The sequence below is a fragment of the Burkholderia pseudomultivorans genome (genome assembly GCF_902499075.1).
Taxonomy (GTDB): Bacteria; Pseudomonadota; Gammaproteobacteria; order Burkholderiales; family Burkholderiaceae; genus Burkholderia; species Burkholderia pseudomultivorans.
This window is the reverse complement of the sequence record NZ_CABVPP010000005.1, coordinates 1-56,951: the sequence shown is the minus strand read 5'-3', so window position 1 is coordinate 56,951 and position 56,951 is coordinate 1. Positions and strand designations below refer to the sequence as shown.

The window sequence follows — 56,951 nt, the reverse complement described above, 5'->3', positions numbered from 1 at the left end:
ACAGCGCGTAGCGCGCGGCGATCATCAGCATGCGCGCCTTCGGCTTGCGCAGCGGCGCGCGCGGCGCGGCGAAACCGCGCGCGACTGCCGCTTCGAGAATGCAGCGATAGGCGCCCGACATGATCCGCGGCGCCTTCACCTGCGCACGCGCGCAGGTGTCCATCACCGCGTCGGCCTGGCGGAAGTGGTCGAGCGCGCGCTCGACGAGCGTCGCGCACACGCGCGGCAGCGCCGGATCGCGCGCGATCGTTGCGGGATCGGTGATCGCGATGCCTTCGCGCGCGAGCAGTTCGCGCGGCAGGTAGCAGCGGTTGATCACCGCGTCGTCGTCGATGTCGCGCAGGATGTTCGTCAGTTGCAGCGCGCGGCCGAGGTGGTGCGACAGCTTGATCCCCTCGGCTTCCGGCATCCCGAAAATCCTCACCGACAGGCGGCCGGCCGCGCTCGCCACGCGGTCGCAATAGAGGTCGAGCGTCGGCTCGTCGGGCGCGCAGATGTCTTCGGCGGCGTCCATCGCCATCCCGTCGATCATCGCGTGGAAATCGTCGCGCTGCAGGTCGAACGCGCGGATCTCGCGCTCGAGCGCGGCCAGCGCGCGCGGCGGCCGGCCCGCGAAGCATGCGTCGATGTCCGCGCGCCAGCGCTCGAGACCGGCGGCGCGCTCGGTGCGCGGCAGGTCGCTGTCGGCGATGTCGTCGACCGCACGGCAGAACGCATAGACCTGGAACATCGCGTCGCGCTGCACGGCCGGCAGGATGCGCATCGCGAGATAGAAAGAACTGCCCGATGTGACGGCAGCGGCGTCGGTTTCTTGTTCGTCCACGACGAGATTGGAAACGGCCAAGACGAGCTCCACGGAGACACCCACGCGGGGCGATTGAAGAAGCCATGCCCGGCTGGGATGGTCAGGGCGTCAAATGCGTGCGAGATAGTCGAACGATCGACGCAGACAGGCACAAATTACCGGCCGGTTGCCGGAATTGGGCGGAAGTATACCAATCTTTGAAGTTCGATGGCGGCGCCTTGCAGCGCCGAAACCCGTGCGGCGGCTGGCGCGGGCGCCTCGGCCGCCCGGCTCGCGGACAGCGCCGGCGCCCGCACCGGTGCGGACGTCAGCCGTAGACGATATCGCGCTGCAGATCGAGCGCGATCAGGCCCATTTCGCGGGTCAGCTGCAGCATCGCGCGGCGTTCGAGGCGCGAGCCCATGAAGCTCGTCACGCGCCCGTCCGGCTCGGCGGTGAACTGGAACACCGGGCCGCCGGTGCCGAACCACGCACCCGGCACGTCGGACGACTCGCGCCAGTCGATCTGCTCGAACACGCGCGCGATTCCCGCGCGCACCGCGTCGCCCGGGCCGATCGGCGGCGCGACGTCGCCCAGGTCGTCGAGGGAATAGGGGCCGGGCTTATCCGGTTTCCGGTAGAAGAAGTAATCGACGTTCATGGGCGGAAGCGAAGCGAAAGCGTCAACTTAACGTGCTTTTCCGCAAATTTGAATTGCTTTCGCGCAAATTGTGGCCTCCGCGAGACATTCGGGGCCGCATCGTGGCGACGCCCGCATCGGGCTGCGCCTGCCGGCGCGGTAGCCCGCTTGGCTGCGCGCCGCTTCGTCTAAGATGACGCTTTGTCCTAAAAAAACCCAGCTTCATGGAGACGAACGTGACCGCCCCCTCGCATCCCGACCAACCGGTTTTCGTGCTCGTGCACGGCGCATGGCATGGCGCGTGGTGCTTCGCCCACGTCGCGACCGCGCTGGCCGCGCGCGGCCACCTCGCGATCGCGCGCGACTTGCCCGCGCACGGCATTCACGCCCGCTTTCCCGCGTCCTACCTCGAACGACCGATCGACAAGGACGCGTTCGGCACCGAGCCGTCGCCGGTCGCGAACACGTCGCTCGACGATTACGCGGCGCAGGTGATGCAGTCCGTCGACGACGCGTATGCGCTCGGTCGCGGCAAGGTGATCCTCGTCGGGCACAGCATGGGCGGCCTCGCGATCACCGCGGCGGCCGAACGCGCGCCGGAAAAGATCGCGAAGCTCGTCTATCTCGCGGCGTTCATGCCCGCGTCCGGCGTGCCGTGCCTCGACTACGTGCGCGCGCCCGAGAACCGCGGCGACCTGCTGGCGCCGCTGATGCTCGCGAGCCCGCGCGTCACGGGCGCGCTGCGGCTCGATCCGCGCAGCGGCGACCCGGCGTATCGCGAGATGACCCGGCGCGCGCTGTGCGACGACGTGCCGCAAGCCGACTTCGAAGCCGTCGCGAACCTGCTGAGCTGCGACGTGCCGGCCGCGCCGTTCGCGACCGCGATCCCGACCACCGCCGCGCGCTGGGGCGCGCTCGACCGCCACTACATCAAATGCCTGCAGGATCGCGTGATCCTGCCCGCGTTGCAGCAGCGGATGATCGACGAGGCCGACGCGTTCACGCCCGGCAATCCGACCCACGTGCATCAGCTCGACAGCAGCCATTCGCCGTTCATGTCGCAGCCGGCCGTGCTGGCCGGCGTGCTGGCCGATATCGCGAAGCACTGAGTACCGGGCAGCGGCTTGCCGAAGCCGCTTCTTCGCGTACGACGATGCGCCGCGCCGCCCGCTACGCGTAGCCGACCGAGCGATCGCGGCCGAGCCGCTTGGCGCGATAGAGCGCGGCGTCGGCGTCGTTGACGAGCGAGTCGCAACTCGACGCGCCCGCCTTCGCGCATGCGCCGCCGACGCTCGCCGTCACCGGCACGCTGAAGCCTTCGGCGTCGACCGGCAGGCCGCCGATCGCCGCGCGCACCTTGTCGGCCACGCGCATCGCCTCGTCGAGATTCGTGCACGGCAGCAGCAATGCGAATTCCTCGCCGCCGAAACGGCCGAACGTGTCCTGCGTGCGCACGATCGACGCGACGCGGCGCGCCGTCTCGCGCAGCACCGCGTCGCCGGCCGCGTGCCCGAAGCGGTCGTTGATCGCCTTGAAGTGATCGAGATCGAACAGCAGCAGCGACAGGTCGCCGCCGTAGCGCTGCCAGCGCGCGAATTCGGCGCTCAGGCGCGCTTCGAAGCAGCGCCGGTTCGCGATGCCGGTGAGCCCGTCGCGATTCGCATGCTCGCGCAGCTTCGCGAACGCCTCCTCGCGTTCGCGCTGCATCACGCTCACGTGCGTGACGTCCGAGATCGTCACGCATACGGCTTCGACCTCGCGCCCGCGCGCGAGCGGCATGAACGTGCAGTCCTGCTGCATGTAGTCGACGCCGCCCGTGATCGGCCTGTCGTGCTCGAAACGAAACAGGTACGGGCGCTGCTCCCACGAACTGAACGCGAAGCTGCCGAGCTGGAACACGCTGTCGAGCTTGCGCGCGAGCCATGCGCGCGGCAGGTCCGGAAAGCAGTCGAACAGGTTGCGGCCGATCACGTCGGCGGCCGGCACGCCGCTGTGGTCCTGCATGAAGCGATTCCACATCAGCACGGTCATCGCGCGATCGAGCACGAACAGCCCGAAGCCGACCCGCTCGATCACGAGATCGCTGAGCGATGCGGGCGCGGTCGTCACAGCGCGGACAGCAACGCGTCGAGCGCGTCGCCCATCAGCCGGATCGAATCCTCGGCCATCAGCATCACGAAATGAGCGCGGAACGCATGATCCTCGAGTCCGAAGTTCACTTCGAGCAGCAGCGCGATGCTCCATGCGAGCGCGCTCGGCTCGAACACTTCGTCGAACGACATGTTCGCGCCGAGCAGCCCCGGCGGAAAGAACACCGGCTTGCGGCCGAGCTCGTCGAGGATCGACGCGACGCAGGCGCCCATCAGCACGTTCGCGACGTCGAACACGAGTTCGTCCCGGGTCGTCATGCCGCCGGGCATGTCGTCGCCGAAGGTGCGCTCGACCAGCGACATCAGCCGTGCAATGCCGGCGCTGCGGCACAGCACGATCGCCTCGCCCTTGATGTCGGAGCGGAAGCCCTGACGCACGGCGGTCACGTTGTCGAGAATCCCCGTCATCTCGCTCAGCACGCGGCCCGCGTCGGCCGCCTTCACGACGCGCACGCGCGGCACCGACAGCTCGATGAAGCGCCCGAGCAGCAACGCGAGCCGCGCCGCGGCGCGGCCCATCGCGAGGTTGGCGATCTCCTGCAACGCGTCGCGTTGCTCCGCCGTGAACACCGAGTCAGGCATACAACCCATACTCCCTGAGAATGGGCAGCAATGCGTCCGGCGTCACGGGCTTGGCGACGAATGCGATCGCGCCCAGCTCGCGGACGCGCGTTTGCGCCTGCGGCTGGATATCGGCGGATACCACGATCACGAACGTGTTCAGATCCTCGTGGCGCAGTGTTTCCAGCACCTGATAGCCGCTCATGTCGGGCATCGTCAGGTCCAGAAACATCACGGAAGCCTTGCCGTCACGATAAAGCGCCAGCGCCTCGCGGCCATTCGCTGCGTACGCGACATCGACGTCCCAGTCGACCGGCAGGGCTTTCGCCAACAGTTTGCGCGCGAGCAGCGAATCGTCGGCAATTACAATCGGCAGGGACATGGCAGGCGATGCGAAGTACGGAATGGTCTCTCTCGCGTTAACGGCCGCGCGGCGCAGATCTTGAGGCGGACGACCGGCAACGCGGCGAGCGCCGTGGCGCGGCGCGGACGTCGCCGGGCATGCGCGCGATGCGTCGTGCGACGCACGCCGGCGGGCGCATCACGATCCGTGTTAGGAAAAGCAACGCGCGATTCTCTGGCTAAACCGGTGGCGGTGCAACTCGCCGATTTACCCGTTTCGAACAAAATCGATTCGGTCGCCGCACATTCCGAAAACAGCCGGGGCTATTTTCGGCATCTGGACGCAAAATTTTTCCCTGTGTACGTTTGCGCTTCCGGATTCGTCGCGTTTTCAATCCGACAGCCGGCTTGCACCGCCGCAGCCCGGTTGCGCGGCGCGGGAAGCGCCGCGGCACGCTCGTGCAACTCGTTTATGATGGGGCACCTTCGCTTCACCGCTTTCCTCGAATGACGTCCGACCGGCCCGCCGATTCCCGCACATCCGCCCCCACTCCCGCCGACGACTGGCAGGACGACGGCAACTATGCGTCCGGCGCGCCCGAGCACGATTTCGCGGTCCGCCGCGTGACGCTGATCGTGCTGCTCGTCGCGGCGATCGTGCTGCCGTGCATCTACGTGGTCGTGATGGCCTACAACGACCTGAAGGCGCGCGAAGCGGCCGCGAGCGACGTGACGATGCGCACCGTGCGCGTGGCCGAGGAGCATGCGCTCAAGGTGTTCGACCTGAGCGAAACGCTCGATGCGCGGATCGTCGACCTCGTTCAGGACATGGACGACGCGACCGTGCGCAGCAAGGAGTCCGATATCCACGAAGCGCTGAACACGATCGGCGGCGGCTATCCGCAGGTGGCCGCCGTGTCGATCTTCGGCGCGAGCGGGATGCTGCTCGCGAACAGCCTCTACTATCCGGCGCCGTATGCGTCGATCGCGAACCGCGACGACTTCGCCGGCATTCGCGACGGCAAGGTCATCGAGCACATCTCGCGGCTGATGATGGGGCCGCTCAAGCTCGAGAACATTCCCGTGTTCAACACCGGCGTCGCGCGCCGGCACAGCGACGGCTCGTTCGCGGGCATGGTGTCGATCGCGCTGAAGTCGTCGTATTTCAACGCGTTCTACCGCGACCTGCTCGGCGGCTCGAAAACGCCGATGACGATGGCGCTCGCGCGCTCCGACGGCGCGGTGATCGCATCGTATCCGCCGCCGCCGTCGATCGCGCATACCGATCGCGAAGCGACGTTCGGCAACGCGCGCAACGATCCGCGCGCGGGCGTCGTGCGCGTGCGCCACGGCAACGACGACAGCGAGATCGTCGCGTACCGGCAGGTCGGCAGCTATCCCGTCTACGTGACCTGCGCGTACCGCACCTCGGAAATCTGGCGCGAGTGGTACGAACACCTGAGCGTGCTGTTCCTGTCGATGTTCGCGCCGTCGATCGCGCTGTGGTGCGTGATCTGGCTGTCGCTGAAGCGGCTGAAGGCGGAAGAGCAGGCGTGGGATCGCTGGCAGGCGGAAGCGTCGATGCGGCGTTCGATCGAATCCGCGTACCGGCAGTCGCGCAAGATGCAGGCGCTCGGCAATCTCGTCGGCAGCGTCGCACACGACTTCAACAACCTGCTGATGATCATCTCCAGCAACGTGCAGATCGCGCGGCGGCGCGGCACCCAGCATCTCGACAAGGAGCTCGGCGCGATCGAGCGTGCGCTGAAGAACGGGCAGTCGCTGACGCGCCAGCTGCTCGGCGTCGCGCGCAAGCAGCCGCTGCACAACGAGACCATCGACGTCGGGCAGTGGCTCGGCACGTGCCGCGAACTGCTGAAGACCTCGCTCGGCTCGAAATCGTCGCTGGTCGTCGCGATCGATCCGGGCGTGTGGCCGATCCGCGTCGACGTCGCCGAACTCGAACTCGCGGTGATCAACCTCGCGGTCAACGCGCGCGATGCGATGTCGAGCGGCGGCCGCTTCACGGTCGGCGCACGCAACGTGACGCTGCGCCGCGAGGACGGTTTTCCGCTGACCGGCGATTTCGTGCAGATCTCGCTCGACGACACGGGCTCGGGCATGGCGCCCGACGTGCTCGCGCGCGCGTTCGAACCGCTGTTTACGACCAAGGCGCAGGGGATGGGGACCGGGCTCGGGTTGCCGCAGGTGTTCGCGTTCTGCGAACGCTCGGGCGGCCTCGCGACGATCGACAGCGCGGTCGGCGCCGGTACGTCGGTGCGCCTGTACCTGCCGCGCGCGCGCGCCGAGGACGTGGTGGCGCGGCCGACGGCCGCCGCGCACGAGCCGGGCGCGCACGCGGGCCTGCACGTGCTGCTCGTCGAGGACAACAGCGAAGTCGCGGCCGGCACGGAGGCGCTGCTGTCGCTGCTCGGCCACCGCGTGACCTACGCGGCGACCGCCGACGACGCGCTGCAGCTGATCGAGGGCGCGGCCGCGAACGACGCGTTCGACCTGGTGATCTCGGACATCCACATGCCGGGCCGGCTGAACGGCATCGACCTCGCCGAGGCGATCGACAAGCGGCCGGGGAAACTGCCGGTGATCCTCGTCACCGGCTATGCGGAGGAGCTCGACCGCACGCGCACCGTGAACGTGCGCGTGCTGTCGAAGCCGTTCGACATCGCGCTGCTCGACGAGATCCTGATGGGCATCCGCGACGCGCGCGACGCACGGCATACCGGCATGTGACCGGCCGCGGCATGCGCGGGCCGGTGCCGGTGCCGGTGATTCAGGCTGGTTGCGGGAGGGCGGTCAGGCCGCCTTCAGCACGCGCACCCAGGCGGCGTAGCGATCGACGAAGCCCTGCAGGAACTTGCGGGTGTCCTCGTTGACGATTTTGCCGTCATCGTCGATGCGCGACGGATCGTGCTTGATGAACATCTCCGGCTGCCCGAGCGTCTTCACGTCGAGATAGGCCAGCACGTTGCGCAGGTGCTGCTGCGCGAGCGCGGTGCCGGTCGCGCCCGGCGACGTGCCGAGCACCGCGCCCGGCTTGCCCGACCACGAATTGGAACCCCACGGACGCGAACCCCAGTCGAGCGCGTTCTTCAACACGCCCGGGATCGAGCGGTTGTACTCGGGCGTGACGAACAACAGCGCGTCGGCCGCTTCGATCGACTGCTTGAAGCGCTTCGCGACCTCCGGAAAGTCGGCGTCGTAGTCCTGGTTGTACAGCGGCAGCTCGCCGATCTCGACGAATTCGAACGAAAGATCGGCGGGGGCAAGCGAGATCACGGCGTGCGCGAGCGCGCGGTTCCACGAACCGCGGCGCAGGCTGCCGACGACGACCGCAACACGATAGGCCATGGCATTCTCCTTCCGGTGAGTGAGGAATCGAAACGATTGCTTCTGGATAGGCGACAAAGGTCTGTTTATAGGCAGGCCAGCCCGCATGCCGTCCCACGGGGCCATCCGGCCGACTTTCCACAAGGTTTTCCACAGAAATTGTGGATAACTTTGTCGTCCGGCTTCGACGCGACAGCATGCACGCCGCACTGTGCGGCGACGCGCGACGCAAGGCTTCGGCAAGCATAGCGCAGCGCGCCGACCGGTATTGTGAATTCGCGACGGAACATCCGTTGCCGGCCGGCAGCGCGGCCAGTAAGCTGCTCGCACGGCGACGCGCCCCCCTGTGCGGTGCGCCGGACCGATTCGACGACCCTTTTCCCGCCCCAGCCCATGCCGTCCGCGTACGACGATCCCGCTTATCTCGAAAAATTGCGGTACGACCTGTTGCGTTTCGCGCGCCTGCAGTTGCGCGACACCGACACCGCCGAAGATGCCGTACAGGAAGCGTTGACCGCCGCGTGGTCGCATGCGGGCGACTTCGCGGGCCAGTCGGCGCACAAGACCTGGGTGTTCGGGATCCTGCGCAACAAGCTGATCGACGTGTTGCGTGCGCGCCAGCGACTGGTGAGCCTGTCGGCGCTCGACGCGGAGCTCGACGGCGAATCGGCGCTGGACCGCGAACTGTTCAAGGAAAACGGGCACTGGGCCGCGCACACGAAGCCGCGACCGTGGCCGCGGCCGGACACGCTGTTGCAGCAGCAGCAGTTCTGGGCGCTGTTCGAGATGTGCCTCGACCACCTTCCCGAACAGATCGGACGCGTGTTCATGATGCGCGAATTCCTCGACGTCGAGATCGCGGATATCTGCAGCGAGTTGACGCTGACGACGAATCACTGCAGCGTGCTGCTGTACCGCGCACGCACGCGCTTGCGCACCTGCCTCAGCGAGAAAGGACTGACGACCGAAGATGCTACCGGGGAAATGTAAGGACGTGACGCGGCTGCTGTCGGATGCGCTCGACCGCCATCTGACGATGCACGAACGCGTGCAGGTGCGCGTGCATCTGCCGGTGTGCAGCGGATGCCGCGCCTATCGTGGACAGATCGCGCTGCTGAGGAAGGCCGCAAAAGTGGCAGCGGGGCAGGAGCCGGAAAGTGGGGAGGAAACGTGATGCGAGAGTGCCTGGGTGGCGGTGGGTGGCGGTGGGTGACGCGGGTGGCGATGCAGTGAAGACGCTGCCGGTGTTGTGCGGGGTGCTTTTGTCGCGGCGGTGACTGTGACGTGACCGGGAGCGATAGGGCGATCGTTGGGGCCCGCGCGCTGTCTGGACGTCGGCGCGCCGGTCGTTTGGCGCCGGTCGGCCCGACGCGGCCGGGCCGCGCAGGGCTGACGCAACAAGAAAAATACGCCGACGAAAAATTATTCGAACAGCGCTCGCACCGATTCCGGCGGGCGCCCGATCGCGGCCTTGCCGCGATACACGACGATCGGACGCTGCAGCAGGATCGGATGGGCGACGATCGCGGCGTAGGCCTCGGCGTCGGTCAAATCTGCGCGCCCCAGGTCAAGGGTCTTGTACGGCTCCTCGCCATCGCGAAGCATGTCGCGCACCGGGCGCCCGAGTTGGCGATGCAACGTTTCGAGCGCTTCGACCGTCGGCGGCGTCTTCAAATACTCGACGACGTTGACCGGCGCGCCGGCGGTATTCAGCGTTTCGATCAGCGCAAGCGTCTCGCGGGACTTCGAGCATCGAGGGTTGTGGTAGATCGTGATCATCGTTCTGGCCTGGATGGTGGGAGGCCGTATTGTAGCCAAGCCATGTCGGGAAGCCGGCTCGAGGCCGGGACTTGAAGCAAAGCGAGTGAGGATTCGATTCCTCATGGCAACACGGCATTCGAAGCCGCTTGTTTGAATAAGCGATCGGAAAGCGAGTGTGATTCAGCCCAGCGCTTGATGGGTTTATGCGCATAAAGCCGGTTGCTCGAAAGGGTGGGGCCTGTGCCCGTCACGAAGAAGCTGTGACGGTATGCGGGCTCTCTCGACGAAGCGGGTAGCGACGGTGGTTTATGCGCATAAAGCGATCTGTTCGCTTCCGCCGTCGGCATCTCCCGCCGCAGCGCGTTGGTACTCCTGCTGCTGCGAACCCGCTCACACATCGATGCTCGGCAACGGACGCCCCAGGCGCATCACGCGTCATGCAACTGTCCTCGCATCACGACCGCAACCCTCCGCCAATCCGTCGCCGAGTTTATGCGCACAAACTCAACGCGCGTCGGGTAGTGCGGCGCAGGACGACGAACGCCCGTCGGTTCGATGGCACTTCGTATATGTTCGGATGACCGCCAGACTGCTTCGGATGCGGCCAAGTCGACCGCATTCGGGATCAGGAGCGCGACGACCATTCGCCTCAGGAAGGCCGCCGCTCCCCGGCTCGACGGAGTTTATGCGCACAAACTTCGTCGCCGCAGTTCATCGATAGCCCCCCGCGCCACATAAGAAATGGGCGTCGTCGCAATATCGCCACGATCCGCTCGCCGATGAGCATCCGTTCCGCGCACGCCCGAGCTAAATCCGGCCGACGCGCAGACTCATCCCGAAACGCGTCCATTTGAACGGCCGCCACCGACTCCATCGCGACTACCCCGTTTATGCGCATAAACCGATAGGCCGAACGGCCAATACGTCGTTGGTGAACGACAATTTCATTGAAATATAAATATCGTCCTGTAGAATTCCAACGACCAAAAACAGGAGTGGAAATTGGCCGCGGAAATCATTGCAGTCACTCAACAAAAAGGCGGCGTCGGCAAAAGCACGATCGCCATGCACCTCGGCGCCGCGTTCCATGAAAAAGGGAAGCGCGTCCTCGTCGTCGACGCAGACGGCCAAAACACACTGGTCCACTGGTCGAGCGCGTCGGGCGACAGCGACAACGGCATTCCCTTCCCCGTCGTCAACCTCGCCGAAGCCGGCAGCCAGATCCACCGCGAGATCAAGAAGTTCATCAACGACTACGACATCATCGTCGTGGACTGCCCGCCGTCGATCACCGAGAAGGTATCGGGCGTCGTCCTGCTGGCCGCGTCGATTGCCGTGATCCCGACTTCGTCGTCGCCGGCCGATTACTGGTCGAGCGTCGGGCTCGTGAAGCTGATCCAGCAGGCGCAGGTCATGAACGAGGACCTTCGCGCGGTATTCCTGCTGAACAAGACCGAAGAGAAGCGCATGCTCACCCGCGAGCTGAAGCGCGCGCTCGAGGAACTCGGCTTCCCGCTGCTGAAGACGCAAATCCCGACCCGCGAAGCGTACAAGCAGGCGATGGCGCTCGGCCAGACCGTCCTGCAGATGAACGACCGCGGCGCGCGGCTCGCCGCAGCGGAAATTCGTGCATGTGCCGACGAAATCGTCGCGATGCTGCCCTGACTTTATGCGCATAAAGGAGTCGCATGAAACCCTCCCAATTTGCTAAAGGATTCCAGGCGCGCCCGGATATCACGACGAGCGAGAAGCGCACGGCACTCGACCGGCTCAACGCCATCGACGGCATCGTCAAGTCGGAAACCCCGGCGTCGACGCCGACCAAATCCTCGAAGAAAGACAACCCGCCGCCCCCCGCTCCGGAAGTCGTGCTCGACGCGTCGACCGACGAATCGGCGCAATATCGCGCGTGGCGCCTCGAGAACCGTTATGCGCCCGGTCAGGTGATCGAGCTGCCGCTGAAGGCCATCAAGCACAGCCCGTTCAACCCGCGGCATTTCTATCTGAAATCGTCGATCGCCGAACTCGCGGTCAACCTCGCGAAGCAAGGGCAACAGCAGGCAATCCACGTGATTCCGGACTACGACAATCCGGGCACGTATTTCGTCAGCGACGGCGGTCGCCGCGTACGCGCGCTGAAGGAAGCGAACAAGGAGTCGGTCAAGGCAATCGTGATCGACGTGCCGATCGGCATCCAGAGCTACAAGCTCGGTTACGACCTCAACGTCCAGCGCGATTCGCAGACGGTGTTCGACAATGCCGTCGTCTGGCGTCGTTTCCTCGACGACCAGCATTTCCAGAGCCAGAAGGAACTGGCCGAGCATCTCGGCCTCGACGAGTCGACGGTCGCCGTCGCGCTGTCGATCGGCAAGCTGCCGGAAGCGATCATGCAGGAGATGGTCGCGCGCCCGGATCGCTTCGGTTCGAACATGGCTTACCAGGTCGGTCGTTATCACAGCGCGCGCGGCACCGAAGCCACGCTGCGGCTGATCAACAAGATCGTGTCGGACGACCTCAGCACGCGTCAGGTGTCGGATATCGTCAAGGGCCGCGTGGCGGCGCAGGAGACGCCGAAGCCCGCGAGCCGCCAGCGCTACGCGCAACGGCTGGAGATCAAGCTCGGCGGCAAGTCGGTCGGCGACCTGAAGTCGTACGGCGAGGACCGCATCGAGCTGCGCCTGCGCGGCCTGCCGAAGGACAAGCGCGACGCGATCCTCGAGCAGCTCGAGCGGATGCTGTTGTCGGACTGATGGAAAGGGCCGGAACGGCCCGGCGACGATGCCGGGCCCGGCCACCCTCGGGCAGCCGGCCGGCGGCCCGTCAGCGGGCCTGAACGGGCCTCAGGCGGCCCGGGATTGATTCAGCGTGAACGACAGCAGATCGCCGTCGGTTGGCTCGCCCCAGGTCTTCTGGGCCAGCCAGTCGAAGAAGGCCGTCTCGGCCAGCTTGGAGTCGAGGCCGCGCTTGCGCCAGTCGTCGCGCAGATGCGAGCCCATCGTCGGCAGCGCCTCCGATTCGAACGACTCGCGCGCCACTTCGCGCTCCTCTTCGCCCTGCTCTTCGTACAGCACCTTCGCTTCCTTGCGGCGGAACGCCGCGAACTCGCTCAGCAAACGTGCCTTCAGATCGTCCGGCTGCGCCGATGCGGCCTTCGCGGACGGCGTGGCGGCCGGCAACGCGTCGACGGTATCGACCGGCGGCGCATAGCCCTTCTTCAACGCATCCTTGAACAGCGCTGCGGCGCTGCGCACCGGCGGCAGCGTCGTGCTGCGCATCCGCTGCTCGGTCATCTGCAGCGCGGCGCGGATGCGATTCTCCTCGCTGTCCGCATACAGCGTCTGCGCTTCCTTCAACGGAATCCCGAGCTTCACCATCCGGTCGACCAGCGTGCTGTCGAACACGTTCGGGTGTTCGTCGAGCGCCAGCATCGGCTGCTTGCGTTCGGTCACGCGGAACTGGATCTCGGCTACGCGTCGTCCTTCGCGATGCTCGATCAGCTCGACGAAGATGTTGGTGACCGCGTTGACCTCCGCGATCGCCGGCCGCAGATAATCGCGCTTGAAGTACTTGTACTCCCGTTTCGCCTCGTCGCCGGCTTCCGTGTCGGGCGTGCCCGACAGGATCGGCCGCCACCATTCCCACGGCTCGCGCATCGTCAGATGGCTCGGGTTCGTCAGGTAGCGCACGCAGATCTCGTAGAGCGCGAGACCGGCGCTGCTGCGCAGCTGGCTCTGGAATTGCAGGCTCAGGCGCGCGTACTGGACCGGGTCGAGCAGTTTCTTCTTGATCTTCGGCGCGAACGAGAATTCGACCCACACGCGACGGGTGGCCGGATCCTCGAGAATTTCCGCGTCGGCGATCAGCGTCGAGATCCCCCACTTGCGGCCGGGCTTCTGGCTCGACGTGCCGGTGCTCCATTCGACCTGCACCGACACCATGCGGCGCAGGTGTTCCTTCACCAGGGCGGTGTCGTTCGAATCGAAGGCGGAGTTGGCGACGATATCCGACAACAGCGCGCGATACGTATCGCCCGAGTCGTCGGCCTGCTGCGCCACGGCCAGCAGGACATTGAACAGCTTGCGAGTGAGGAGCGTGATCTTGCCGCTCTTCGGCTGAATCGCGATTGCCTCGACGGCCTTACGCAATTCGGCTGAACTGGCACTCACCACATCCACATCGGTTTTCTTGGCGCGCTTCGTGGCCATGCGTCGGGTCGGAGGAGAAGTTTCCCGGAAGGATAGCGCCTGTGGTGATGTGCGTCCAGAACGACATGCTCACCATAGCCGGTGAAGTGCGCCTGCAAAACCGCACTCACCCCAACAGCTCCCGAAAACCCTCACCGATCCGGAATTGCAGCGTTTCAGGCTCGTCCAGACATGTCGCGGGATGCGCCGATTCACAGAATTTCCGCTGTGCATGACACGTGCGGAATGTGCTCCCGTATCGGCTCACCTATCGATTTGTCGTAATTTTGCGACTGCCGAATCGTGAGCCGGCCGTCCGGTCATCCGCGCACCTCGCAGCGCGTCGCCGGCCTGTGCAAAACGGCCTGTATGCATGTACAGGCGGGGCTGACCGGGCTGGTCGCACAGTCTTTCGAATCGGAAAAGACGCGCCGGCAAGCCCGCTTATGCACTGGAACCAGGCTGTGCCGGCAGCCCGGGCGCGCATTGTACCGTGCACAAATGGTGTCCGGTCCCGAAAATTCTCACCTTGAGCACGGCCGATTGCTGTGAATGGCTGTCGATAGACGCCCGGCACAGGCGGAATCCGCCGTTCCGGTCTCCTGAAAACACTCACCTTAATGGGAAAAGCGACGCTCCAGCGGACACCCTGACAGCTCCCGAAAAACCTCACCGTAACCTTCCCGGTTTCAAAAATCTCAATCGCATCCGATACTTACGCACAGTGTGGGATGCTGCTGTGCGCCACGATCATCCCCCGAAAACCCTCACCTTTCGGCAGCGATCCGCCGTCGCAAAACCCTGTGACGCATCCCGAAAATGCTCACCTATGGCAAAAAATGGCACAGCAATTCGGATATTTCCGCCAGTCCTGGCGGGCTTTTCAGCGATTTAGGCTGTGCACAGGTCCCGAAAAGCCTCACCTTTGATCAAATTTCGGGCAAAATCGCTTCCCGAAAACGCTCACCTGTGGCGTCGCCTGGCGGCCTGTGATCCATGCCCCGAAAAAGCTCACCTCAAGAAGATCCGGGCAGGAAAACCCGGATTTCCCTCCCGAAAATCCTCACCTTTCCGCTTCCACAGGCCCCGAATGTGCTTTTTGCTGTGCAAAATGGCGTTCGCTTCCCGGAAATCCTCACAGCAAATCGTCGCGGAGTCCCGTGAAATCTCACCTTTCACAAAAATTGCCCAAAAGACAGGCAGAATCGGGGGTCGAAGTAGGTCCCGCAAATTCTCACCTGTGTCTGCACAGGCAGAAAACTGTGCGCTCTGCCATGGCGCGGGTTCCGCGGCTGTGACTCCCCGAAAAACCTCACCTTTGGAAAATCGCGCGTTTCACTGTGATCCCGAATCCGCTCACGACCTTTCCTGCAACGGCTCACGCAGCTCCCCGAACCCCATCACGTCAGCTCCTGCAGAAGATCACCTTGGCTCCCGTAAAACTTCACCTTGTCGGCCGGAAAGCCTTGCTACATAAGGCTGTGCCGTGGCGTTAACGTTTTTAACTAAGGGTTCAAAGGTGTTTACTTCTAATACTCTCAAGACTTCCGCTGAAGAGTTTTCCACAGAGACCCCCAACCCCTGAACACCCACAGCCGCACACAGCGGGCCTCATGTGAAACAAATGCGAAATTTCGGGGTCCGCTAGGAAACCGTTTTGCAACAAAGACTTGCGTTGTTTTCTTCGCTTTGTTTCACGGAATCCCCGGCCGGGATCGAACCGATAGCCTCACAGATCCGCTTTCTGTGACGGACGACGCAAATTCGCAACGCATCGCGAAAACAAGTATCGGAAGATACGTATTTCGTTATGATTGCAACACTTTAACGTCTGTGAGCTCTGTCATGACCCTGGACGAAATGCGCCAAGTCATTCGGGAAGAACTGGAATCGCTGCGCGCCACTGGTGCGCGCCGTCAGGAACTGTCGCTGCACGCATGCAAGCGGCTGTTCTTCGATCTCGGCATTCGGCCGTCTGCGGCAAATGTCCGCGATCTGACCCAGACCGGCAGTGCCAGCGACATCCCGAAAGACATCGACCATTTCTGGGAGCGCATCCGTTCCGCGTCGAAAGTCAGGCTCGATGGCGCGGCGATCCCGAAGGCGGTCGAAGAAAAAGCCGGCGCGCTGCTGGGCGCGCTGTATGAGGAAGCGCTGAAAGCCGCGCGGGACAGCCTCGACGTCGACCGCGAACAGGTTCGCGCCAATGTGGCCGACGCGGAGCAACGGTTGCGCGACGCGAGCGTTCGCCAGGAAACGCTCGAAGCGGCCCTCGTGCGCAGCGAAGCGCGAAACGAGCAGCTGCAGGCGCGCGTGACGGAGCTCGAGGTCCAGCTTGCGTCACAGACGACGCACGGTTCGGCAAACGAAGCGACGCTGCTCACCACAGTCGCGCGGCTGGAAAAGGAACTGGCGGCCGCCGCCGGCCGGATCGACGCCGAGCAGACGCAGAATGCGGCGTTGCGCGACCGCATCGACCTGCTGCAAGCCGAATTGCAGCAACGCACCGAACACTATGCGCAGCAGATCAAGGACGCCGTGGCCGAAGCCGAACGGCGCGTCAAGCCGATGCTCGTCGAGCTCGACTCGCTGCGCAGCATGGCTTCGACCTATCAGAGCGGCCTGCGTGACGTGCAGCGCAAGGAATTCGATTTTCTTCAGCAGCTGAGTGCGGCCAAGGCGCGCGCCGACCGGCTCGAAGAACAGTTGCGCAGCCAGAGCGACGAGTTGGAACGGGCAACGCGCGACGTGAACGCGCTGCGCGCGAGCGGCGGCATGAATCCGCAAATCGCCGCGCTGATCCGGCGACTCGCCGATGCGGGCCTACTCGATGCCGATGCCTTTTCCGCGATCGGCACCGCGCTGGACCACGAGATTCCGGTGCCGGGCCAGTGCCCGCATTGCGACGGTGAACCGGAGCTGTCGCATAACGAAGACGGGTTCGAAGTGTCCTGCCCCGAGTGCGAGCATGCTTCCGGTGCGTGGCCGTCCCGCTTCGAGGCGATCACCCGTTTTGCACGGCGATGAGCGCCGCCGTGCGGCCGGCGTGCACAGGTGAGAGGGTCCGGGAGGCTTGAGGTGAGGGTTTTCGGGAGCTGTGTAAGGGTGAGGCCGCACGACACAAGGCCGCTCACGGATCGTCTCGCGTGAGCGGTCTGCGCGGAATCAGTGAGTTTCGTCGTGGTCGGTTGCGTCACCTTCGATCATGTCGTCTCGCCAGTTCTTCCATGCACGGTGCAGACGGTTCGACGAGATCGGCTGCATGAAGCCGAGCCATTTGCCGACCCGCTCGGGCGGCACGTCGTTCTCGAACAGTTCGGCCGCATAGGTATTGCGCAGCGTCTGCGGGCTCGTGCGGGCTGTGCGCGACGACGAGAGCCCGGCCGACTCGACAATGGCGTCGATCGCGCGGAGCATCGTCGCCTTGTGCATCGGCCGCCCGGTATGCGACGCCGGAAACACCAGATCGCCGGGAATCTCCTGCCGCTTGCGCTCTAACAGCCACGCGTCGAACAAGGCGATCGCGAACGACGCCAGATGCGTTTCGCGCGCGAAGTCGGGGTGCGTCGACGGGATCTGCAGCGAGGTTCCGCTGGTATTGATGCAACTAATCGTAAGCACCTTCGCTTCGCCGGTCTTGATCCCGCCACCGAGAAATGCGGCGACGAGCGCGCGGTCGCGACGCTCTTTCCAGTATGCGGCGCCTGACACGCCGATCGGCGAAAACAGATAGGCGAGCAGTTTGGCGCGCTCGGCCGGCGTCAGGAAACCGGTCGGTTCGTTGTCGCGCGCCTTGCGCCAGTTCGCTTCGCCATCCTGAGCAATGAAACGGGCCGGGTTGGTCGATGCCAGTTCGGTACGGCGGATGTGATCGAGCACCCGCTCGATCAGCCGCAAATAGCGCATGCGCTGCGTTTTCTTGATCGGCAGTTCGCCGACGAAATGGGCGATCGATGCGGTATCGACGGTGGCGAGGTTTTTCTGGTGCGCACGCAGCCACGTGAGAAACGCGCCCCATTGCGCGCGATAGACGTCGGCCGACGAGCGGCGATAGTCCTGCATGGCCAGCCATGCGTCGAACGCGGCTTCGGGCGAGACGATCCAGTCGGATGCGCCTCGATCGAACAGATCCTTTTCTTCCGGGCGTGTGGATGGTGCGGCAGATGAAGGAAGGGACATGTGATTTATTCCGTTAGTTGCGTATATGGTAGCTGTTTCCGCAACATCCCGGTGAGTGTGGGGTCGGGCGGGCCGCCAGCCCGGGCGGATGGTCAGTCGCCCCAGGCCTTGGACGGCCGATGGGTGCGCACGCGCGGTGGCGTGTCGTGCGCGGCGGCTTCGTAGGCGAGCACCGCGAACGAAAACACCGCGGGCAGCGCGTTCGACCGGCCGAAGTCGATCGGATCGTCGGTTTCGGGAAACGTCATGTCCGACGGCCGTTCGAACAATTGACGCATGCCGGCGTCATGGCGGCTCGCAAAGCCGAGATCGGCCAGCGCCTCGGCTTCGATCGCGTGCAGCAGCCGCCATGTCAGCGGCACGCGCTGGCGGATGTAGCGCCCGGCAATATGGCGGACGATGTGCTCGAGGTCATGCGCGGCAGCCTTGAAGCTGAGCGCGGCCAAATCTTGTTCTTCTGTCATCGCAGGCTCCTGTCGGCCGGCGCGGACGCCTCGGTGCGCCGGCTCCGGCCATGCATGGCGGAATGTCCGTATACTGTACAAACATACAGTGTTTCATGCAACTGGCCGTTGGGACGACTGTACGCGTCGTCAGCGATGGATCACGATCAGCAGTGCCCGCGCTTCGGCCTTGCCGGGGTTGCGGATCGCGTGCGGCGCGTCGGCCGGATAGCGCGCGGTGTCGCCGGCTTTCAGGCGCCGGCTCGCCGCCGCGGCCTCGATCTCCATCGCGCCCTGCAGGACGGTCAGGTGTTCGCGCGTGCCGGGTTCGTGCGCGTTCGACACGAGTGCGCCGCCGCCCGGCAGCGTCAGTTCGTACCACTCGAACCTGCCGGCGAGGTCGATCGGACCCCACACGCGCAGCTGGTACTGGCCGTCGTGGCCGGCGAGCGTCGGAATGTCGTGCGGGCCGTCCACGCGGATCGTTTCCGCCGCCTTCGGCTGCGAGAACAGTTCGTCGAGCGTGATGCCGAGCGCGTTCGTCAGCCGCCATGCGACGGCAATCGTCGGGTTGGCCTTGTCGCGCTCGATCTCGGAGAGCATCGACTTCGATACGCCGGCCGCGCGCGACAGGTCGTCGAGCGTGAGCCGACGTTCGTTGCGCAGCCGCTGGATCTGCTCGCCGACACGCGGCGGCGTCGCGGCCGGGGGTTGCGGTGCGGCGCCGGCCGGCGCGCGCCGCGATCCGGAGGAACTTGCCATTTGGATTCCGTTCGCTTAGAGTTGTTCGGTATTTCGAATTCTAGTTCGGAATATCGGATAAATGCGGTCAACCGAACGACCGACTATAACAGTAGCAGGCCGCCGCGCCGCCGCCACGAGCGGTATGCGGCGGAGTGCGAAACCCTGTCAGGAGCTTTGCGATGCGTGATGCCTTTCTCGCCCGGGTGCGCGGGACGCTGGACCAGATCCGCGCGGACGGTTTTTACAAGACCGAGCGCGAGATCGCGAGCCCTCAAGCGGCGGCCGTGCGGCTCGCCGGCGGCGCCGGCGTGCTGAATTTCTGCGCGAACAACTATCTGGGCCTCGCGAACGATCCGCGGTTGATCGCGGCGGCGCAGGCCGGCCTCGACCAGGACGGCTTCGGCATGGCGTCGGTGCGCTTCATCTGCGGCACGCAGACCGTGCACAAGCAGCTCGAAAGAGCATTGGCGGCGTTTCTCGGCACCGAGGACAGCATCCTGTATTCGAGCTGCTTCGATGCGAACGGCGGCCTGTTCGAAACGCTGCTCGACGAGAACGACGCGGTGATCAGCGACGAACTGAATCACGCGAGCATCATCGACGGTATCCGCCTGTGCAAGGCGAAGCGCTATCGCTACCGGAACAACGACCTGTCCGATCTCGAGGCGAAGCTCAAGGAAGCCGACGCGGCCGGCGTGCGCCACAAGCTGATCGCCACCGACGGCGTGTTCTCGATGGACGGCATCATCGCCGATCTGAAAGGCATCTGCGATCTCGCCGATCGCTACGGCGCGCTCGTGATGGTCGACGATTCGCACGCGGTCGGCTTCATCGGCGCGCATGGTCGCGGCACGCCCGAGCACTGCGGCGTCGAAGGCCGCGTCGACATCATCACGGGCACGCTCGGCAAGGCGCTCGGCGGCGCGTCGGGCGGCTACGTCGCTGCGCGCCGCGAGATCGTCGAACTGCTGCGCCAGCGCTCGCGCCCGTATCTGTTCTCGAACACGCTTACGCCGAGCATTGCCGCTGCGTCGCTGAAGGTGCTGGAACTGCTCGGCAGCGACGAAGGCGCGAAGCTGCGCGAGCGCGTGCGCGACAACGGCGTGCGTTTCCGCCAGCAAATGACCGAAGCCGGCTTCACGCTCGTGCCGGGTGCGCATCCGATCATCCCGGTCATGCTCGGCGATGCGCAGCTTGCGTCGAACATGGCCGACAAGCTGCTAGGCGAAGGCGTCTACGTGATCGGCTTCTCGTTTCCGGTCGTGCCGCGCGGCCGTGCGCGCATCCGCACGCAGATGAGCGCCGCGCATACGCCCGAGCAGATCGATCAGGCGGTCGCCGCGTTCGTGCGCGTCGGCAAGTCGCTCGGCGTCGTGTGACGGAGGCGCGACCATGAAAGCACTGGCAAAGCTCGAGCGCGGCCCCGGGTTGTCGCTCACGCGCGTGAAGCGTCCCGAAGTCGGGCACAACGACGTGCTGATCAAGATCCGCCGCACGGCGATCTGCGGCACCGACATCCATATCTGGAAGTGGGACGACTGGGCGCAGAAGACGATTCCCGTGCCGATGCACGTCGGTCACGAATACGTTGGCGAGATCGTCGAGATGGGGCAGGAAGTACGCGGCTTCGCGATCGGCGATCGCGTGTCCGGCGAAGGCCACATCACCTGCGGCTTCTGCCGCAACTGTCGCGCGGGGCGCCGGCATCTGTGCCGCAACACGGTCGGCGTCGGCGTGAACCGCGAAGGCGCGTTCGCCGAGTATCTGGCGATTCCCGCGTTCAACGCGTTCAAGATTCCGCCGGAAATTTCCGACGATCTCGCGTCGATCTTCGATCCGTTCGGCAACGCGACGCACACCGCACTGTCGTTCAACCTCGTCGGCGAGGACGTGCTGATCACGGGCGCGGGCCCGATCGGCATCATGGCCGTCGCGATCGCGAAGCACGTCGGCGCGCGCAACGTCGTCATCACCGACATCAACGACTACCGGCTCGAACTCGCGCGCAAGATGGGCGCGACGCGCGCGGTCAACGTCGCGCGGGAGTCGCTGCGCGACGTGATGGCCGACCTGCATATGACGGAAGGCTTCGACGTCGGCCTCGAGATGTCGGGCGTGCCGAGCGCGTTCACGAGCATGCTCGAGGCGATGAACCACGGCGGGAAGGTCGCGCTGCTGGGCATTCCGCCCGCGCAGACGGCCATCGACTGGAACCAGGTGATCTTCAAGGGGCTCGAGATCAAGGGCATCTACGGCCGCGAGATGTTCGAGACCTGGTACAAGATGGTCGCGATGCTGCAAAGCGGCCTCGACCTGTCGCCGATCATCACGCATCGCTTCGCGGTCGACGATTACGAGCAGGGCTTCGCCGCGATGCTGTCCGGTGAAAGCGGCAAGGTGATTCTCGACTGGACAGCCTGAACCAGCTGCAGGCCGACGGGCAGCGCGACTGGTGCGTCGCCTGCCCGTCTTTATCCGGGAATCGATTTCCTGGTCGTCGTCAGGGCGGTTTCCGCTCTTGAGGTGAGAAGATTCGGGAGCCGGTTGCAGGCCTCGAATTGCCGCAGCGACGTGCGTCGGTCAGGCGCGCGACGAGCGTGTCGATGCGCGGGACACGCGTCATGCAGCGTATCGTGAGGCGATCGCGGTGCGCATGCGTTGAACGCGTGCGGTGACGAGCCAACGCCCGTCTACTTCACCTTCGACACTGCGCTCTTCAATATCGCCGTCCCACATTGCCTGACACGCGTTCCGTCAGTCGCTGCCACGTCATTCATCAGGCAATACTGTCCCCTCACGTTATTCCGCCCGATTGCACCGTCTGCCTGGCGGTGTTTCCGTGCCAGCGATGGATGCGGGCGTTCCTCGCGCTACTCTCTTGCCGCAGCAACGTGATCGAATCGGCGAGCTGCAACTCACCACATGCGGTTCACGCTTGCCACCCGACGCGTGATCGAATCACACTCCCTTTTCCTCACCCTTTCACCCCTGCCGCCGGAATGGCTTTGCGGCGACTCCATTGACGACGGAGAACGATCGTTCTACCGTTAACCCATGAACACTCATGACGACCTGTCCGGCGAGCCGGACGTACGCGCGCGGCTGCTCGACGCGGCTGAGGCGCTGATCTATTCGGGCGGCATCCATGCGACGGGTGTCGACGCGATCGTGAAGCGCTCCGGCGCGGCGCGAAAGAGCTTTTATTCGCACTTCGAATCGAAGGAGGCGCTGGTCGTCGCGGCGCTCGAACGTCGCGACGAGCGCTGGATGCGCTGGTTCGTCGACGCGACGCTGGCGCGCGGCAAGTCGCCGCGCGCGCAGTTGCTCGGCATGTTCGACGTATTGCGCGACTGGTTCGCGCAGCCCGGTTTTCACGGCTGCGCGTTTTTGAACGCGTCCGGCGAGATTCCCGATGCCGACGATCCGGTGCGCGCCGTAGCGCGTGCGCACAAGGCGCGCTTGCTGGCGTTCGTGCGCGAGCGGTTCGACGCCTACGCGGACACGGCGGGTATCGAGCGCCGCGGGCTCGCGCGCATCGCGCGTCAGTGGCTGGTGCTGATCGACGGCGCGATCGGCGTTGCGCTCGTCAGCGGCGACGCTGGCGCCGCGCGCGATGCGCGCGCGACGGCCGAACTCTTGCTCGACGCGGTTGCGCCGCCGTCGAAGGAGCCGAAGTAATGCTTTCGAACCAGCTGCGGTTGCTCGCGGCCAGAATCTTGAACAGGAGCCTCCGATGTCCGATTCGTCTGAAGTTCGCCCGCCCGTCCCGCCGTTCTCGCTCGAGACCGCGCGCCAGAAAGTCCGCGCCGCCGAGGACGCATGGAACACGCGCGACCCGCAGCGCGTGTCGCTGGCCTATACGCCGCAAAGCCGGTGGCGCAATCGCGCGGAGTTCGTGACCGGCCGCGACGAGATCGTCGGCTTGCTGCAGCGGAAATGGACGCGCGAACTCGACTACCGGTTGATCAAGGAGCTGTGGGCGTTCGGCGGCAATCGCATCGCGGTGCGTTTCGCCTACGAATGGCACGACGATGCGGGCAACTGGTTCCGTTCCTACGGCAACGAGAACTGGGAATTCGACGAGAACGGACTGATGGCGCATCGTCATGCAAGCATCAACGATCTGCCGATTCGCGAAGCGGACCGTCTGTATCACTGGCCGCTCGGCCGACGTCCGGACGACCATCCGGGGCTCTCCGATCTCGGGCTGTGATGCGCCGGGTCTCACCGACTGCGGGCCGGCGTGTGTCGATCGCGGAATGCCGCAGCCGTGTGCGAAGGTGAGGGAATACGGGAGATGATGCACTGACGGTGAGGATTTTCGGGATCGTGTGGAAGGCCGCATCGGCGCGTGTTTGTCGAACGAATCGATGCGGCGTTGCGCGTCGCGGATTGCGCATGTGGGCACATGAAGGCGGCGACCGATGACGGCATGGCGCGATGCGTGTCGTGTCAAGGCCCGTCGGTGTACCGCGACACGAGCCGCCGCTCACCGATCGAATTCGCCGAAACGTGCCAGCCGACATCGCGCAAGCACGCACAACGGTGTGCTTCACCGCAAGCGGCTTCTCACCAGTCGAACCCGACACCGAACCGCAACATCATCGCGCCCGCTCAAGACAGCGCGAATGCTCGCCTTCCGTTGCTCACCGTTCGAACCTGCGACGTGCAAGTTGGCGATCCTCGCGAACGCGTCGATCCATTGCACGGGTGCGTATCGACCTGGCGCGTCGCTCACCCCAGGCGAGCCACGCAAAACCCGGCGCGAGCCACACCACCTCGCGCCGGCCGCATCGTTCAACCCGCAATCCGTGCCGCGATCGCTTCGCCCACTTCCTGTGTCGTCGCCTGACCGCCGAGATCGCGCGTGCGCGGCCCGCTGCGCAACACGTCCTCGATCGCGGCGACGATCGCGTCGTGCGCTTCGCGTTCGCGTCCCGCGCCGTTGCCGATGAAGTCGAGCATCATCGCCGCCGACCAGATCATCGCGATCGGGTTTGCGATGTATTGGCCGGCGATGTCCGGCGCCGAACCGTGCACCGGTTCGAACAGCGACGGAAACGTGCGGTCGGGGTTGAGGTTCGCCGACGGCGCGATGCCGATCGTGCCCGTACAGGCCGGCCCGAGATCCGAAAGAATGTCGCCGAACAGGTTCGACGCGACGACGACGTCGAAGCGATCCGGCTGCAGCACGAAGCGCGCGCACAGGATGTCGATGTGCTGCTTGTCCCAGACGATCTCCGGATAGCGTTCGGCCATTTCGGCCGCGCGCGCGTCCCACCACGGCATGCTGATCGCGATGCCGTTGCTCTTGGTCGCGACGGTGAGCCGCTTCGCGCGCCGTTGTGCGAGCTCGAACGCGAACTTCAGCACGCGCTCGGTGCCGTGCCGCGTGAAGATCGACTGCTGCATGACCACTTCGCGCTCGGTGCCTTCGAACATCGCGCCGCCGACCGACGAATATTCGCCTTCGGTGTTCTCGCGCACGATCATGAAATCGATGTCGCCCGCGCGGCGGCCGGCGAGCGGCGACGGCACGCCGTCGAACAGGCGCGCGGGCCGCAGGTTGATGTACTGGTCGAACTCGCGGCGGAATTTCAGCAGCGAGCCCCACAGCGAAATGTGATCGGGCACCGTCTCGGGCCAGCCGACCGCGCCGAACAGGATCGCGTCCATGCCCGACAGCTGCGCCTTCCAGTCGTCCGGCATCATCGTGCCGTGCTGCGCGTAGTAGTCGCAGCTTGCCCAGTCGATGTGCTCGAATTCGAAGCGCACGCCGAAGCGCGCGGTCACGGCGTCGAGCGCGCGCAACCCCTCGGGCATCACTTCACGGCCGATGCCGTCGCCGGGAATCACGGCAATTCTGTAGGTCCTGTCGCTCATGCAAGTCTCCTTTGGCGGGTCGGGCCGCTGCCGATACGCGGCGCAGCGGTACATGACGCCATTCTATTTATTTCCATCCGGATAAAATCACGCGAAAGGTTAATCGACTTTCCACGAATCGTGAATAAATCGCCGAATCTCGACGACCTGCGCGTGTTCAGCCTGGTCGTTCGCCTGGCCAGCTTCAGCGCGGCCGCCGAGCAGCTCGCGGTGTCGCCCGCGTATGTCAGCAAGCGCGTCGCGATGCTCGAGGCGCAGCTCGGCACGCGGCTGCTGCATCGCTCGACGCGCCGCGTGACGGTGACCGAAGCCGGCGAGCGCGTGTACGCCCGTGCGGAAAAGATTCTCGACGACGTCGACCATCTCGTCGAAGACGTGTCGACCACCCGCACGGTGCCGCGCGGCACGCTGCGCATCTCGAGCAGCTTCGGCTTCGGCCGGCATGTCGTCGCGCCCGCGCTGCTCGACTTCACTGCCCGCTATCCGCAACTGAACGTGCGGCTCGATCTGTTCGACCGGCTCGTCGACGTCGCGGCCGAAGGATACGACCTCGACGTGCGAATCGGCGACGCGATCGCCGATCACCTGATCGCGCGCCGTCTCGCTGCGAACCATCGCGTGCTGTGCGCGTCGCCCGACTATCTCGCGCGGCGCGGCACGCCGCGTACGCTCGCGGATCTCGCGTCGCACGACTGTCTCGCGATCAAGGAGCGCGACCATCCGTTCGGCGTCTGGCGGCTGACTATGCGTGGCGAGACGGTGACGGTGAAGGTCGGCGGCGCGCTGTCGACGAACCACGGCGAAGTGGCCGTGCAGTGGGCGCTGGCCGGACGCGGGATCGTGCTGCGCTCGATCTGGGAGGCGGGGCCGCTGATCGAACGCGGCGCGCTGTGCCGCGTGCTGCCGGATGCGGTCCAGCCCGCGAACATCTGGGCGGTGTATCCGGAACGCGTCGCGGCATCGGCGAAGGTGCGCGTGTGCGTGGATTTTCTCGCGGAGGCGCTGGCCGGCCTGGATGCCGCGGCGAACGGCGATCCGGCCTGAACACGGTCAAAGGTGAGCTTTTTCGGGAGCAGGCGTCGCAGCGACGAAACGTGAGCGACGGTGTGGAATATCGATCACCGTCGCACGCGGACGGAGCGCGACATCGCCTTCAAAGACGATTGTCTTTCGCCAGCATCAGCACGCGCGCCCAGCGCTGCGCGTCGCGCTTGTCCATCATCGGCAGTTGCCATTCGCCGCGCACGGCGTCGCGCACGCGCACGACGAGATGCCAGCGATCGCCGATCGTCGCGGCCTCGCAGCCGTCGAGCTGCGACAGCGTATAGCGGCCGTCCGCGCCGTCGTGCGACAGCCACAGCAGGCCCTGTGTCGCCGACAGGCGCAGTTCGCCCCACGCGCGATGCACGATGTGGGTCCAGCCTTCTTCCTTCGTGTTCGGCGCGATGTCGCGGCGGCGCTTGATCCACCACGCGATCAGCGCGATCAGGACGGCTGCGGCGAGCACGGCGGCCGCAATCGCGACCGGCTGGCCGAACTGCGCGGCGATGACGTGAAACAGATGAACCGCGCCCCAGCCAACCGCGATGAGCGCGAACAGTGCGATGAAAATCGGCATGTCGAATCGGAAAAGAAAAACGGACCGGCGCGCGTATCGCACCGGTCCGTATGGCACACGGTCTTACCGCTTGCGGTGAATGTCGTGCGTGACGAAGCCCGCGTCGTTCTGGGGCAGCGCGAGGCCGTCCTTTGCCGCGAGCGTCTTGCGGATGTCGTCGAGACCGGCGGACCAGTGGTCGCGCATCGTCGACAGACCGAACTGATAGTCCTTGTAGTGATGCTCGTACGCCTTCTGCTGATAGATCAGGTGCTGGATGTTGTACTTCTTGCCGGACGACATCGCTTCGGCCTCGATGCACCAAGGATCCGTCTTGCGCTGCTCTTCCGGCACCTGTTCGAGCACATGGCGCAGCACGTTGCGGTAGCGCTGTTCGCGCTGCAGCGTGTCGGTGACGAAACGCGTGCGGCTCGAATACTGTACGTCCTTCGTGCGTTCGGCGACATCGGCCATCGTGCGCGGCAGCGGCCCGCGCGCGCTCCACAGGTCGACCTGGAACGCGAGCGTGTCGCGCCGCGGACGCGCGCGCAGCACTTCCATCAGCGGCGTGTTCGACACGACGCCGCCATCCCAGTAGTACTCGCCTTCGATCTCGACCGGCGGGAACGCGGGCGGCAGCGCGCCGGAGGCCATGAAGTGCTCGGGTTCGAGACGGATGCGCGTGTTGTCGAAGTACACGAAGTTGCCGGTGCCGACGTTGACCGCGCCCACCGACACGCGCGTCTCGCCCGAATTGATCCGGTCGAAATCGCACAGCTTCAGCAGCGTCGCGCGCAGTTGCGACGTGTCGTACCAGCTGATCTTCTGCGGATGATCGGACACGCCCGGCAGCGGCGGCGGGAAGCGCGGCACGAAGAAGCCCTGTTGACCCTGCATCATCGCGCTCGCGGCCTGCGACGCGGTGAAGAAGGTGCGGACCTGATCGATGCTGTTGAACAGCGCGAATTCGAACGCGGCGGGGATCGCCGGAAAGAACGCCGGCTTGCAGATCGTTTCCCAGAACTCGCGCAACCGCTCGACGCGGTGTTCGGGCGCGTTGCCCGCGATCAGCGCGGTATTGAGCGCGCCGATCGAGATGCCCGCGATCCAGTCGAGCGGAATGCCCGCTTCGTGCAGTCCTTCGAACACGCCGGCCTGATACGCGCCGAGTGCGCCGCCGCCCTGGAGGACGAGCGCGATCGTTTCGTACGGCAGCGACCGCGCAGCGGTCGGCGCGCCAGCCTCGTGGTGCAGGTCCGCCGCATCGACGGCCTGTTTTTCTGTACGGGCGTGCGGTTTCATCAGTTGCTCCGTAAAAACCCGCCATCGGTGGCGGGGAAGAAAGGCATCACGTAGACAGACGGCATGCCTTCGTTGGAACGGTTGGGGTGATTCCTGTTTGCGGCGATCGCGTCAAGTCGCACGATGGACTCCTGAACAAACGGAGCTCGTCGGCAGCGAGGAAATCGGCATTCACTCGCTGCGTTGCACATGCTTCGATGCGAACCTGCATCGCCGGGGCCAGGCGCGGGAATCGCCTCCCTGCCGGGCGGCGGCGCGGTTACTGCATGAACCAGCCGTGGCTGACGACGAACGACTGGCCGGTCAGCGCGGCGCTCGGGAACGCCGACAGGAACAGCACCGTCTGCGCGACGTCCTGCACCGTCGTGAACACGCCGTCGACCGTGTTGCCCAGCATCACCTTCTTGATCACTTCCTCTTCGCTGATGCCCAGCTCCTTCGCCTGCTCCGGAATCTGCTTGTCGACCAGCGGCGTGCGCACGAAACCCGGACACACGACGTGCGAGCGCACGTTGTGCTTCGCGCCTTCCTTCGCCAGCACGCGCGCCAGGCCCAGCAGACCGTGCTTGGCCGTCACGTAGGCCGACTTCAGCGGCGACGCTTCGTGCGAGTGCACCGAGCCCATGTAGATCACGACGCCGCCGCGATCGTCCTTGTACATGTGCTTGAGTGCGGCCTTCGTCGTCAGGAACGCGCCGTCGACGTGGATCGCCTGCATCTTCTTCCAGTCGGCGAACGAGTAGTTCTCGATCGGGTTGACGATCTGGATGCCAGCGTTCGACACGAGGATGTCGACCGAGCCGAAGGTCTCGGCCACCTTGTCGATGCCGCTGTTGACGGCTTCCTCGTTGGTCACGTCCATCGCCACGCCGATCGCCTTGCCGCCCGCCTTGACGATCTCGTCGGCGACGGCGTTCGCGCCGTCCTGGTTCAGGTCGGCGATCGCGACCGCCGCGCCCGCCTTCGCGAGTTCCAGCGCGATTTCCTTGCCGATGCCGCTCGCGGCGCCCGTGACGACTGCGGTCTTGCCATTCAGGTTGCTCATGTTCGAATTCCGGTGGTGTAAGGATTGACAGGGAGAAAGGACTGCGGACCTGTTACTGGGCCAGGTAATCGTAGACGACTTCGCCGAGGCCGAGTGTCAAATCTGCGACGAGGTGGCGCGCTTCGACGATCTCGAGCACCGGCAGGTCGGCGACCGGCGCAAGCGCGTGCGGCGCCAGCTCGAGCGACGCGGGGCCGGTCCACGCGCCCTTCATCTTGATGTCCTGCATGTAGTAGCGCACCAGTTCGCAGACGCGTGCGGTGCCGTCGACGTGCGGGATGATCTTCAGCAGGAAGTTCGGGCCGGCGAGACGCTTCGTCTGCTCGTCGATGTCGAGCTCCTTGTGCTTGTAGCCCATCGTGCCGGTCGCGACGCGCACCTTGCCGTAGTCGAGCGTGCCGAGGATGTGATCGGTGTTCACGTGCAGCGTGGGCGACGCGAGCTTCTTCGGGAAGCCCCACAGCTCGCGGCCGCCGGCGATCGGCGGGTGATCATCGAGATACATCGCGAGCGTGTAGCCGCCCGGCTGGCCGTTGTATTCGACCGGGATCACCTGGCCGCTTTCGGTGTAGTCGCCGAAGCCGGTCGAATCGGCCATGCGAATGAATTCGTAATGCACGAGCGGCTCGGTGACCTGCAGCGGTTCCGGGACGATTTCGCGCAGACGGTCCGGGTCGGTGCGATACGTGATGATCAGGAATTCACGATCGACGAATCGATAAGGACCCATCGGAAAGGCAGGGCTGGTCAACGGCATCGCAAACGCTTTCGATCGGACATCGCTGGGTTTCATGCGGACTCCTTGTTGTTGATCGTTTCGTGGATGAGTGCTCGTAAGCTCGTAATCCTATGCCTGTGCGACGCCGTTGTGCGATGCCGCAATTGGAATTAATTGTTGCGAGATTCGAAGGATTGACTGCGCAAATGTTGAGGCGAATGGTGCTAACGGCGCGTGGCGGTGCCGGGATGCTTGATCATCGCACGCGTCCATGGCGCCTGAATGTGAAAGAAGGTGAGGTTTTACGGGATAGTCGGTGAGGTTTTACGGGAGACCGTCGCGCCGGAATGTGACAACTGTGTGAACTTGTGTTGCACTGCGGGTTCTAAGCGCGTTCGTCCGCTGTGCCGACGGCGCGTTAAGCGCCGCTTAAGCGTGCCGGAGTCAACATTACGTCAGGCCGGGAACACCGGCCGAGTCTTTTCGTCCCCCTCGCAACCGCCATTCATGCCGAACCTGAATCTCGCCCTGTTTTCTGCCCTCAACGCCGGATCCGCGCCGCAGCCCGGCGTCGCCCGCCTCGCGATCTTCGCGGCCGACTGGCTCGTCTATGCGCTGCCGGCGATGCTGCTGCTGACCTGGCTGTTCGGCGAACGCCCGACGCGGCGCCAGGCGATCGAAGCCGGCGTCGGGGTCTGCGTGGCGCTCGGGCTCGCGCAGGTGATCGGGCACATCTGGTTTTCGCCGCGGCCGTTCATGGCCGGCGTCGGCACGCAACTGATTCCGCATGCGCCGGACAGCTCGTTTCCGAGCGATCACATGACGTTCGCGTGGAGTCTCGCAGCCGGCCTGCTGCTCGGGAGCACGACGCGGGCGACCGGATGCGTGGTGGCCGCGCTGGCGCTGGCGATTGCCTGGGGGCGCATCTATGTGGGCGTGCACTGGCCGTTCGACATGGCCGGCGGCGTGCTGGTCGGTACGGCCGGCGCGCTGGCCGCGCACCTGTATGGGCATCGCGTGACCGACCTGCTCGAGCGGATCGGCGATACGGTGCACGCCGTCGTAATGGCGCGTCGGCGCGCGCGGTAACCAGCAGGAGAAGGTGGAGCGGGCGCCGTCAGCCGGGCGCCTTCGCCGATTCGCCCGCCGTGGACGGGCCGGTGCCGCCGTGCAGTTCGGGCGTATCCGCCGGCTGCTGTGCGGCATCGCGTTCTAGGGCGCTTTCCTTCAGGATCGCGCACATCGCGACAAACAGCGCGAGGACAACGGCGGCGAGACTGCAATAGCCGGCGATCCTCAGGTTGCGAAGGAAAGGCGAAGCGTGGCTTTCTCTTGTCATGACCGGGCGCTCCTGGACGGGCTGCGGCGGCTGTCTCCCGACAGCGGCGCCGCTGACATATATATACCGTCGCGAGGTGGATGCCAAGCCTGTCGGAGCGGCCCGGTGCGGGCGTGCGCGGTATGTCGGTCTCTTCTGTCCCGTATGCCGGACGCCCCGACGCTTCAGTCGTCGAGCGTCTCGTGCACGGCCGTCGCGCCGCGCTTCCAGTAGGCCGATGCGCGGATGCGCGACTTGTCGACACCGCGCTCGCCGGTCAGGTGCTGGCGCACCGCCCGCATCGACAGCGCTTCGCCGGCCGCCCATACATAGCCGTCGCCGTCCGGCAGCGGCAGATCGCGCAGCGCATCCAGCAGCGCGTCGTCGTCCGCGTTGCCGGCTTCGTCGCGGAAGCGCCAGACTTCATGCACGTCGGCGCGCGTGTCGAACGCGATCTGCGCGCTGCGATCGGCCACCTCCATCACGACCGCGACGCGCGAGCCGGCCGGCAGTTCCTCGAGGCGCCGCGCGACGGCCGGCAGCGCCGTATCGTCGCCGATCAGCAGATGCCAGTCGAAACCGGTCGGCACGACGAACGAACCGCGCGGGCCGCCGATGCCGAGCCATTGACCGACACGCGCCTGGGCCGCCCATTGCGATGCGGGGCCCGGATGGTTCAGCACGAATTCCAGATCCAGTTCGCGCGCGGCGCGGTCGAAGCGGCGCGGCGTGAAGTCGCGTGCGACCGGCTTCGGCTCGCCTTCGGGGAACTCGGGGCCGTTCGCGCCGAGCGTCGGCAGTGCCGGGCATTCGGCGCCGGGCGGCGGGAAAAACACTTTCACGTGATCGTCGAACGACGCCGATTCGAAATCCTCGAGATCGGGGCCGCCGAGCGTGATGCGCAGCAGGTGCGGGGTGACCGCGTGCACGCGCAGGACCTGCAGCAGGCGGAATTTGAGCGTATGGCGCACGCGGGTCACGGTGCGCTCGGATGGGTTCTGAATCAATCCGTTCTCCTTATGGTTTGGCGACGCGGCGCGGATCACGCGCCGGTGCCGCCTTCGATCTCGGCGGTCGCGCGGCGCAGGATGGCGGCGATGCGCCGCTGCTCGTCGGCTGCGGCTGCGCTCTTGTGCAGCAACGCGCGCTTCAGCGCGACGCGCGCCTCGACGAACTCGGGCAGCCAGCCGGCCTGTGCTTCATCCTGCGCGTCGGCGCCCGCCGGTTCGCCGGCGAATGCGCGGCGCATGAATTCCATCTTGCGCGCGAGGTGCGTGAGGCGCGCGAACAGCGTGTCGACGCGCTCGCGCTGCGTGTCGAGATGGGTGCGGCCGGCGTCGGTGAGCGCGTAGCGCTTGCGATTGCCTTCCGCCTGCGACGCGACGAAGCCGACTTCTTCGAGATAGGTGAGCGCCGGATACACCATGCCGGGGCTCGGGCTGTAGAAGCCGCTCGAACGCGTGTCGAGCGCCTTGATCAGTTCGTAGCCGTGGCTCGGCTGCTCGGCAAGCAGCGCGAGCAGCAGCAGCTGCAGGTCGTCGGAGCTGAACTGTCGGCCGCGCGGCATGCCGTCGTCGCCGAAATCCCCGAAGCCGCCGCGTCCGCCGCGGCCTCCGAACGGGCCCCCGCCGAACGGGTCGTGGCCGCGCCGATGGCGGCCGATTGCGTGCCAGAGGCCGACGATCCAGTCGGGGCGGGCATGCGCACCATGACCGTCACATCGGGCATGGCCGCGGAAGTGGTTGTGTCGCATGATCCTGTCCTATATGTCGAAAAACATATCTAAAGATATATATCGAAAGATATAGAGTCAAGGGGAATTATTGGGGGTGCGATGGGGTGGGGTTGTTGCAGGTTGGCAAAAAAGCGACCTTCCCTGCCCTAACCGGATCGTGCGTGGACCATCGGACGACAACGGTCCGTCGGAAAAGTGGCCGGCGGCTCATCGTCGTTGACGGAGACCGGAATTCGACAGAGAACCGACTCAAGCGGCCATCGACCTTGCCACCGCAGTCCGGGACACGGCCTCGTGCGATGGATGGGTGAAGCCGCGCTGCCCGTGCATCACGCCGAAACGTTGATCGACGAACTGCCCGGTAACGTCAAGACGAACGTGCAGCCCTCGCCCGGGCGAGTGTGCAGTTCGATGTTGCCGCCATATCGCTTGGCGATCGTTTTCACGAAGGCCAGTCCGAGACCGGCGCCGGCTGGGTAGCGAGGCGGTTCGACCGGCAGGCGTTGAAATGGCTCGAACAGACGTTCCCGGGCTTCTGCGGAAATGCCGGGCCCGCGGTCGGAAACGGAAATGGCATATCCGTGCTCAACGCAGTACAGACGCACGGTTACCGTGGCATCCGCCGGACCGAACTTGATCGCATTGCTCACGAGATTAACGACCGCGCGCACCAGCAGGAAGGGTTCCACCCACGCGACGCAGACTTCATCGCCAATGTCCACGTCGATTCGGATACCGCGTGCTTGAGCCGGTGCCCACAATTCGTCGATCGCATCGAGCACCACGCTGCCGATATCCGTTTCCACCAGGGACCAGATCGGCGCTTCGGCGCGCGCCAGCAGAACGAAGTCGTCGGCCAACGCCAGCGTTCGGCGCGCGTACGCGGCAATTCGGTCGAGCAGGCCCTGGATGGACGGGCCCGGTTCAGCCGCTCGCTGAAGATCGATCAACGCGAGAATCGACGACTGAGGCGAGCGCATATCGTGCGAAATGAAGTGCAGCCACGCTTCCCGCCGACGCTCCGCGAGACGGATCTTTGTCACGTCGAGCACGAAGCCGATCGTTCGCTTGGTCCTGCCGTTTTCATTCCGAGGACAGGCCGTGGACTGAACCCATCGGATCTCGCCATCGGGTTGAACGACGCGGTACTCGATTCGATGATCCGTGTCGGATGCCGTGAATTCCTCCGCGGTCCGGGCGACTTCAACGGCCATATCAGCATCGTCCGGATGAATGAAGCGGCGAAACTGGTCGATCGAGGTAATCGGATGGTCGGGAGCGAGGCCCATGATTCGATACCAGTTCTCGTCACACTGCAGTGTGTCCGATTCGATGTCGTAGTCCCAGATTCCAAGTCCTCCGACACGGGCCGCGATAGCCAGTCGCTCTTCGCTGCGCCGAAGCAAGTCAAGCGCGACGCGTTCGCGCGTGACGTCCCTCGAAACGCACAGAATGGCTGTCGTTTTTCCATCGGTGTCCAGTATCGGCGTCAGCATATTGTCCCAATATTGGGTATCGCGCCCGGCGCGCTCACTGCGCCCCGGAAACCTGCCGAATGCGCCGTTCCTCGCAGATTCAAGCGCGACATTACCCTCGGGCCGGACGTCTTCGGGCAGTAGTGGTAGCCACGGCATACCGAATCCCGAGTCTTCATCGATACCTAATGCCTGGCATCCGGCGCGGTTCATGTGCAGCAAATTGCCTGTCGGCGAAATCAGTTTGATGCAATCGATGCTGACATTAAGCATGTCTGACTGTATCGACGTGTGACTCTTCAGCTCGATTTCCCTGGCCTTCAGATTATGGATATTCGTGCATGTGCAAAGCCATCCAGTACCGACTCGATGAAGATTGACGATGAACCACTGGTCGACACCGCGGGAGCCCACCAGTCGGCACTCCATCGTTTCATGTTCCGATCCGGATTGCGCGGCGCGCAGTGTCGATAGCGCGGTGTATCGGTGCTCCGCATGGAGCAGCTCTGTCCATTGGAGCCGATATAGCGTGTCGATGGAGCGATTTGCGTAGGCAAGCCACGCGTCGTTGATGCCGACGACCTCTCCGTTCCTGTCGAAATGGCATGCCGGTGTCTGAAGGGCGTTTATCAGACTGGCGATTCCAAGACAATCCGGGCCTGCGAGGCGAGATTTGTCTGGTGAAACAGCGGGAGATTCCGTTTTCGAGTGTGCGGGGGGGCGAACGATCCTGGCCGTCTATGCCGGACGTGCAATAAGTTTCATTTTCAAAACGAAATCCATTCATTTCAATTACGTTCCATGCATTGGCGACACGTTTTTCAGAATGTCAGACATCAAATAAAGCATCAATGGGCAGACGGAAATATGAGTTTGAATCGTAGCAGTGCATATTATTTTCCATGCTGGAATGGAGAAGGGGCGCCGAGTGGAATTCGGTCCCGATTGAATGTCTCGCCAGACATAGTGTCGGCGTGAGGTGTTGGATTAAAAAGCCATCGTGTCGAATGACGTGGCGAATCTGCCGCTGTCGCTGCGTCGAGCGCGTGCTGTGAAGCCAGTTGTGCATCACAACGCGTCGACGAACCGGATGGCGTCCCGGGCGCGCGACACGCCCGCACTGTCCCGATACGACTACGCAATGTCCCGTTTCGACAAGGGCAGCGCACGCCGGAACGTCCATCATCGGCGAACCGGGTGCACGAAGCCTCGTGTCCCGCGAGCGGGATGAAGGGCGCACACGCATCCCCGAAAGACATCAAGCATGCCGCACGGCCCGATCGAATCGGCGAAACGGCGGCGCGGCGCACACCGAGGAGATGACGGAATGTTCTATGAAAATGTGGCGACGGAATGCATCGACGACGCGTCGATGCCCTGGATACCGATGTCGGCCGACTTGCCGGACGTGAAGGTGAAGTATTTCAAGCTCGACCCGACGCGCGGCGAGATTATCGTGCTGCTGAAGTCGCCGGCGCACGCGCAGTTGCCGAAACATCACCATACCGGGACGGTCATCGTCTATACGCTGTCGGGTCGCTGGAAATACGTGGAGCACGACTGGGTCGCCGGCCCCGGCAGCCTCGTATTCGAAACCGCGGCGTCGCGCCACACGCCGCAGGCGCTGCCCGGCGACGAAATCGTGACGTTGAACATCGTGCAGGGCGAGCTGATCTACCTCGACGACCAGGATCGCATCATCTCGACCCAGAACTGGTCGTCGGCGCTGCAGCACTATCTGTCGTATTGCGCCGGCAACGGGATCACGCCGAAGGACATCACCGCGTTCGGCGCGTGATCGGCACGGCAGCGCGGCCCCGATGCAGCGGCATTCAAGACCGACTATGATACGGAGCCGCTATCGGCTATGCGGGCACCCTGCGTGCCGGCGTGATCGAACATGAAACAGGCTCTGCTGATCGTCGACGTCCAACCCTGCTTTTCTCCGCCATCGTGGCTGGTGGACGGCATCCGCGCGTGGGTGGGCGCGATTCCCACCGTGGCGACCGTCGAGCGGCACGACGAGCGACGCGTCCCGTTCCGGCGGCAACTGGGCTGGGCGCCGGGGCCGGCGGACGACAGCCTCGTCGCGGCCGACCGGGTCTTCATCAAGCACGGATACGCGCCGTCGGCCGACACGATCGACTATCTGACGCAGCTCGACGTCGAACGCGTGCTGGTCTGCGGCATCCAGACGGATACCTGCGTGCTGGCCGCCGGGTTCGCGCTGTTCGACGGGGGGTTGACGCCGACGCTGGTCGAGGATCTGACGGTCGGGTCGTCGCTCGATCGGTCGGGCGCGCTCGGCGTGAAGCTGTGGCGGCATCATTTCCGGCACGTCGTTCGATCCGCGCAGATTCTCCATCCATCGACGTCGACCTGAACACCCGCACGATACGGTCCATGGTGACGATCAAGTTCACGATCGCGAGGCGATTTAGCCGCGTCCGAATATTTCCTGACAGAATACGGTCACATTTGCGAGAAATCGCATTCGCTGAAACCCGCCCGGGTTTCCGTGCCGATACGCGGTGGACATTCCGCCGCCCCCACATCGCGACAAAGATCGAACGAAAGAGGAAATTTGCAATGAGTAGAACGGACAAGTCGGCGAAGGCTCGCGCGGCGCTCGACCAGTTGTTTTCGGATGTGCCGGCCGCCGGCGGCAGCGACGGCGCGCGTCCGGGCGACCCGTTCGCACCCGCGTCCACCGATGCCGGCGTTCGCGCGGGACTCGAGGTCACCGTGTCGACCCGGATTCAACTGCGCGGCTATCCGAACGCCGACGCGTTCATGAAACGGATGGCCGAAGCATGGGGGCTGACGTGGGGCGCGTACGACAATGTGCAGGCCGCCGCGACGCTGCCCTTCGGCTGGCGAGTGCGCCGCTCGCCGGGCGTCACGCAGATCGTCGATGCGCGCGACGTGCTGCGCGCGGAGAGCAGCCTGCAGGGCGGCGACCTGTCCTATCTGAAAGTTCAGCCGCGGTACTACATCGATGCGCGCAAGGGCTTCGGCTGGGGCAAGTCGTCGAGGGCGTCCGACGATCCCGATCTCGACGGCCCGGACTGGCGCTGTCTCGTGATCGACCGGGAGACCTCCGCTGAAGTGCATGAAATGACCAGTTCGCCATCCAGGGCCGACCTGGACAATGCGCGTGCGGAATTGCTGAAGTGGCTCGACGCGCACTATCCGCGTCATCGCGATCCGTTTGCGTACTGGACGGATTGCGAAGGGGGCGCATGATCCGGATGGCGAGTCGAATCCCCGTCGGGATCCGGCTCAACGGGTCGGCATGAGGCGGCGGCGAATCGCGCCTTTCATCACCGGCACGCCGATCTGCAGCAGTTTGCGGACACCGTCATCGCGCCCGACCTTGTCGGTCGCGCTGTCGGTCATGATCTTCATGATGTCGGCCGGATAAAACTCGGTGAAGAGCGCATTGGCGCCGAATTGTCCGAACACATGATGCAGGAACGAACCGACCGGCGGCCCGATCTTCTTGAACAGCCCCATTTTCACGAGCCGGTTGTTCCACAGGTGCAGCGTGTAGGAATCGGCGCACAGCGCCGCGCACTCGTCGAAATGTTCGGGCAGGAAAACCTTGTAGTAGTCGTCGTAATGCACCGGGTAGAAAAAATTCCGGGGCAGTCCTGCTTCGATTCCGTATATTTTCGTCAGCAGCAGCGGACCGGTTTCGCCCCACTGAATCGGGGTGCCCTTCATCGCCTCGATACGGCGAATCGTGTCGTGCAGGCGCGGATCGTCGGAATCCAGTCGAAGTATCGCGTTGCAGATTTTTATCGGATCTTCGCGGCCGATCAGGTTGCGCGTGTCGCCGAGGTCGAAGTCGCGCAGCAGCAGGATATCGGTGTCGACCCAGATTTCGTCCGTCTTCGTAAACATCATGAAGCGGAAATAGTCGGTGAAATGCGCCATCGACGGGACGCCATTGACCGGGAAGTCGTTCAACGTGTCGCGGGAGGTAATCGTGCTCGCATCCTTGGCGACGATGCCCTTGGGCAGATTCCTGATTTCTTCGTAGCTGTAGAGGCTCATTTCGTTGCCGTACGCAGCAAAGGAATTCAGGCAGGCGGTTTCATAGGGCGATAATTCCGGGCCATGCCAGAACGATGCAAATTTTACTGGGTTCATGATCTTTCCTGCTGCAGAATGCCGATAATCGATTCGGCATGCAGATTAACCATTCATTGTCGGCCAATCTGCGGAGACTCCGTGGGGGCAGGATATCCTTTCACGGCTCCCCTTCATTTTTTGTTCGGTAGATCACCGACGGAGGAATGAGTCGGGGCGCGATCCGATTCAAAACGCCGAAGCGGGGAAATATGCCGCGACCGGTGATTTCTTCCATCGACGACCGAATGCGAAGCGGAATCCATGCTGTTCGCGCGGGGAAGATGCCGGCATGACGCGAGGGTTCGACGGCGGCATGCCGAGCCGCCGTCCGTTCGAGATAACGCAGCGTTTCGCACCATGCGACGACCGGGGCCGGCCCCGATCCTCGGCTCGGCGCGATCAGCGATAGACCGGAAAACGCTGGGTCAGCTCGGCGACCTGCGCCCGCACGCGCTCGATCGTCGCGGCGTCTTCCGGATGCTCGAGCACGTCGGCGATCAGGTTGCCGACCTGCTCGGCTTCCGCCGGGCCGAAGCCGCGCGTCGTCATCGCCGGCGAACCCAGACGGATCCCGCTCGTCACGAACGGCTTTTCCGGATCGTTCGGGATCGCGTTCTTGTTCACCGTGATGTGCGCCGCGCCCAGTGCCGCTTCCGCCGCCTTGCCGGTGATATTCTTCGCCCGCAGGTCCACCAGCATCACGTGGCTTTCGGTGCGCCCCGACACGATCCGCAGGCCGCGCTTGACCAGCGTCTCGGCCAGCACGCGCGCGTTCTCGACCACCTTCTGCTGGTATGCCTTGAACTCCGGCGACAGCGCTTCCTTGAACGCCACCGCCTTCGCCGCGATCACGTGCATCAGCGGGCCGCCCTGGATCCCCGGGAAGATCGCCGAGTTGATCGGCTTCTCGTACTCGGCCTTCATCAGGATCACGCCGCCGCGCGGGCCGCGCAGGCTCTTGTGCGTCGTCGTCGTCACGAAGTCGGCGTGCGGCACCGGGTTCGGATACACGCCCGCGGCGATCAGGCCCGCGTAATGCGCCATGTCGACCATCAGGTACGCGCCGACCGACTTCGCGATCTTCGCCAGACGCTCGAAATCGATCTTCAGCGCGAACGCCGACGCGCCCGCGACGATCAGCTTCGGCTTGTGCTCGTTGGCCAGCTTCTCGGCCGCGTCGTAGTCGATGTCCTCGTTCTCGTTCAGCCCGTAGCTGACGACGTTGAACCACTTGCCCGACATGTTCACCGGCGAGCCGTGCGTGAGGTGACCGCCGTGCGCGAGGCTCATGCCCATGATCGTGTCGCCCGGCTTGAGCATCGCGAAGAACACGCCCTGGTTCGCCTGCGAGCCCGAGTTCGGCTGCACGTTCGCGGCTTCCGCGCCGAACAGCTGCTTCACGCGGTCGATCGCGAGCTGCTCGACGACGTCGACGTACTCGCAGCCGCCGTAGTAGCGCTTGCCCGGATAGCCTTCCGCGTACTTGTTCGTGAGTTGCGAACCCTGTGCGGCCATCACGGCCGGGCTCGTGTAGTTTTCCGACGCAATCAGCTCGATGTGATCTTCCTGGCGGCGGTTTTCCTGCTGAATCGCGGCGAAAACTTCGGGGTCCACGTTTTCGACGGTGCTGGTGGCGCGATTGAACATGTCGTATTCCAAAGCAGATTGAGAAGCGGCCTGACGGATATCGTCCGACAGGGCAGGTGTGCGTTTTTTCTGACGAATGCAGCGGAAAGGCCGACCGATCGAATCGGCGGACCGAGCGAAGCAGTGTCGCCCGGCGTCATTTGAAAAGACCGGCCGTTTTTTCGCTAGAACGATTGCGACAAACCGGTAGAACGCCGTCGGTTTTGCGATGGCGCATACGGACAGGAAAATGTCCGGGATGCGTAGGCATGCCTCGGGCTGGCGGCGGATCGGGACGCGGCCGCGTGCGTTGCGTCGTACCGGAGTGCAGGCCATTCCCGACGTGCGCGCGTACCGCGTCGGGTTCGAACGCGGCCCGGCGAACCCGCGTGGTCGCGAATACACCGGTCGCGGAACCGGTTCCTGTCATGCCGCGAATCCGTCTTCCGGAGAATTCAGATTTTCTGAATTAAATCGTGCCCGGCCTACGTTGAGCCCCTGCCGAGCCCGCTCATACAATCGTCTCCACGATCAGGAGAAGGAGAACGACATGAAAGGAACACGGTTTGAAATCATTAGTCATCCGACCTATATGGGTGCGCCGGAACACTTCACGGTCGGACAGAATCCGCATCATGAACGGATCCGCCACATCGAAATCGACGGCGACCTGCTGCGCCGATTCTTTGCCGAGACCCGGCATGTGGACAGCCAGAATCTCGAATACGTGCCGTATATGCGATTCGTTGTCGCGAGCACGCTCGAGGCCCTGGTGGGCGACACATTCCGCGCGACCCTGCGGGCGATTCTTCGGGATCGCGCGACGGGCGGCTTCACCGTCGGCGTGCAGGGTGTGACCGATCGAGCCGACGATTACGTGAAGTTCGGCACGGCGATCGCGCACCTCGTGGGGCCGGCGAATCACGACGCGATGTCAGGCACCTACTACGCACGCTTCGTGGTCAAGCATACCGACGACAGCGATTCGTATCTGCGCCAGGCGTACCGCCTGTTCACGCTGCACACGGACGGCACGTTCGTCGACGAGCCGACGGACTGGCTGCTGATGATGAAGTTCGGCGAGCACAACGCGACCGGCGGCGAATCGCGCCTGCTGCATCTGGATGACTGGGAGCAACTGCACACGTTCAGCATGCATCCGCTGGCCGCGTACAAGTTTACGTACCAATCGCCGCCGAGCAAGAACGTCGCGCAGCGGGTCGAGCGCCGCACCTTCTTCACGGTCGACGGCAAGCCGGGCATCTGCTTCATCGACCAGTTCGTGCGGCCGGAGTCGATCGAGCAGGCGCGCTACCTGCATGAGCTGTCGGAATCGATGGAGTCGTCGCGCGGCACGGCCGCGATTCCGCTGCCGACGGGCGACCTCGTGATGCTGAACAACCTGTTCTGGCTGCACGGCCGCGCGCCGTTCCACCCGCATCCGAACCTGCATCGCGAACTGATGCGTATTCGCGGCGAATTCGCGTCATTGTGACGCGTGTACGGCCGGTAAATGGCCGGACGATTTCGCGATCGCCGATGGCGGAATCGTCCGGCTCTCAGTCCGCGCGCGTACCGCCCAGTTCGAGCGCGACGTTCCGCAGGCTCGACACGAACGGCGACGCGTCGTGCCGCCTGAACACCAGATACAGCGCCGCATCGTCCTGCACGTCGGTCAGCGCGCGGAATACGAGGCCCGGCAGCGGGAGCGCGCCGATGCTCTGCGGCACCACGGCGACGCCGTGACCCGCGCCGACATGCACGAGCGCGGTGATGAAGTCCTTCGTCGGAAACTCGATGTTCGGGATGAACCCCGCGACGCGGCCGATTTCGAGCAGATGCCGTGCGAACCCGATCTCCTTGCCGAACTGCGGCGCGGTGAAGCGCTCGTTCGCGAGATCGACCGCGCGCAACGATTCGCGCGCCGCAAGCGGATGGCCGGCCGGCAGCGCGACGACGAGCGTTTCGCGCAACAGCAGGATCCGGTCCGTCTCGTCGCGATGTCCGGCATGCGTGCGCACGATGCACGCATCGAGATCGCGTTGCTGCAGCAAGCGGATTTGCGCGGGACTGTCGAGCAGGTGCAGCCGCGTGCTGACCTGCGGATACTGCTCGCCGTGCCGCGCCAGCAGGCGCTGGACGATGCCGGCATACGCGGCGGACGCGACATAGCCGACCTCGAGCGCGCCGATCTGGCCGCGCCCGGCCATCATCGCGACGCGCCGCGCGTTCTCGGCTGCGGCCAGCGTGCGCTTCGCCTCGTCGAGAAACAACGTGCCCGCAGCGCATAGCGATACCGAACGCTTGGTGCGATCGAGCAGCCGGACGCCGAGTTCGCGTTCGAGAGACTGGATCTGCATGCTGAGCGCGGACGGCGCGATGTCGAGCGCTTCGGCTGCATTGCCGAAATGCAGTTGCTCGGCGAGCGTGACGAAGTAGCGAAGCTGCCTCAAGTCCATGGCGACGAATCGGATGCGTGAGCGGGATGGGGGACGCGGGACGCGTCGGCATGCATCATACCGGCGCCGCGCGGACCGGCGATATGCGTGTTTGCGATGTATTGCTCGCGCGGGCAGTACATCGCGACGCGTGTATGGCTCAGGCAGGCAACACAGCACCCGGGCCGGCTCGTCGCGCTGTGCATTGTCCGGTCAATTTTGCGTTCTTAACCTGCGTGTCATCGATCCGGCCGGCAGCCGGTCGACCCCGACGCTTCATGCGGAACCACAGGAGAACGTAATGTCACGAGATGTCGATCCGATTACCTTGGCGGTCGTACGCGGCGTGCTGGAGACCACGCAGCGCGAGATGACGATGACGCTGGAGAAGACGGCGCGGTCGAGCGTGTTCAACGTCGCACACGACTACAGCAACGCCATCTTCAACGGCCGTCCCGAGATGATCCTGCAAGGCCAGGACATTCCGATTCACCTCGGCGGCCTGATCCCTGCGATGAAGGCCGTCGCAGGCTTCTTCGGCAGCGACATTCACGACGGCGACATCATCTACCACAACGACCCCGTATACAAAGGCAGCCACATCGTCGATTGCTGCATGTACAAGCCGGTGTTCTACCGCGGCGAACTGGTCTTCTGGACCGTCTGCAAAGGGCACGTCACCGACATCGGCGGGCCGGTTCCGGCGGGCTACAACCCCGATGCGCGCGAGATCTACGCGGAAGGGCTGCGCATTCCGCCGGTCAAGCTGTGGGAGAAGGGCGTCGAGCGTTACGACGTCGTCAACTTCATGCTGAGCAACATGCGCTCGCGGCGCGACCAGGAGGGCGACCTGAAGGCGCAGCTCGGCGCGGTGAACGTCGGCGCGCGCAATCTGATCGCGCTGCTCGACAAGTACGGGGTCGACACGGTGCGCGATTGCGTCGACGAACTGATGGACATGGCCGACCGTCACATGCGCCACATCATCCGTGCGGTGCCCGACGGCGTCTATCGGGCAAGCGCGACGCTCGAGGATGCAGGGCACGGCTACGGCGAGATCGAGATCGAGGCGACCGTCACGATCGATGCCGATACCTGCCACATCGCGATCGAGAGCCCGCCGCAGATTCCGTACTTCATCAACTCGTACGAAGGTAACTCGATTTCCGGCGTGTACCTCGGCCTGATGATGTTCGCGCAGCTCGACCCGCCGTACAACGAGGGACTGTATCGCTGCGTGAGCGTCGATCTCGGCCCGAAAGGCACGCTGTGCAACGCCGCCGAGCCGGCGCCGCACGTGAACTGCACGACCACGCCGATGGAGACGCTCGCCGACGCGGTGCGCCTCGCGCTCGAACAGGCGCAGGGCGAACGTGCGGTCGGGTCGTGGGGGCATTCGAGCGGCGTCAACATTGCGGGCCACGACCAGCGTACCGACGACGAATACGTGACGATGGTGCTCGCGTCGCTCGTTTCGGGCGCGGGCGCGACACGCTACATGGACGGCTGGCATGCGTGCGGGCCGCAATGCTGCTTCGGCGCGCTGTACTCCGGCGACATCGAGACGCTCGAATACTCGTATCCGATCCTGATCCATCGCTACGCGCTCGTCGAGGACAGCGCGGGCGCGGGCGAATTCCGCGGTGGCAGCGGCACGGTGTGGGAAGTCGAGCCGATCGGCCACGAGATGACCGTCGTCAGCTTCGGCGAGGGACGCAAGCTGCCGGCGCTCGGCGCGAACGGCGCGGTCAGTGCGATGCCGGAACGCAAGCTCGGGCGTGTCGAGCTGAAACGCCACGGGAAAGTAACGGACACGTATCGCGACAACGCGGTGATCACCGTGCGCGACGGCTATTCGCTCGCGACCTACAACCCGGGCGGCGGCGGCTGGGGTTCGCCGCTGCGGCGCGATCCGGAAAGGGTACGCGCCGATGTCCGCAACGGCATCGTGTCAATCGATGCCGCCCGCACCGAATACGGCGTCGTGATCGACCCCGAAAGCCTGCGCGTCGACTCATCGGCAACCCGGGCGCTGCGTTCCGATCGCCTGTCATCCCAACATCAATAAGGAATGGAAATGAACAGCAAGCACTACCGGCTCGGCGTGGACGCGGGCGGCACCTTTACCGATTTCGTACTCGCGGACGGCCACGGCCGGATGCGGCTTTTCAAGGCGACGTCGACGCCGGAAGACGGCACGCGCGCGATCGCCGACGGGCTCGGCCAGATCGCCGAGGCGCTCGGCAAGCCGGTGCACGAGATTTTGTCGAACCTCGATCTGTGCGTGAACGGCACGACGGTCGCGCTGAACGCGCTGATCCAGCACAAGGGCGTCAGGACCGGCCTGATCTGCACGGCGGGGCACGAGGATTCGCTCGAGATCCGTCTGGGCCACAAGGAGGAGGGGCATCGCTACGACGCGCGGTATCCGGCCGCGACGATGCTCGTCGAACGCCATCTGCGCCGGCCGGTGCGCGAACGCGTGCTGGCCGACGGCACGATTCATACGCCGCTGAACGAGGACGACGTGCGCGAGGCGTGCGCGCTGTTCCGCGCGCAGGGCGTCGAAGCGGTCGCGATCTCGTTCCTGTGGTCGGTCGCGAACGGCGGGCACGAGCGGCGCGCGGCGGAGATCGTTCGCGAGATGCTGCCGGACGTCTACGTGTCGGTCGGTCTCGAGGTGTTTCCGCAGATGCGCGAATACACGCGTACGTCGACCACGGTCGTCAACGCGTATCTCGGGCCGGTGCTGGCGCGCTACGTGAGCCGGATCGAGAATTTCTATCTCGAGAACGGCGTGACGTCGCCGGTGCGCTTCTATCAGTCGAACGGCGGGATGGCGTCGCCGAAGGCGATGGCGTCGCGTGCGGTAAGCGCGATCAACTCGGGGCCGGCGTCCGCGCCGCAGGCCGCACGCTTCGTCGCGCAGCCGTTCGGATACCGGAATCTCATCACGGTCGACATGGGCGGCACGTCGTTCGACATCACGCTGACCAAGGACGGCGTGACAAACGTCAACAAGGACATCGACTTCCTGCGTTACCGGATCGGCACGCCGATGATCCAGGTGGAGACGCTCGGCGCGGGCGGCGGGTCGATCGCGTGGATCGATCCGACGGGCCTGCTGAAGGTCGGCCCGCAAAGCGCGGGCGCGACGCCGGGGCCCGCATGCTACATGCGCGGCGGCACGGAGCCGACCGTGACCGATGCGAACGTCGCGCTCGGCTATCTCGACCCGGTGTCGCTGCTCGGCGGGCGCGTCATGATCGACGGGAACGCGTCGCGGCAGGCGATCGGCACGAAGATCGCCGAGCCGCTCGGGCTGTCGGTCGGCAAGGCCGCGTACGGCATTTACAACATCGTCAACATCAACATGATCAACGGGATCCGCCGCGTGTCGATCGAACGCGGCTACGATCCGCGCGACTTCGTGCTGATCGCGGCCGGCGGCGCGACGTCGCTGCATATCGCCGCGCTCGCGCGCGAAATCGGCGTGCGCACGGTGCTGGTGCCGAAGCTCGCGTCGGGACTCTGCGCCTTCGGGCAACTGCTGTCCGACGTCAAATACAACTACATGGCCGCGTGTCCGATGCGCGTCGACGAACACGCGAACCTCGGCCGCGTGCAACAGCAGTTCGAGCGGCTCGAGGCGGAAGCGATTGCCGCGCTGGAGAAGGAGGGGTTCACGCGCGAGCGAATCCGCATCGAACGGCAGCTCGACATGCGCTATTGCGGGCAGGTGCACGAGTGTTCGGTCACGATCGGTGCGATGCAGGTGGGCGCGGACACGATCGGCACGATCCGCGCCCTGTTCGACGCGCGCCACGAGGCGCTTTACACGTACGCGGAGCCCGACAGCCCGGTCGAGCTCGTCAACCTCGAGAGCACCGTGTACGGACTGCTCGACCAGCCGCCGCCGCAGTCGATCGAGGCCGGCATCGGCGACACCGAAATCGCCGTGAAGGCGCGGCGCGACATGATCTTCGGCAGCGGGCAGCACATCGAGACGGTGTCGGCGCCCGTGTACGACGGCACGCGACTCGGCGCCGACGACGTCGTCGACGGGCCGGCCGTGATCGAGGAGGTGACCACGTCGATCGTGCTGCCGCCGCAGTGGCGGGCGCGGCTCGACGCGACGGGCGTCTATGTGCTGACGGACACGTCGGGCGGATCCTGACACGCGCGCACCGGACGGCGGCCCGACGGGCCACCGTCCGGCGCTTGCGCCGGCACGGCCCCGATGCCATCGAAGCCCGGCCCGCCAGGCCGATTCATTTGTCTTATTTATTCAGGAAACCATATGGAACTCAGGAAAAGCGAAGGCGTCCCGGACCCCGGCTATGCGACGACCGCCGTTCCGGCCGACGCGCGCATGTCGAAAGGCGCGCTGACGATGGCGTGGTGGGCGATCTGCAGCGCGATGTTCTGGCTGGTGGTGTCGGCCACGCTCGCAATCAACTTCGGCACGGTCAATACGCTGATCGGTCTCGTGCTGTCGGTGTCCGTCTACAGCGTCGTCAACCGCGTGATCGTGCGTTATGCGATTTCCAACGGCCTGTCGGTCGCACTGTTCTCGCGCGTCGTGTTCGGCCGCTTTGGCGCGTCGCTCGCGACGCTGATCTTCTTCGCGACGGCGATCTATTACGCGCTGTTCGAAGGCTCGGTCATCGCGATTGCGATCAATGCGTACTTCCCGACGGTGTCGCTGCATGCCGCGTACCTGATCGTCGTCGTGTACAGCGTGCTGCTGGTGTTCGGCAGCGTGCAGACCTGGCTCGACAAGTTCAACGGCGTGCTGCTGCCGTTCTATCTGATCGGCCTTGCGGCGGCGGTCGTCGCCGCGCTGTCGAGCGATACGGGCGGCACCGCGTGGCTGCATCTCGGGCCGGCGGGCGGCCCGCCGGCATATGGCTGGTGGCACTGCTTCACTGCGTTCATGGGCGTCTGGATCCTGATGATGTACACGTGGGACTACGCGCGCTTCGGCCGGTCCGAGGATGCGCGCTATCACGCGAACGTCAATTTCGGCTGGGCGTTCTACGCGTTCACGTTTGTCGTCAACGGCGTGGCCGGCATCTTCCTGGCCAGCACGGTTGCTGCGCACGGCGCGCTGAGCGAAGTATCGGTCGTACTGGCGCTGCTGAAGCTGATGGGGTTCGGCGGACTGCTGTTCGTCTGGGTGAGTCAGACGCGCATCAATACCGCGAACTTCTACCTCGCATCGACCAACATGCATGCGTTCGTCGCGAGTGCATTCGGGTTGCGCTGGCCGAAGTTCGTGTGGTCGATCGTCGTCGGCGCGATCGTGTACGGGCTGATGCTCACCGACGTTTTCGGCTTCATCCTGCAGGCGCTCGCGTACCAGGGAATTTTTGTGGTCGCATGGGTGGCCATCGCGGTCACGCATATCGTGTCGCCGCACTACGGCGCGATTTTTGGCGGCGACATCGAGTACCGGACGGAGCGCGTGGTCGCCTTCAATCCGTGCGGGCTGATCGCATGGTTCGCGGCAGCGGCGCTCGGCATCGTACTGCTCGAGGCCGGCGGCACACTTGCGACGTTCTCCGCGCCGGCGGCAGCGCTCGGCGCGGCGCTGATCTATCGCGCGGCGCTGTCGGTGGCCGGAAAACGGACGTTCGTCCGCGATGTCGCGTACTGAATGCGCGTTCGCGGTCCGCATGACAGGTCGCGCGCCGCACCGTTCGACCGCGGCGCCGAACCGATGCGCAATCCCCTTTCCGCTCCGGACGGAGCGATTCGATCGACGATCAGGAGGAACATGATGAAGAAAATTGCAGCGGCGGGCGTGTCGCTCGTATTGTTGTCGGCAGGCGCGTACGCGCAGAGCAGCGTCACGCTTTACGGGATCGTCGATCTGGGCGTCGACTATGCGAACAATGTCGCGAATGCGACGAACGGCAGCGCGGTGCCGGGCAGCGGCGGCAGGCTGTTCCAGATGCAGAGCGGCGTACCGCTCGGCAGCCGCTGGGGGCTGCTGGGCAGCGAGGACCTCGGTGGCGGGCTGCGCGCGGTGTTCCGGCTCGAGAGCGGCTTCGATGCGGCGACCGGTTCGTCCGGCGGGCTTGCGTTTTCACGCAATGCATATGTCGGGATCGCATCCGAGCGTTTCGGGACGCTGACGTTCGGCCGGCAGTGGGATGCGAACGTCGACCTGCTGGAGCCGTTCACGCTGAACGGCCAGTACGGCGGCTGGTATTTCGCGCACCCGAACGACATGGACAATCTCGACAACGGGTTCTCGGTGCCGAATGCGATCAAGTACGTGAGCCCGACGATCGCCGGCGTGACGGTCGAAGGCCACTACTCGCCGGGCGGTCGTGCCGGACAGTTTTCGACCGACTCGACTTTCAGTGCGGCGGTTGCCTACAGGGGCGGCGCATTCAGCGCGGGCGTCGGCTATCTGCAGGTCAACGATCCCGCGACCGCCGTGGCCGGCTATGCGTCGGGCGGCGGCTACGCGAACGCCGTATACGGCGACGCGCTTGCGGCCGCGCGCAGCCAGCGCGTCATTGCCGCCGGCGCCGCGTATGCGGTCGGCGCGTTCAAGGTGTCGGCCGATTTTTCGAACACGGTGTTTCGCCCGGCGGCCGGCGGCGGCAACCTGTCGTTCCAGAACTACGAGGTGTCGGGAACCTGGCAGGCGACGGGCGCGTTGCTGTTCGGTGCGGGCTTCACGTTCACGGTCGGGCATGACGATGCGGCCGGCAAGTCGCCTCGCTATCAGCAGCTGAACCTGATCGCGCAATATGCGTTGTCGAAGCGCACGTCGGTCTATGCAATGGTGGCCGGGCAGAACGCGTCCGGCGATGCGCCGGTCGCGCAGATCGCGGGGTTCAATCCGTCGAACACGACGCGTCAGGTCGTGGGCCGGGCGGGGATTACCCACCAGTTCTGATGGCGCGACGGCATGCGTCTCGCGCGCATGCCGTCGCGTTCACGCTTTCGCGAGGAATTCGAACAACGCGTCGGCGTCGCAATACCCGACGTTGAACCGCAGCCACGGCGTCGTCGTCTCGTCATGCGTGAACAGATGCCCCGGCGCGAGATAGATGTCCTTGTCGAGCGCGAGGCTCGACAGCGTTCTCGCGTCGTCATGACCGGGGTGGCGCGCCCACACGAAGGTCCCCTCCGGCACATCGTTGAACAGGATCATGCCCGACTGCGTCAGCCGCTGCCGCGCGCGGGCCTGCGCGAGCGACAGCTGTTCACGCAGCGATTTCAGATGTTTGCGGTGCCGGCCGTCGGTCAGCACCTGGTAGACGAAGCGCTCGCCGATCTCCGAGCTCGTCAGGCCCGTCGCCATTTTCAGTTGCGTGAGATCCTCGACGAGATCCGGATGCGCGGCGATGTAGCCGACGCGCAGGCTCGGCGAAACGGTCTTCGAGAAGCTGCCGATATAGATGACGCGCTCGAGCTGGTCCAGGCTGGCGAACGGCCGCCGCGACTGCGTGTCGAGATCCGCGCAGACATCGTCCTCGACGATCAGGAAGTCGTGCCGCGACGCAAGCTGCAGGATCTTGTGCGCGATCGCGGCCGAGCACGAGACGCCGGTCGGATTGTGCAGGCGCGGGTTCGTGAAATAGGCCTTCGGCCGGTGCTGCTCCAGCAGCCGCGCGAACACGGCGAGGTCGGGGCCGGCCGGCGTCAGCGGCACGCCGACGATCTCGACGCCGAGCCGCTTCAGATGCGTGAACAGCAGGCTGTAGCCGGGCGAATCGACGAACACGGTCTCGCCCGGCTTGATCAGGTGCTGGATCAGCAGGCTCAGCGCATGCGCGGCGCCGTGCGTCATCAGCAGCTGGTCGGGCGGGCAATAGACTTCCTGCTGGTTGAGCCAGTCGGAGATCTTCCAGCGCAGCGGCAGATACCCCTTCGGCATCCCGTAGCCGCCGATCGACGCCAGCGCATGCACGGCCATGTTGCGCATCGCGCGGCGCAGCCCTTCGTCGTCGAGCCAGCGCGACGGCAGCCATCCGCAGCCGGGGTTGATCTCGACGTGATGGCTTTGCCAGATCCGGTTGAGCATCCACAACGAATCGAACGATTTGGCGTCGTGCTCGGCGGCTTCCGGGCTCAGATACGCGGCATGCTGGAAGCTGCGGACGAAGAAGCCCGAGTTCTGGCGCGGCACGAGGCAGCCTTCGGCCACGAGGCGATCGTATGCGTCGACCACGGTCGATACGCTGACGCCGTGCGATTCCGCGAAGCTGCGGATCGAAGGCACCTTCATCCCGGATTGCAGCTTGCCGTCCGAGATCAGCGTGTGGAAGTGATCGACGATCTTCTGGGTCAGCGATCGCGACGCGTCGTGAGTCAGGGATAACACGAGGCCACTCCTTTCGGTCTTGCGGGGCGCCCGATCGCCCACCCCGGCGGGTCGCGAATCGTCCGACGGACGACGGTGTCCGCGTGCGCCTGCCCGCCGTCGGCGAGCCGTCTCCATGCGGTCACTGTACAAAGCGGAAAAAAATCGTTCTTGACCGTCGGCGTACAAAACCTTGGACGTCTGCGGCCTGGGGCGGAGCGGCGGGAACAGGCGGGCGCGTCGCGTACCCGTTACGCGACTGGCGACGCGGGCGCCTCGTATCGAACGGGCGCGACGCCCGTTTCGCGGCGGAACACGCGGCTGAAATGCGCCGGATCGGAAAAGCCGACGATGAATGCGATCTGCGTGACGCTCAGGCCGTTTTGCCTGCGCTCTCCGAGCAGGCGTTTCGCTTCCAGCAGGCGCCGCTGCCGGATAAGCGATGTGACGGTTTCGTGCCGATCGGCCAGAATCCTCTGAAGATAGCGCTCGGAAACGCCGATGGCGCGCGCAATGTCGGCCGGCTGCAGCGTCGCGAGCGTGAAGCGTTCCTCGATACAGCGCAGCGCGCGCTGCCGGTGCGCGCCTCGCACCGACGATTCGCCGCTTTCGGTGTCCGCACCGATCAGCGCCATCACGAGCAGGTCGAGCAGGTGCTGCTCGATCCTGCGCTGGGCGTCGGGCGGCAACGCGAGCGCATGCCTGAAGTACGACGTCGCGAAGTCGAGGAACAGCGGCGTGCAGGGCTGCGCGCCGGCGCAGGTGCTCGCGACCTGGTCGTCGAGACCCGGCAGCCGCTGGCGCAGCGCGCGGCTCGGAATGCGCAGCGTGCGTACGGTATTCGGCCGGAGCGTCGTGAACACATAAGGTTCCGCGCCGTTGACGATCGTGAAGTCGCCGGGCTGCACGCAGTTTTCCCGGCCGCGCTGCCGGATCTGCACGGGTTCGAGCTGCGGAATCTCGACGACGTAGAACTCCTGTTCGTCGGCGGCGGTCAACGACCGGTGCCGTTCGGCGGTCATCGGATCACATTGCAGCGTGCACGCGCGGATGCCGCCGATGTCGACGCGCTCGATCACGCCGGAACGGAAGTCCGGCCCGACCTTGATGTCGAGCGGGAAGTACGCGAGCCGCAAGATGTCGGACCAGTCGCGCGCATTGCGAGACACGTGCCCGGCCGCCGCGGATTCGAAGCGGAAGGCCGATGCGGGCTCGAGCCGTGCCGTGGACGGGGGAAAGGGGGTCGACATGCGGGCATACCTCGACGAAATCGACGCTCGCACCGCGCAACGCGGGAGGCCGGGCCACACGCCGTTCGGGGCGCGATACGCTCGCGAGTTGCCGCGACTGTACCGCGCCGATAAGTGGCGCACAACACGGGTTGTTCGGGAGGCGCGCGCCTGTCAGCCCCGACGCGCGCGCGCCTTGTCCTGCGCCGGCGCGGCCGGCTTCGCGCTTTTCGTCGCACGCTTGCGCGCCGGCGCCGGCGCCGGCGCCGCGCTTGCGTTGCGCAGCGCTTCGGCGTGCGCTTCGCCCATCGAGCCGAGCGCGTCGGTCAGCTGTGACATATACGTCGTCATCGAGTAATCGTCGCGGGACTGCAGCGACACGAACGCGCCGTCGAACCCGGCCATCCCGAAGTGCGCGAACCGGTCTGCGACTGCCGCCGCGATCGCTTCGCCTTCGGTGCTGAACGCTGCACGAATCATCTGCCGCATGTAGTCGCGGCCCTCGTTGCGAACGGTCGCGACGATTTCCATCGCCTCGGGCGCGTCGGTGGCCTCGCTGGTCATGACCATCACCATCAGCAGGCGCAGGAAGTTCTCGCGATGCACGAAGACTTCGCCGGTGCGCTGCAGATACCAGCCGAGCCGTTCGCGGGGCGTCCCGCTTTGCGGCGGATCGCGGTGCGCGTCGCGCATCGCCTCGAAGAAGCCGTGCGCGCCCTGCGCCATCACCTCCGCCAGCAGCCCCGCTTTCGATCCGAAGTGGTGGTAGATCGCGCTTTTCGGAATGCCGGTCGCCTCGACCAGCGCCGACATCGACGTGCCGGCATACCCGTACGCGGACATCACGCGCGACGCCGCGTCGAGGATCTCCTGGCGCGACTGCTGGCCGCGCCGGTTGCCGGTGGATTGGGAATTTTTCATGGCCGAAGTATACCGTTCCCCATTTATGGACCGATCGGTCCAATACTCGTATTCCCTAGTTTTTAGTTTTGGACCTATCGGTACAATTCCGTCGCATCGATGGCGGGTTCGCGACGACGCGGCACACGCCGGGCGACCGATCCGCCGGACAGCGGATGAGAGACAGGAGACAACGAATGACCCAGCACTACGATGCGGACGTCGCGATCGTCGGCTATGGCCCGACCGGCGTGATCGCCGCGCTTGCATTGGCGAAGCACGGCATTTCCACCCTTGCGTTCGAGCGTCACCGTGACATCTATCCGCGCGCGCGGGCAGTGACCGTCAATGACTGGACGATGCGCATCTTCCAGAACCTCGGCGTCGACGAGCCGGTGCTCAAGCAGATCGACCCGCAGCGCGCGCTGCGCTGGATGCGTTACGACGGCACCGAGATCCTGCGCATCGAGCACCCGCCGTCGACGCTCGGCATCAAGCCGCGTTTCTTCAACATCTACCAGCCGACGATGGAAGCGACGCTGCGCGAATGCGCGGCCGCGCACGGCGAGCGCATCGACGTGCGCTACGGCAGCGACGTGGTGGCGCTCGAACAGGACGAAGGCGGCGTCACGGTGACCGCGAAGGACGCGACGACCGGCGAGCTGAGCAGCGTGCGCGTGCGTTACGTGATCGGTTGCGACGGCGGCAGCAGCGCGACGCGCGGCATGATCGGCGTGAAGCTGCTGGGCGACACGCTCGACGTGCAGTGGATCGTGATCGACTGCCGCGTGAAGCGCTGGTGGCCCGACCGCAACCTGCTGACCTTCTGGTCCGACAAGGAACGGCCGGTGGTCGACATTGCGCTGTCCGGCGGCAATCACCGCTGGGAGCTGCCGCTCAAGCCGGGCGAAACCGAGGCCGATTTCAGCACGAACGAGCAGGTGTGGCCGCTGCTCGAAGCGCTCGGCGTCAGCGAGGACGATGTCGAGATCCATCAGCACGCGTTCTACCGGCACCACACGCGGATGGCGGACCGGTGGCGCGTCGGGCGCGTGTTCCTGGCGGGCGACGCGGCGCACCTGATGCCGCCGTGGGCCGGTGCGGGGATGCAGACCGGCATGCGCGACGCATTCGATCTCGGCTGGAAGCTCGCGGGCGTGCTCAACGGCAGATTGCCCGCGCACTTCCTCGATACGTACGAGACGGAGCGCCGCCCGAACGCCAGCTTCTACACCGACCTCGCGGTGCAGTTGGGCCGCATCATCAAGCAGGAACTGAGCGACGAGGAGCAGGCCGCGCTCAACGCACCGCCGGCGCCGGATGCGCCGGAAGCGCCGCTGATCGCACCGCCGGTGCTGGCCGCCGGCTGGCTGCGCGGCCCGCTCGGCGAAGGCAGCATCGTCGGCCGCATGGTGCCGCAGCCGGTGGTCGGCGACAACCGCGGCGTGATGGCGCGCCTCGACGAGCTGCTCGGCGACGGCTTCGCGCTGCTCGGCGACGACGTCGATCCGGCCTCGCTGCTGACGCCGCAGGAAAAGGCCGCATGGGACAGGCTCGGCGCGCGCTATATCGCGCTGCGTCAGCAGGACCAGCGCACGCAGGGCCACGACGAACTGATCGATCTGGATGGCGTGCTGCGTCCGTGGCTGCGCAAGTACGGCGTGCGGGCAGTCGCGCTGCGGCCCGACCGCTTCGTCGCGGCCGCGGACGTCAGCGGCCTCGCGGTGCCCGCGTGAGTGCGGGCGCGTCGCCGGACGAAACAACGAAGGAGATTTCACGAATGAGCACTGTGACCGAACTCGGTTACGTCGGCATCGAGGCGAGCGATCTCGCCGAATGGGAGCGATTCGGTGTCGAGCTGCTGGGCATGCAGCGCGCGAGCCGGACCGATACGTCGCTGAGCCTGCGCATGGACGGCAAGGCGCACCGCTGGATCGTCGAGGCCGGCAGCGCCGACGATCTCGCGTTCACCGGCTACGGTTGCGAGAGCGACGCCGATCTCGACGCGATCGTCGCGCGGCTGCGGGCGGCCGGCACCGAGGTCGACGAAGGCGGCGCGGCGCTGGCCGCCGCGCGCAAGGTGCGGCGCATCGCTGTCACCGCCGACCCGCTCGGCAACCGCGTCGAGCTGTACGTGGGGCTGGCCGACGCGGACACGCCGTTCGCGTCGGACCGGCTGGTATCGGGCTTCGTCACCGGCGCGGGCGGCGCCGGCCATCAGGTGCTGATGGAGCGCGGGATGGACCGGCAGGTGCTGGTCGACTGGTACGGGCTGCTCGGCTTCCGGATCACCGACGTGATCGATCAGCAACTGGCGCCCGGCATCGTCGCGAGCGTGACCTTCATGCGCTGCAACGGGCGTCACCACACGGTCGCGCTCGCCAACATGCCGTTTCCGAAGCGGATGCATCACTTCATGGTCGAGGTCGCCGACATGAACGACGTGGGCCTCGCATACGACCGCTGCATGGACGCGAAGCAGCGCTTCGAGATGACGCTCGGCCTGCACCCGAACGACCGCATGTTCAGCTTCTACGTCCGCACGCCGTCGGACTTCAACGTCGAGGTCGGCTGGGGCGGCCTGATGATCGACGACGCAACCTGGCAGGTCCAGCATCTGGACCGGCTCAGTACCTGGGGGCACCGTCCGCCGCACGTCGTGGCCGACCTGCTGCGGCCGTGACGGCGGCAAACGCCGGGCACCGCCTTCCTGCGCGATGCACTACCGCATCCGCGATTTTTGAACGAGGACCGAAATCATGGCACTGACTCAGGCTGGAACGAGCCGTACCGTCAAGACGCGCGACTGGCAACTGCACTATCAGGAGGCCGGCGCCGGGCATCCGCTGATCCTGCTGCACGGCAGCGGCCCGGGCGCAACGGGCTGGAGCAACTTCTCCGGCAACATCGAAGCGCTGTCGAAGCAGTTCCACGTGTATGCGGTCGACATGCCGGGCTGGGGGCAGTCGGATGCGGCGACGGTCGAGCAGCTCGATCACGTCGACGCGGCGATCCAGTTCATGGATGCGCTCGGCATCGACAAGGCCGCGTTCGTCGGCAACTCGATGGGCGGGCAGACGTCGCTGCGCCTCGCGACCGAGCATCCCGACCGCATCACGCACCTCGTGACGATGGGCCCGCCGGTCGGGCGCATGCCGACGCTGTTCGGCGCGGGCGACGGGCCGTCCGAGGGGCTCAAGGTGCTGATTCAGGCGTATCGGGACCCGAGCGCGGAGAACATGCGCCGGCTGGTGGAGATCATGGTGTACGACAAGGCGCGCTTCGCGACGCCCGAGCTGTGCGAAGCGCGTTCGAACGCCGCACAGGCGCGTCCCGAGCATCTGCGCAACTACGTCGCGGGACTGCCGAAGGGTGCGCCGCTGCCGAAGTGGGTGAAGCCCGAACTGCTGCCCGCGATCGAGGTGCCGACGCTGCTGATCCACGGCCGCGACGACCGCGTGGTGTCGTACGAGACTTCGCTGTTCCTGCTCGCGAATATCCCGAATTCGCGTCTGGTGTTGCTCAATCGCTGCGGGCACTGGGCGATGATCGAGCACCCGGAAGAGTTCAACCGGCTGGTCGCCGATTTCGTCGCGAACAATTGACGAATGGAGCGCGCGTGCCGGTGCGGGTTTCCCGTGCCGGCACGCGCCGGTCCGACGGACGGTCGGGCGCAACGCGGGCCGCAGGCACGGCCATGTCGTTCGCATCACGAATTGACCCAATAACCGAAACGGAGGCCGCGATGACGGACCCGAATACCGTGCGTGAGCTGGCGGCGCGACTGCGCGAAGCCGAGGCGTCGCGCCGGACCATCGAACCGGTGCGCGGCACGATCGCACTGGACGACATGGCTACTGCGTACGCCGTACAGCAGGCCAACGTCGACGCGCGCGTCGCCGCCGGCGAGCGCATCGTCGGCCGCAAGATCGGCCTGACGTCGCGCGCGGTGCAGCAGCAGCTGGGCGTCGACCAGCCCGACTTCGGCGCGCTGTTCGCATCGATGGCATACGGCGACAGCGAGCCGATCCCGCTGTCGACGCTGATCCAGCCGAAGGTCGAGGCCGAGATCGCGCTGGTGCTCGA

51 protein-coding genes (1 of these 51 running past the window's edge) are annotated in these 56,951 nt (G+C 65.2%); 25 read left to right on the top strand and 26 right to left on the bottom strand.

The genetic code is table 11. The features are described 5' to 3' along the window. On the bottom strand, window positions 1–844 hold the 5' portion of the coding sequence (gene hpnD / locus BST28156_RS05960; RefSeq protein WP_174901686.1) for a presqualene diphosphate synthase HpnD. 5 nt of this gene lie to the left of the window's left edge; only the first 844 of its 849 coding nucleotides appear in the window; the start codon lies at window positions 842–844; its stop codon lies beyond the left edge, outside the window. A gap of 268 nt (window positions 845–1,112) precedes the next feature. Continuing rightward, window positions 1,113–1,445, bottom strand: coding sequence for a hypothetical protein (locus BST28156_RS05955; protein ID WP_174901685.1), 333 nt, complete (start codon window positions 1,443–1,445; stop codon window positions 1,113–1,115). Window positions 1,446–1,648: 203 nt separating this feature from the next. Between BST28156_RS05955 and BST28156_RS05950 the strand changes: the two genes are divergently transcribed. Next, a complete protein-coding gene (locus BST28156_RS05950) occupies window positions 1,649–2,533 on the top strand; it encodes an alpha/beta fold hydrolase (RefSeq protein WP_174901684.1) in 885 nt (294 codons plus the stop codon). A 61-nt stretch (window positions 2,534–2,594) separates the two neighbouring features. Here BST28156_RS05950 and BST28156_RS05945 read toward each other — a convergent pair whose 3' ends face one another. The 3 genes from BST28156_RS05945 to BST28156_RS05935 are packed head-to-tail and all read right to left on the bottom strand — an operon-like array spanning window position 2,595 to window position 4,517. After that, a complete protein-coding gene (locus BST28156_RS05945) occupies window positions 2,595–3,533 on the bottom strand; it encodes a GGDEF domain-containing protein (protein ID WP_060240330.1) in 939 nt (312 codons plus the stop codon). Then, window positions 3,530–4,156 carry a chemotaxis protein CheC gene (locus tag BST28156_RS05940; protein WP_174901683.1) on the bottom strand — a complete coding sequence of 209 codons (627 nt, stop codon included), beginning with the start codon at window positions 4,154–4,156 and terminating at the stop codon, window positions 3,530–3,532. Before BST28156_RS05940 ends, BST28156_RS05945 begins: the two co-directional genes overlap by 4 nt. Further along, entirely contained in the window at window positions 4,149–4,517 is a 369-nt protein-coding gene (locus BST28156_RS05935; protein WP_009695033.1) for a response regulator, read from the bottom strand. Before BST28156_RS05935 ends, BST28156_RS05940 begins: the two co-directional genes overlap by 8 nt. 467 nt (window positions 4,518–4,984) lie before the next feature. Here BST28156_RS05935 and BST28156_RS05930 point away from each other — a divergent pair, with 467 nt between their 5' ends. Further along, window positions 4,985–7,228 (top strand): hybrid sensor histidine kinase/response regulator family protein, encoded by a 2,244-nt coding sequence (locus tag BST28156_RS05930; protein ID WP_174901682.1) that lies wholly within the window; start codon window positions 4,985–4,987, stop codon window positions 7,226–7,228. Window positions 7,229–7,291: 63 nt separating this feature from the next. Here the strand turns inward: BST28156_RS05930 and BST28156_RS05925 are convergent, their stop codons facing one another. Beyond that, a complete protein-coding gene (locus BST28156_RS05925; protein WP_174901681.1) occupies window positions 7,292–7,846 on the bottom strand; it encodes an NADPH-dependent FMN reductase in 555 nt (184 codons plus the stop codon). Window positions 7,847–8,218: 372 nt separating this feature from the next. Between BST28156_RS05925 and BST28156_RS05920 the strand changes: the two genes are divergently transcribed. Together BST28156_RS05920 and BST28156_RS05915 are read left to right on the top strand one after the other, a co-directional pair. After that, on the top strand, window positions 8,219–8,815 hold the full coding sequence (locus BST28156_RS05920; protein WP_174901680.1) for an RNA polymerase factor sigma-70: 597 nt from the start codon (window positions 8,219–8,221) through the stop codon (window positions 8,813–8,815). Next, a complete protein-coding gene (locus BST28156_RS05915) occupies window positions 8,796–8,999 on the top strand; it encodes a zf-HC2 domain-containing protein (protein WP_174901679.1) in 204 nt (67 codons plus the stop codon). Before BST28156_RS05920 ends, BST28156_RS05915 begins: the two co-directional genes overlap by 20 nt. A gap of 248 nt (window positions 9,000–9,247) precedes the next feature. Here the strand turns inward: BST28156_RS05915 and arsC are convergent, their stop codons facing one another. Continuing rightward, complete coding sequence (arsC, locus tag BST28156_RS05910) at window positions 9,248–9,604, bottom strand: arsenate reductase (glutaredoxin) (RefSeq protein WP_059512937.1); 357 nt, start codon at window positions 9,602–9,604, stop codon at window positions 9,248–9,250. Between the two features lie 984 nt (window positions 9,605–10,588). Between arsC and parA the strand changes: the two genes are divergently transcribed. Further along, window positions 10,589–11,251 (top strand): ParA family partition ATPase, encoded by a 663-nt coding sequence (gene parA / locus BST28156_RS05905; protein ID WP_009695024.1) that lies wholly within the window; start codon window positions 10,589–10,591, stop codon window positions 11,249–11,251. Between the two features lie 23 nt (window positions 11,252–11,274). Next, the gene (locus BST28156_RS05900) at window positions 11,275–12,336 is read left to right on the top strand and encodes a ParB/RepB/Spo0J family partition protein (protein ID WP_174901678.1); all 1,062 of its coding nucleotides are present in this window, start codon (window positions 11,275–11,277) and stop codon (window positions 12,334–12,336) included. Between the two features lie 90 nt (window positions 12,337–12,426). Here BST28156_RS05900 and BST28156_RS05895 read toward each other — a convergent pair whose 3' ends face one another. Beyond that, complete coding sequence (locus BST28156_RS05895; RefSeq protein ID WP_060240314.1) at window positions 12,427–13,791, bottom strand: replication initiation protein; 1,365 nt, start codon at window positions 13,789–13,791, stop codon at window positions 12,427–12,429. A gap of 1,824 nt (window positions 13,792–15,615) precedes the next feature. Between BST28156_RS05895 and BST28156_RS05890 the strand changes: the two genes are divergently transcribed. Continuing rightward, a complete protein-coding gene (locus BST28156_RS05890; RefSeq protein WP_174901677.1) occupies window positions 15,616–16,797 on the top strand; it encodes a DNA-binding protein in 1,182 nt (393 codons plus the stop codon). Window positions 16,798–16,935: 138 nt separating this feature from the next. Here BST28156_RS05890 and BST28156_RS05885 read toward each other — a convergent pair whose 3' ends face one another. From BST28156_RS05885 to BST28156_RS05875, 3 genes are all read right to left on the bottom strand, one after another. After that, window positions 16,936–17,949, bottom strand: a complete 1,014-nt coding sequence (locus BST28156_RS05885) for a tyrosine-type recombinase/integrase (protein WP_174901676.1) — start codon at window positions 17,947–17,949, stop codon at window positions 16,936–16,938. Between the two features lie 92 nt (window positions 17,950–18,041). Next, on the bottom strand, window positions 18,042–18,413 hold the full coding sequence (locus BST28156_RS05880; protein WP_009695019.1) for a DUF2471 family protein: 372 nt from the start codon (window positions 18,411–18,413) through the stop codon (window positions 18,042–18,044). Between the two features lie 129 nt (window positions 18,414–18,542). Next, window positions 18,543–19,154, bottom strand: coding sequence for a helix-turn-helix domain-containing protein (locus tag BST28156_RS05875; RefSeq protein ID WP_040130735.1), 612 nt, complete (start codon window positions 19,152–19,154; stop codon window positions 18,543–18,545). Window positions 19,155–19,315: 161 nt separating this feature from the next. On the opposite strand from BST28156_RS05875, the gene BST28156_RS05870 reads away from it, so the two are divergent. The 4 genes from BST28156_RS05870 (at window position 19,316) to BST28156_RS05855 (ending at window position 23,349) form a co-directional block, all read left to right on the top strand. Beyond that, the gene (locus BST28156_RS05870) at window positions 19,316–20,515 is read left to right on the top strand and encodes a glycine C-acetyltransferase (RefSeq protein WP_174901675.1); all 1,200 of its coding nucleotides are present in this window, start codon (window positions 19,316–19,318) and stop codon (window positions 20,513–20,515) included. A gap of 13 nt (window positions 20,516–20,528) precedes the next feature. Beyond that, window positions 20,529–21,557 carry an L-threonine 3-dehydrogenase gene (gene tdh, locus BST28156_RS05865; RefSeq protein ID WP_060240304.1) on the top strand — a complete coding sequence of 343 codons (1,029 nt, stop codon included), beginning with the start codon at window positions 20,529–20,531 and terminating at the stop codon, window positions 21,555–21,557. 633 nt (window positions 21,558–22,190) lie between these two features. After that, on the top strand, window positions 22,191–22,814 hold the full coding sequence (locus BST28156_RS05860) for a TetR/AcrR family transcriptional regulator (protein WP_174901674.1): 624 nt from the start codon (window positions 22,191–22,193) through the stop codon (window positions 22,812–22,814). Window positions 22,815–22,869: 55 nt separating this feature from the next. Continuing rightward, a complete protein-coding gene (locus tag BST28156_RS05855; protein WP_174901673.1) occupies window positions 22,870–23,349 on the top strand; it encodes a nuclear transport factor 2 family protein in 480 nt (159 codons plus the stop codon). Between the two features lie 584 nt (window positions 23,350–23,933). Here BST28156_RS05855 and BST28156_RS05850 read toward each other — a convergent pair. Next, a complete protein-coding gene (locus tag BST28156_RS05850) occupies window positions 23,934–25,019 on the bottom strand; it encodes a tartrate dehydrogenase (protein WP_174901672.1) in 1,086 nt (361 codons plus the stop codon). Between the two features lie 120 nt (window positions 25,020–25,139). Between BST28156_RS05850 and BST28156_RS05845 the strand changes: the two genes are divergently transcribed. Then, window positions 25,140–26,063 carry a LysR substrate-binding domain-containing protein gene (locus BST28156_RS05845; protein WP_060240295.1) on the top strand — a complete coding sequence of 308 codons (924 nt, stop codon included), beginning with the start codon at window positions 25,140–25,142 and terminating at the stop codon, window positions 26,061–26,063. A gap of 109 nt (window positions 26,064–26,172) precedes the next feature. Here BST28156_RS05845 and BST28156_RS05840 read toward each other — a convergent pair whose 3' ends face one another. The 4 genes from BST28156_RS05840 to BST28156_RS05825 form a co-directional block, all read right to left on the bottom strand. Beyond that, complete coding sequence (locus tag BST28156_RS05840) at window positions 26,173–26,637, bottom strand: hypothetical protein (RefSeq protein ID WP_174901671.1); 465 nt, start codon at window positions 26,635–26,637, stop codon at window positions 26,173–26,175. 63 nt (window positions 26,638–26,700) lie between these two features. Beyond that, on the bottom strand, window positions 26,701–27,918 hold the full coding sequence (locus tag BST28156_RS05835; protein ID WP_009695008.1) for a DUF3734 domain-containing protein: 1,218 nt from the start codon (window positions 27,916–27,918) through the stop codon (window positions 26,701–26,703). A gap of 259 nt (window positions 27,919–28,177) precedes the next feature. After that, the gene (locus BST28156_RS05830) at window positions 28,178–28,963 is read right to left on the bottom strand and encodes a 3-hydroxybutyrate dehydrogenase (RefSeq protein WP_174901670.1); all 786 of its coding nucleotides are present in this window, start codon (window positions 28,961–28,963) and stop codon (window positions 28,178–28,180) included. A 52-nt stretch (window positions 28,964–29,015) separates the two neighbouring features. Beyond that, window positions 29,016–29,756, bottom strand: coding sequence for an acetoacetate decarboxylase (locus BST28156_RS05825; protein WP_009687317.1), 741 nt, complete (start codon window positions 29,754–29,756; stop codon window positions 29,016–29,018). Window positions 29,757–30,188: 432 nt separating this feature from the next. Between BST28156_RS05825 and BST28156_RS05820 the strand changes: the two genes are divergently transcribed. Then, window positions 30,189–30,770 carry an undecaprenyl-diphosphatase gene (locus tag BST28156_RS05820; RefSeq protein ID WP_174901669.1) on the top strand — a complete coding sequence of 194 codons (582 nt, stop codon included), beginning with the start codon at window positions 30,189–30,191 and terminating at the stop codon, window positions 30,768–30,770. 28 nt (window positions 30,771–30,798) lie between these two features. Here BST28156_RS05820 and BST28156_RS05815 read toward each other — a convergent pair whose 3' ends face one another. The 4 genes from BST28156_RS05815 to BST28156_RS05800 form a co-directional block, all read right to left on the bottom strand. Beyond that, complete coding sequence (locus BST28156_RS05815) at window positions 30,799–31,020, bottom strand: hypothetical protein (protein ID WP_174901759.1); 222 nt, start codon at window positions 31,018–31,020, stop codon at window positions 30,799–30,801. 164 nt (window positions 31,021–31,184) lie between these two features. Then, window positions 31,185–32,003: a siderophore-interacting protein gene (locus tag BST28156_RS05810; RefSeq protein WP_437341284.1), complete on the bottom strand. Its 819-nt coding sequence runs from the start codon at window positions 32,001–32,003 to the stop codon at window positions 31,185–31,187. A 38-nt stretch (window positions 32,004–32,041) separates the two neighbouring features. Further along, the gene (locus tag BST28156_RS05805; RefSeq protein WP_174901667.1) at window positions 32,042–32,752 is read right to left on the bottom strand and encodes a PadR family transcriptional regulator; all 711 of its coding nucleotides are present in this window, start codon (window positions 32,750–32,752) and stop codon (window positions 32,042–32,044) included. 311 nt (window positions 32,753–33,063) lie between these two features. Next, window positions 33,064–34,638, bottom strand: coding sequence for a sensor histidine kinase (locus BST28156_RS05800; protein WP_174901666.1), 1,575 nt, complete (start codon window positions 34,636–34,638; stop codon window positions 33,064–33,066). A gap of 898 nt (window positions 34,639–35,536) precedes the next feature. On the opposite strand from BST28156_RS05800, the gene BST28156_RS05795 reads away from it, so the two are divergent. The 3 genes from BST28156_RS05795 to BST28156_RS05785 all read left to right on the top strand — a co-directional run bounded on the left by BST28156_RS05795 (window position 35,537) and on the right by BST28156_RS05785 (window position 37,455). Beyond that, a complete protein-coding gene (locus BST28156_RS05795) occupies window positions 35,537–36,007 on the top strand; it encodes a 2,4'-dihydroxyacetophenone dioxygenase family protein (RefSeq protein WP_174901665.1) in 471 nt (156 codons plus the stop codon). Window positions 36,008–36,109: 102 nt separating this feature from the next. After that, window positions 36,110–36,592 carry a cysteine hydrolase family protein gene (locus tag BST28156_RS05790; RefSeq protein ID WP_174901664.1) on the top strand — a complete coding sequence of 161 codons (483 nt, stop codon included), beginning with the start codon at window positions 36,110–36,112 and terminating at the stop codon, window positions 36,590–36,592. A gap of 206 nt (window positions 36,593–36,798) precedes the next feature. Further along, on the top strand, window positions 36,799–37,455 hold the full coding sequence (locus BST28156_RS05785; protein ID WP_060242914.1) for a hypothetical protein: 657 nt from the start codon (window positions 36,799–36,801) through the stop codon (window positions 37,453–37,455). A 36-nt stretch (window positions 37,456–37,491) separates the two neighbouring features. Here BST28156_RS05785 and BST28156_RS05780 read toward each other — a convergent pair whose 3' ends face one another. After that, complete coding sequence (locus BST28156_RS05780; RefSeq protein WP_174901663.1) at window positions 37,492–38,364, bottom strand: hypothetical protein; 873 nt, start codon at window positions 38,362–38,364, stop codon at window positions 37,492–37,494. Between the two features lie 381 nt (window positions 38,365–38,745). After that, window positions 38,746–39,993 (bottom strand): serine hydroxymethyltransferase, encoded by a 1,248-nt coding sequence (gene glyA, locus BST28156_RS05775; RefSeq protein ID WP_174901662.1) that lies wholly within the window; start codon window positions 39,991–39,993, stop codon window positions 38,746–38,748. A 208-nt stretch (window positions 39,994–40,201) separates the two neighbouring features. On the opposite strand from glyA, the gene glaH reads away from it, so the two are divergent. Next, window positions 40,202–41,467, top strand: coding sequence for a glutarate dioxygenase GlaH (gene glaH / locus BST28156_RS05770; protein ID WP_254596347.1), 1,266 nt, complete (start codon window positions 40,202–40,204; stop codon window positions 41,465–41,467). A 64-nt stretch (window positions 41,468–41,531) separates the two neighbouring features. Here the strand turns inward: glaH and BST28156_RS05765 are convergent, their stop codons facing one another. Next, window positions 41,532–42,431 (bottom strand): LysR substrate-binding domain-containing protein, encoded by a 900-nt coding sequence (locus BST28156_RS05765; RefSeq protein ID WP_174901661.1) that lies wholly within the window; start codon window positions 42,429–42,431, stop codon window positions 41,532–41,534. A gap of 280 nt (window positions 42,432–42,711) precedes the next feature. On the opposite strand from BST28156_RS05765, the gene capB reads away from it, so the two are divergent. The 4 genes from capB (at window position 42,712) to BST28156_RS05745 (ending at window position 49,326) form a co-directional block, all read left to right on the top strand. Beyond that, window positions 42,712–44,478 (top strand): caprolactamase subunit beta, encoded by a 1,767-nt coding sequence (gene capB / locus BST28156_RS05760; protein WP_174901660.1) that lies wholly within the window; start codon window positions 42,712–42,714, stop codon window positions 44,476–44,478. A 9-nt stretch (window positions 44,479–44,487) separates the two neighbouring features. After that, a complete protein-coding gene (capA, locus tag BST28156_RS05755) occupies window positions 44,488–46,587 on the top strand; it encodes a caprolactamase subunit alpha (protein ID WP_174901659.1) in 2,100 nt (699 codons plus the stop codon). Window positions 46,588–46,710: 123 nt separating this feature from the next. Beyond that, the gene (locus BST28156_RS05750) at window positions 46,711–48,069 is read left to right on the top strand and encodes a purine-cytosine permease family protein (protein WP_060244752.1); all 1,359 of its coding nucleotides are present in this window, start codon (window positions 46,711–46,713) and stop codon (window positions 48,067–48,069) included. Window positions 48,070–48,192: 123 nt separating this feature from the next. Next, window positions 48,193–49,326: a porin gene (locus BST28156_RS05745; RefSeq protein ID WP_060244765.1), complete on the top strand. Its 1,134-nt coding sequence runs from the start codon at window positions 48,193–48,195 to the stop codon at window positions 49,324–49,326. A gap of 39 nt (window positions 49,327–49,365) precedes the next feature. On the opposite strand, the gene BST28156_RS05740 is transcribed toward BST28156_RS05745, so the two are convergent. The 3 genes from BST28156_RS05740 to BST28156_RS05730 form a co-directional block, all read right to left on the bottom strand. Continuing rightward, a complete protein-coding gene (locus BST28156_RS05740; RefSeq protein ID WP_254596346.1) occupies window positions 49,366–50,757 on the bottom strand; it encodes an aminotransferase-like domain-containing protein in 1,392 nt (463 codons plus the stop codon). Between the two features lie 230 nt (window positions 50,758–50,987). Further along, window positions 50,988–51,986 (bottom strand): AraC family transcriptional regulator, encoded by a 999-nt coding sequence (locus BST28156_RS05735; protein WP_174901657.1) that lies wholly within the window; start codon window positions 51,984–51,986, stop codon window positions 50,988–50,990. A gap of 153 nt (window positions 51,987–52,139) precedes the next feature. Beyond that, window positions 52,140–52,886 (bottom strand): TetR/AcrR family transcriptional regulator, encoded by a 747-nt coding sequence (locus BST28156_RS05730; RefSeq protein ID WP_174901656.1) that lies wholly within the window; start codon window positions 52,884–52,886, stop codon window positions 52,140–52,142. 176 nt (window positions 52,887–53,062) lie between these two features. Here BST28156_RS05730 and BST28156_RS05725 point away from each other — a divergent pair, with 176 nt between their 5' ends. The 4 genes from BST28156_RS05725 to BST28156_RS05710 all read left to right on the top strand — a co-directional run. Further along, window positions 53,063–54,601: a bifunctional 3-(3-hydroxy-phenyl)propionate/3-hydroxycinnamic acid hydroxylase gene (locus BST28156_RS05725; RefSeq protein ID WP_174901655.1), complete on the top strand. Its 1,539-nt coding sequence runs from the start codon at window positions 53,063–53,065 to the stop codon at window positions 54,599–54,601. A gap of 44 nt (window positions 54,602–54,645) precedes the next feature. Further along, window positions 54,646–55,548 carry a VOC family protein gene (locus BST28156_RS05720; protein ID WP_174901654.1) on the top strand — a complete coding sequence of 301 codons (903 nt, stop codon included), beginning with the start codon at window positions 54,646–54,648 and terminating at the stop codon, window positions 55,546–55,548. Window positions 55,549–55,624: 76 nt separating this feature from the next. Next, window positions 55,625–56,470 carry an alpha/beta fold hydrolase gene (locus tag BST28156_RS05715; protein WP_174901653.1) on the top strand — a complete coding sequence of 282 codons (846 nt, stop codon included), beginning with the start codon at window positions 55,625–55,627 and terminating at the stop codon, window positions 56,468–56,470. A gap of 140 nt (window positions 56,471–56,610) precedes the next feature. Continuing rightward, window positions 56,611–56,951, top strand: a 341-nt coding sequence (locus BST28156_RS05710) for a 2-keto-4-pentenoate hydratase (RefSeq protein ID WP_367651221.1), incomplete at its 3' end; no start/stop codon positions are given.

Excerpts from the sequence above, each read along its gene's own strand:
- BST28156_RS05940 (WP_174901683.1), bottom strand. The coding sequence starts at position 4,156 with ATGCCTGACTCGGTGTTCACGGCGGAGCAACGCGACGCGTTGCAGGAG.
- BST28156_RS05765 (WP_174901661.1), bottom strand. The coding sequence starts at position 42,431 with ATGGACTTGAGGCAGCTTCGCTACTTCGTCACGCTCGCCGAGCAACTG.
- BST28156_RS05825 (WP_009687317.1), bottom strand. The coding sequence starts at position 29,756 with ATGAAACCCAGCGATGTCCGATCGAAAGCGTTTGCGATGCCGTTGACC.
- BST28156_RS05870 (WP_174901675.1), top strand. The coding sequence starts at position 19,316 with ATGCGTGATGCCTTTCTCGCCCGGGTGCGCGGGACGCTGGACCAGATC.
- BST28156_RS05920 (WP_174901680.1), top strand. The coding sequence starts at position 8,219 with ATGCCGTCCGCGTACGACGATCCCGCTTATCTCGAAAAATTGCGGTAC.
- capA (WP_174901659.1), top strand. The coding sequence starts at position 44,488 with ATGAACAGCAAGCACTACCGGCTCGGCGTGGACGCGGGCGGCACCTTT.
- BST28156_RS05790 (WP_174901664.1), top strand. The coding sequence starts at position 36,110 with ATGAAACAGGCTCTGCTGATCGTCGACGTCCAACCCTGCTTTTCTCCG.
- BST28156_RS05750 (WP_060244752.1), top strand. The coding sequence starts at position 46,711 with ATGGAACTCAGGAAAAGCGAAGGCGTCCCGGACCCCGGCTATGCGACG.
- BST28156_RS05805 (WP_174901667.1), bottom strand. The coding sequence starts at position 32,752 with ATGCGACACAACCACTTCCGCGGCCATGCCCGATGTGACGGTCATGGT.
- BST28156_RS05915 (WP_174901679.1), top strand. The coding sequence starts at position 8,796 with ATGCTACCGGGGAAATGTAAGGACGTGACGCGGCTGCTGTCGGATGCG.
- BST28156_RS05885 (WP_174901676.1), bottom strand. The coding sequence starts at position 17,949 with ATGTCCCTTCCTTCATCTGCCGCACCATCCACACGCCCGGAAGAAAAG.
- BST28156_RS05725 (WP_174901655.1), top strand. The coding sequence starts at position 53,063 with ATGACCCAGCACTACGATGCGGACGTCGCGATCGTCGGCTATGGCCCG.
- BST28156_RS05850 (WP_174901672.1), bottom strand. The coding sequence starts at position 25,019 with ATGAGCGACAGGACCTACAGAATTGCCGTGATTCCCGGCGACGGCATC.
- BST28156_RS05720 (WP_174901654.1), top strand. The coding sequence starts at position 54,646 with ATGAGCACTGTGACCGAACTCGGTTACGTCGGCATCGAGGCGAGCGAT.
- BST28156_RS05830 (WP_174901670.1), bottom strand. The coding sequence starts at position 28,963 with ATGAGCAACCTGAATGGCAAGACCGCAGTCGTCACGGGCGCCGCGAGC.
- BST28156_RS05795 (WP_174901665.1), top strand. The coding sequence starts at position 35,537 with ATGTTCTATGAAAATGTGGCGACGGAATGCATCGACGACGCGTCGATG.
- BST28156_RS05745 (WP_060244765.1), top strand. The coding sequence starts at position 48,193 with ATGAAGAAAATTGCAGCGGCGGGCGTGTCGCTCGTATTGTTGTCGGCA.
- BST28156_RS05875 (WP_040130735.1), bottom strand. The coding sequence starts at position 19,154 with ATGGCAAGTTCCTCCGGATCGCGGCGCGCGCCGGCCGGCGCCGCACCG.
- BST28156_RS05950 (WP_174901684.1), top strand. The coding sequence starts at position 1,649 with ATGGAGACGAACGTGACCGCCCCCTCGCATCCCGACCAACCGGTTTTC.
- BST28156_RS05900 (WP_174901678.1), top strand. The coding sequence starts at position 11,275 with ATGAAACCCTCCCAATTTGCTAAAGGATTCCAGGCGCGCCCGGATATC.
- BST28156_RS05730 (WP_174901656.1), bottom strand. The coding sequence starts at position 52,886 with ATGAAAAATTCCCAATCCACCGGCAACCGGCGCGGCCAGCAGTCGCGC.
- BST28156_RS05935 (WP_009695033.1), bottom strand. The coding sequence starts at position 4,517 with ATGTCCCTGCCGATTGTAATTGCCGACGATTCGCTGCTCGCGCGCAAA.
- arsC (WP_059512937.1), bottom strand. The coding sequence starts at position 9,604 with ATGATCACGATCTACCACAACCCTCGATGCTCGAAGTCCCGCGAGACG.
- glyA (WP_174901662.1), bottom strand. The coding sequence starts at position 39,993 with ATGTTCAATCGCGCCACCAGCACCGTCGAAAACGTGGACCCCGAAGTT.
- BST28156_RS05860 (WP_174901674.1), top strand. The coding sequence starts at position 22,191 with ATGAACACTCATGACGACCTGTCCGGCGAGCCGGACGTACGCGCGCGG.
- BST28156_RS05880 (WP_009695019.1), bottom strand. The coding sequence starts at position 18,413 with ATGACAGAAGAACAAGATTTGGCCGCGCTCAGCTTCAAGGCTGCCGCG.
- BST28156_RS05735 (WP_174901657.1), bottom strand. The coding sequence starts at position 51,986 with ATGTCGACCCCCTTTCCCCCGTCCACGGCACGGCTCGAGCCCGCATCG.
- BST28156_RS05780 (WP_174901663.1), bottom strand. The coding sequence starts at position 38,364 with ATGAACCCAGTAAAATTTGCATCGTTCTGGCATGGCCCGGAATTATCG.
- BST28156_RS05835 (WP_009695008.1), bottom strand. The coding sequence starts at position 27,918 with ATGAAACCGCACGCCCGTACAGAAAAACAGGCCGTCGATGCGGCGGAC.
- BST28156_RS05895 (WP_060240314.1), bottom strand. The coding sequence starts at position 13,791 with ATGGCCACGAAGCGCGCCAAGAAAACCGATGTGGATGTGGTGAGTGCC.
- capB (WP_174901660.1), top strand. The coding sequence starts at position 42,712 with ATGTCACGAGATGTCGATCCGATTACCTTGGCGGTCGTACGCGGCGTG.
- BST28156_RS05955 (WP_174901685.1), bottom strand. The coding sequence starts at position 1,445 with ATGAACGTCGATTACTTCTTCTACCGGAAACCGGATAAGCCCGGCCCC.
- tdh (WP_060240304.1), top strand. The coding sequence starts at position 20,529 with ATGAAAGCACTGGCAAAGCTCGAGCGCGGCCCCGGGTTGTCGCTCACG.
- BST28156_RS05715 (WP_174901653.1), top strand. The coding sequence starts at position 55,625 with ATGGCACTGACTCAGGCTGGAACGAGCCGTACCGTCAAGACGCGCGAC.
- BST28156_RS05820 (WP_174901669.1), top strand. The coding sequence starts at position 30,189 with ATGCCGAACCTGAATCTCGCCCTGTTTTCTGCCCTCAACGCCGGATCC.
- glaH (WP_254596347.1), top strand. The coding sequence starts at position 40,202 with ATGGCGCATACGGACAGGAAAATGTCCGGGATGCGTAGGCATGCCTCG.
- BST28156_RS05890 (WP_174901677.1), top strand. The coding sequence starts at position 15,616 with ATGACCCTGGACGAAATGCGCCAAGTCATTCGGGAAGAACTGGAATCG.
- BST28156_RS05840 (WP_174901671.1), bottom strand. The coding sequence starts at position 26,637 with ATGCCGATTTTCATCGCACTGTTCGCGCTCATCGCGGTTGGCTGGGGC.
- BST28156_RS05785 (WP_060242914.1), top strand. The coding sequence starts at position 36,799 with ATGAGTAGAACGGACAAGTCGGCGAAGGCTCGCGCGGCGCTCGACCAG.
- BST28156_RS05930 (WP_174901682.1), top strand. The coding sequence starts at position 4,985 with ATGACGTCCGACCGGCCCGCCGATTCCCGCACATCCGCCCCCACTCCC.
- BST28156_RS05800 (WP_174901666.1), bottom strand. The coding sequence starts at position 34,638 with ATGGAGTGCCGACTGGTGGGCTCCCGCGGTGTCGACCAGTGGTTCATC.
- BST28156_RS05815 (WP_174901759.1), bottom strand. The coding sequence starts at position 31,020 with ATGACAAGAGAAAGCCACGCTTCGCCTTTCCTTCGCAACCTGAGGATC.
- BST28156_RS05925 (WP_174901681.1), bottom strand. The coding sequence starts at position 7,846 with ATGGCCTATCGTGTTGCGGTCGTCGTCGGCAGCCTGCGCCGCGGTTCG.
- BST28156_RS05855 (WP_174901673.1), top strand. The coding sequence starts at position 22,870 with ATGTCCGATTCGTCTGAAGTTCGCCCGCCCGTCCCGCCGTTCTCGCTC.